The 55,318-nt window shown below is 72.7% G+C and carries 57 protein-coding genes and 2 pseudogenes (1 of these 59 only partly in view); 23 read left to right on the top strand and 36 right to left on the bottom strand.

All coding sequences use genetic code 11. From position 1 onward, the window contains the following. Positions 1-207 precede the first annotated feature (207 nt). A complete protein-coding gene (locus tag AMETH_RS40245; protein WP_026153119.1) occupies positions 208-405 on the top strand; it encodes a hypothetical protein in 198 nt (65 codons plus the stop codon). Here AMETH_RS40245 and AMETH_RS17400 read toward each other — a convergent pair. Genes AMETH_RS17400 through AMETH_RS17390 form a run of 3 tightly spaced genes read right to left on the bottom strand, consistent with a single transcriptional unit; the run spans position 402 to position 1,751 of the window. Continuing rightward, complete coding sequence (locus AMETH_RS17400) at positions 402-1,115, bottom strand: trimeric intracellular cation channel family protein (protein ID WP_017982398.1); 714 nt, start codon at positions 1,113-1,115, stop codon at positions 402-404. The two genes, AMETH_RS40245 and AMETH_RS17400, sit on opposite strands and share 4 nt — an antisense overlap. A gap of 31 nt (positions 1,116-1,146) precedes the next feature. Further along, a complete protein-coding gene (locus AMETH_RS17395; RefSeq protein ID WP_017982397.1) occupies positions 1,147-1,377 on the bottom strand; it encodes a hypothetical protein in 231 nt (76 codons plus the stop codon). Continuing rightward, positions 1,374-1,751 (bottom strand): winged helix-turn-helix transcriptional regulator, encoded by a 378-nt coding sequence (locus AMETH_RS17390; protein ID WP_017982396.1) that lies wholly within the window; start codon positions 1,749-1,751, stop codon positions 1,374-1,376. Before AMETH_RS17390 ends, AMETH_RS17395 begins: the two co-directional genes overlap by 4 nt. Positions 1,752-1,849: 98 nt before the next feature. Between AMETH_RS17390 and AMETH_RS17385 the strand changes: the two genes are divergently transcribed. Then, on the top strand, positions 1,850-2,740 hold the full coding sequence (locus tag AMETH_RS17385) for a zinc-binding dehydrogenase (protein ID WP_017982395.1): 891 nt from the start codon (positions 1,850-1,852) through the stop codon (positions 2,738-2,740). Positions 2,741-2,744: 4 nt separating this feature from the next. Here AMETH_RS17385 and AMETH_RS17380 read toward each other — a convergent pair whose 3' ends face one another. From AMETH_RS17380 to AMETH_RS17370, 3 genes are all read right to left on the bottom strand, one after another. Beyond that, positions 2,745-3,743: an ADP-ribosylglycohydrolase family protein gene (locus AMETH_RS17380; RefSeq protein ID WP_017982394.1), complete on the bottom strand. Its 999-nt coding sequence runs from the start codon at positions 3,741-3,743 to the stop codon at positions 2,745-2,747. After that, the gene (locus tag AMETH_RS17375; protein ID WP_017982393.1) at positions 3,740-4,450 is read right to left on the bottom strand and encodes an NUDIX hydrolase; all 711 of its coding nucleotides are present in this window, start codon (positions 4,448-4,450) and stop codon (positions 3,740-3,742) included. The genes AMETH_RS17380 and AMETH_RS17375 overlap by 4 nt, the downstream gene beginning before the upstream one ends. A gap of 153 nt (positions 4,451-4,603) precedes the next feature. Continuing rightward, positions 4,604-5,686 (bottom strand): coiled-coil domain-containing protein, encoded by a 1,083-nt coding sequence (locus AMETH_RS17370; RefSeq protein WP_017982392.1) that lies wholly within the window; start codon positions 5,684-5,686, stop codon positions 4,604-4,606. A 313-nt stretch (positions 5,687-5,999) separates the two neighbouring features. On the opposite strand from AMETH_RS17370, the gene AMETH_RS17365 reads away from it, so the two are divergent. After that, entirely contained in the window at positions 6,000-7,118 is a 1,119-nt protein-coding gene (locus AMETH_RS17365) for a tyrosine-type recombinase/integrase (RefSeq protein ID WP_017982391.1), read from the top strand. Between the two features lie 37 nt (positions 7,119-7,155). Further along, on the top strand, positions 7,156-8,040 hold the full coding sequence (locus tag AMETH_RS17360; protein WP_017982390.1) for an SMP-30/gluconolactonase/LRE family protein: 885 nt from the start codon (positions 7,156-7,158) through the stop codon (positions 8,038-8,040). 329 nt (positions 8,041-8,369) lie between these two features. On the opposite strand, the gene AMETH_RS17355 is transcribed toward AMETH_RS17360, so the two are convergent. Continuing rightward, positions 8,370-9,206, bottom strand: a complete 837-nt coding sequence (locus tag AMETH_RS17355; protein ID WP_017982389.1) for a patatin-like phospholipase family protein — start codon at positions 9,204-9,206, stop codon at positions 8,370-8,372. After that, entirely contained in the window at positions 9,203-9,382 is a 180-nt protein-coding gene (locus AMETH_RS36920; RefSeq protein ID WP_081617550.1) for a hypothetical protein, read from the bottom strand. Before AMETH_RS36920 ends, AMETH_RS17355 begins: the two co-directional genes overlap by 4 nt. A 25-nt stretch (positions 9,383-9,407) precedes the next feature. Here AMETH_RS36920 and AMETH_RS17350 point away from each other — a divergent pair, with 25 nt between their 5' ends. From AMETH_RS17350 to AMETH_RS17335, 5 genes are all read left to right on the top strand, one after another. Continuing rightward, a complete protein-coding gene (locus AMETH_RS17350; protein ID WP_017982388.1) occupies positions 9,408-9,920 on the top strand; it encodes a CGNR zinc finger domain-containing protein in 513 nt (170 codons plus the stop codon). Positions 9,921-10,007: 87 nt separating this feature from the next. Continuing rightward, the gene (locus AMETH_RS41555; RefSeq protein WP_267283436.1) at positions 10,008-10,631 is read left to right on the top strand and encodes an FAD-dependent oxidoreductase; all 624 of its coding nucleotides are present in this window, start codon (positions 10,008-10,010) and stop codon (positions 10,629-10,631) included. Continuing rightward, positions 10,628-11,119 (top strand): FAD-dependent oxidoreductase, encoded by a 492-nt coding sequence (locus AMETH_RS41550; protein WP_267283435.1) that lies wholly within the window; start codon positions 10,628-10,630, stop codon positions 11,117-11,119. Before AMETH_RS41555 ends, AMETH_RS41550 begins: the two co-directional genes overlap by 4 nt. Positions 11,120-11,175: 56 nt before the next feature. After that, positions 11,176-12,063 carry an RNA polymerase sigma factor SigJ gene (sigJ, locus tag AMETH_RS17340; RefSeq protein WP_017982387.1) on the top strand — a complete coding sequence of 296 codons (888 nt, stop codon included), beginning with the start codon at positions 11,176-11,178 and terminating at the stop codon, positions 12,061-12,063. Between the two features lie 10 nt (positions 12,064-12,073). Next, entirely contained in the window at positions 12,074-12,832 is a 759-nt protein-coding gene (locus AMETH_RS17335; RefSeq protein WP_026153118.1) for an SGNH/GDSL hydrolase family protein, read from the top strand. Here the strand turns inward: AMETH_RS17335 and AMETH_RS17330 are convergent, their stop codons facing one another. Further along, the gene (locus AMETH_RS17330) at positions 12,833-13,399 is read right to left on the bottom strand and encodes a TetR/AcrR family transcriptional regulator (protein ID WP_017982385.1); all 567 of its coding nucleotides are present in this window, start codon (positions 13,397-13,399) and stop codon (positions 12,833-12,835) included. It lies immediately after the preceding gene. A gap of 137 nt (positions 13,400-13,536) precedes the next feature. On the opposite strand from AMETH_RS17330, the gene AMETH_RS17325 reads away from it, so the two are divergent. Further along, the gene (locus tag AMETH_RS17325; protein ID WP_017982384.1) at positions 13,537-14,880 is read left to right on the top strand and encodes an MFS transporter; all 1,344 of its coding nucleotides are present in this window, start codon (positions 13,537-13,539) and stop codon (positions 14,878-14,880) included. Here the strand turns inward: AMETH_RS17325 and AMETH_RS17320 are convergent. From AMETH_RS17320 to AMETH_RS17300, 5 genes are all read right to left on the bottom strand, one after another. Beyond that, positions 14,852-15,064 (bottom strand): hypothetical protein, encoded by a 213-nt coding sequence (locus AMETH_RS17320; RefSeq protein WP_017982383.1) that lies wholly within the window; start codon positions 15,062-15,064, stop codon positions 14,852-14,854. The genes AMETH_RS17325 and AMETH_RS17320 overlap by 29 nt on opposite strands. Positions 15,065-15,245: 181 nt before the next feature. Further along, positions 15,246-16,616 (bottom strand): SPFH domain-containing protein, encoded by a 1,371-nt coding sequence (locus tag AMETH_RS17315; protein WP_017982382.1) that lies wholly within the window; start codon positions 16,614-16,616, stop codon positions 15,246-15,248. 28 nt (positions 16,617-16,644) lie between these two features. Beyond that, on the bottom strand, positions 16,645-17,076 hold the full coding sequence (locus AMETH_RS17310) for an NfeD family protein (protein WP_017982381.1): 432 nt from the start codon (positions 17,074-17,076) through the stop codon (positions 16,645-16,647). 75 nt (positions 17,077-17,151) lie between these two features. After that, complete coding sequence (locus AMETH_RS17305) at positions 17,152-17,961, bottom strand: DUF3097 domain-containing protein (protein ID WP_017982380.1); 810 nt, start codon at positions 17,959-17,961, stop codon at positions 17,152-17,154. After that, a complete protein-coding gene (locus AMETH_RS17300; RefSeq protein WP_017982379.1) occupies positions 17,942-19,312 on the bottom strand; it encodes an MFS transporter in 1,371 nt (456 codons plus the stop codon). Before AMETH_RS17300 ends, AMETH_RS17305 begins: the two co-directional genes overlap by 20 nt. A 289-nt stretch (positions 19,313-19,601) precedes the next feature. Between AMETH_RS17300 and AMETH_RS17295 the strand changes: the two genes are divergently transcribed. Then, the gene (locus AMETH_RS17295; protein ID WP_017982378.1) at positions 19,602-19,982 is read left to right on the top strand and encodes a winged helix-turn-helix transcriptional regulator; all 381 of its coding nucleotides are present in this window, start codon (positions 19,602-19,604) and stop codon (positions 19,980-19,982) included. A 71-nt stretch (positions 19,983-20,053) separates the two neighbouring features. On the opposite strand, the gene AMETH_RS17290 is transcribed toward AMETH_RS17295, so the two are convergent. The 11 genes from AMETH_RS17290 to AMETH_RS17240 all read right to left on the bottom strand — a co-directional run bounded on the left by AMETH_RS17290 (position 20,054) and on the right by AMETH_RS17240 (position 25,492). After that, a complete protein-coding gene (locus AMETH_RS17290) occupies positions 20,054-20,626 on the bottom strand; it encodes an alkaline shock response membrane anchor protein AmaP (RefSeq protein WP_017982377.1) in 573 nt (190 codons plus the stop codon). Next, positions 20,623-21,153, bottom strand: coding sequence for a DUF6286 domain-containing protein (locus AMETH_RS17285; protein WP_017982376.1), 531 nt, complete (start codon positions 21,151-21,153; stop codon positions 20,623-20,625). The genes AMETH_RS17290 and AMETH_RS17285 overlap by 4 nt, the downstream gene beginning before the upstream one ends. Next, positions 21,150-21,521 (bottom strand): Asp23/Gls24 family envelope stress response protein, encoded by a 372-nt coding sequence (locus AMETH_RS17280; protein WP_017982375.1) that lies wholly within the window; start codon positions 21,519-21,521, stop codon positions 21,150-21,152. Before AMETH_RS17280 ends, AMETH_RS17285 begins: the two co-directional genes overlap by 4 nt. 4 nt (positions 21,522-21,525) lie before the next feature. Continuing rightward, positions 21,526-21,702 (bottom strand): hypothetical protein, encoded by a 177-nt coding sequence (locus tag AMETH_RS38735; RefSeq protein ID WP_017982374.1) that lies wholly within the window; start codon positions 21,700-21,702, stop codon positions 21,526-21,528. Between the two features lies 1 nt (position 21,703). Further along, a complete protein-coding gene (locus AMETH_RS17270) occupies positions 21,704-22,159 on the bottom strand; it encodes an Asp23/Gls24 family envelope stress response protein (RefSeq protein WP_017982373.1) in 456 nt (151 codons plus the stop codon). Positions 22,160-22,214: 55 nt separating this feature from the next. Then, complete coding sequence (locus AMETH_RS17265) at positions 22,215-22,511, bottom strand: hypothetical protein (RefSeq protein WP_017982372.1); 297 nt, start codon at positions 22,509-22,511, stop codon at positions 22,215-22,217. Beyond that, on the bottom strand, positions 22,508-22,861 hold the full coding sequence (locus AMETH_RS17260; protein WP_020486702.1) for an Asp23/Gls24 family envelope stress response protein: 354 nt from the start codon (positions 22,859-22,861) through the stop codon (positions 22,508-22,510). Before AMETH_RS17260 ends, AMETH_RS17265 begins: the two co-directional genes overlap by 4 nt. A 10-nt stretch (positions 22,862-22,871) precedes the next feature. Further along, complete coding sequence (locus tag AMETH_RS17255) at positions 22,872-23,423, bottom strand: anti-sigma factor (RefSeq protein WP_017982370.1); 552 nt, start codon at positions 23,421-23,423, stop codon at positions 22,872-22,874. After that, a complete protein-coding gene (locus AMETH_RS17250) occupies positions 23,414-23,977 on the bottom strand; it encodes an RNA polymerase sigma factor (RefSeq protein WP_017982369.1) in 564 nt (187 codons plus the stop codon). The genes AMETH_RS17255 and AMETH_RS17250 overlap by 10 nt, the downstream gene beginning before the upstream one ends. Positions 23,978-24,107: 130 nt before the next feature. Continuing rightward, complete coding sequence (locus AMETH_RS17245; protein WP_026153117.1) at positions 24,108-24,911, bottom strand: SCO1664 family protein; 804 nt, start codon at positions 24,909-24,911, stop codon at positions 24,108-24,110. Between the two features lie 2 nt (positions 24,912-24,913). Continuing rightward, complete coding sequence (locus AMETH_RS17240; RefSeq protein WP_017982367.1) at positions 24,914-25,492, bottom strand: DUF3090 domain-containing protein; 579 nt, start codon at positions 25,490-25,492, stop codon at positions 24,914-24,916. A gap of 76 nt (positions 25,493-25,568) precedes the next feature. On the opposite strand from AMETH_RS17240, the gene AMETH_RS17235 reads away from it, so the two are divergent. From AMETH_RS17235 to AMETH_RS17225, 3 genes are read left to right on the top strand one after another with little or no spacing between them, the layout of a single operon-like run. Then, positions 25,569-27,491 carry a S9 family peptidase gene (locus AMETH_RS17235; protein WP_017982366.1) on the top strand — a complete coding sequence of 641 codons (1,923 nt, stop codon included), beginning with the start codon at positions 25,569-25,571 and terminating at the stop codon, positions 27,489-27,491. Further along, positions 27,488-28,345: a S66 peptidase family protein gene (locus AMETH_RS17230; protein ID WP_017982365.1), complete on the top strand. Its 858-nt coding sequence runs from the start codon at positions 27,488-27,490 to the stop codon at positions 28,343-28,345. The genes AMETH_RS17235 and AMETH_RS17230 overlap by 4 nt, the downstream gene beginning before the upstream one ends. Continuing rightward, positions 28,335-28,751 carry a TIGR03668 family PPOX class F420-dependent oxidoreductase gene (locus tag AMETH_RS17225; RefSeq protein WP_017982364.1) on the top strand — a complete coding sequence of 139 codons (417 nt, stop codon included), beginning with the start codon at positions 28,335-28,337 and terminating at the stop codon, positions 28,749-28,751. The genes AMETH_RS17230 and AMETH_RS17225 overlap by 11 nt, the downstream gene beginning before the upstream one ends. A gap of 103 nt (positions 28,752-28,854) precedes the next feature. Here AMETH_RS17225 and mptB read toward each other — a convergent pair whose 3' ends face one another. The 5 genes from mptB to AMETH_RS17200 form a co-directional block, all read right to left on the bottom strand. Further along, positions 28,855-30,408, bottom strand: coding sequence for a polyprenol phosphomannose-dependent alpha 1,6 mannosyltransferase MptB (gene mptB, locus AMETH_RS17220; RefSeq protein WP_017982362.1), 1,554 nt, complete (start codon positions 30,406-30,408; stop codon positions 28,855-28,857). 74 nt (positions 30,409-30,482) lie between these two features. Then, complete coding sequence (gene nikE / locus AMETH_RS17215; RefSeq protein WP_017982361.1) at positions 30,483-32,099, bottom strand: nickel ABC transporter ATP-binding protein NikE; 1,617 nt, start codon at positions 32,097-32,099, stop codon at positions 30,483-30,485. Then, complete coding sequence (locus tag AMETH_RS17210) at positions 32,096-32,992, bottom strand: ABC transporter permease (RefSeq protein WP_017982360.1); 897 nt, start codon at positions 32,990-32,992, stop codon at positions 32,096-32,098. Before AMETH_RS17210 ends, nikE begins: the two co-directional genes overlap by 4 nt. Further along, the gene (locus tag AMETH_RS17205; protein ID WP_017982359.1) at positions 32,989-34,005 is read right to left on the bottom strand and encodes an ABC transporter permease; all 1,017 of its coding nucleotides are present in this window, start codon (positions 34,003-34,005) and stop codon (positions 32,989-32,991) included. Before AMETH_RS17205 ends, AMETH_RS17210 begins: the two co-directional genes overlap by 4 nt. A 2-nt stretch (positions 34,006-34,007) precedes the next feature. After that, entirely contained in the window at positions 34,008-35,789 is a 1,782-nt protein-coding gene (locus tag AMETH_RS17200; protein WP_017982358.1) for an ABC transporter substrate-binding protein, read from the bottom strand. A 139-nt stretch (positions 35,790-35,928) separates the two neighbouring features. On the opposite strand from AMETH_RS17200, the gene AMETH_RS17195 reads away from it, so the two are divergent. Further along, positions 35,929-36,756: a M55 family metallopeptidase gene (locus AMETH_RS17195; RefSeq protein WP_017982357.1), complete on the top strand. Its 828-nt coding sequence runs from the start codon at positions 35,929-35,931 to the stop codon at positions 36,754-36,756. After that, a complete protein-coding gene (locus tag AMETH_RS17190; protein ID WP_017982356.1) occupies positions 36,749-38,038 on the top strand; it encodes a M20/M25/M40 family metallo-hydrolase in 1,290 nt (429 codons plus the stop codon). Before AMETH_RS17195 ends, AMETH_RS17190 begins: the two co-directional genes overlap by 8 nt. A 7-nt stretch (positions 38,039-38,045) precedes the next feature. Here the strand turns inward: AMETH_RS17190 and AMETH_RS17185 are convergent, their stop codons facing one another. From AMETH_RS17185 to AMETH_RS17175, 3 genes are read right to left on the bottom strand one after another with little or no spacing between them, the layout of a single operon-like run. Next, a complete protein-coding gene (locus AMETH_RS17185; RefSeq protein WP_017982355.1) occupies positions 38,046-39,032 on the bottom strand; it encodes a HEAT repeat domain-containing protein in 987 nt (328 codons plus the stop codon). After that, a complete protein-coding gene (locus tag AMETH_RS17180; protein WP_017982354.1) occupies positions 39,026-39,697 on the bottom strand; it encodes a HEAT repeat domain-containing protein in 672 nt (223 codons plus the stop codon). The genes AMETH_RS17185 and AMETH_RS17180 overlap by 7 nt, the downstream gene beginning before the upstream one ends. A 38-nt stretch (positions 39,698-39,735) precedes the next feature. After that, positions 39,736-40,296: a TetR/AcrR family transcriptional regulator gene (locus AMETH_RS17175; RefSeq protein ID WP_017982353.1), complete on the bottom strand. Its 561-nt coding sequence runs from the start codon at positions 40,294-40,296 to the stop codon at positions 39,736-39,738. Positions 40,297-40,484: 188 nt separating this feature from the next. Between AMETH_RS17175 and AMETH_RS42620 the strand changes: the two are divergent. The 7 genes and pseudogenes from AMETH_RS42620 to AMETH_RS36915 form a co-directional block, all read left to right on the top strand. Next, positions 40,485-40,916, top strand: a pseudogene (locus AMETH_RS42620) (GH92 family glycosyl hydrolase); the annotation flags it as partial. Between the two features lie 218 nt (positions 40,917-41,134). After that, positions 41,135-44,305, top strand: coding sequence for a GH92 family glycosyl hydrolase (locus AMETH_RS17170; protein ID WP_017982350.1), 3,171 nt, complete (start codon positions 41,135-41,137; stop codon positions 44,303-44,305). Positions 44,306-44,420: 115 nt separating this feature from the next. Next, positions 44,421-47,516 carry a GH92 family glycosyl hydrolase gene (locus AMETH_RS17165; protein WP_017982349.1) on the top strand — a complete coding sequence of 1,032 codons (3,096 nt, stop codon included), beginning with the start codon at positions 44,421-44,423 and terminating at the stop codon, positions 47,514-47,516. Next, on the top strand, positions 47,513-49,675 hold the full coding sequence (locus AMETH_RS17160; RefSeq protein ID WP_017982348.1) for an FUSC family protein: 2,163 nt from the start codon (positions 47,513-47,515) through the stop codon (positions 49,673-49,675). The genes AMETH_RS17165 and AMETH_RS17160 overlap by 4 nt, the downstream gene beginning before the upstream one ends. Next, positions 49,672-50,661: a malate dehydrogenase gene (locus tag AMETH_RS17155; RefSeq protein WP_017982347.1), complete on the top strand. Its 990-nt coding sequence runs from the start codon at positions 49,672-49,674 to the stop codon at positions 50,659-50,661. The genes AMETH_RS17160 and AMETH_RS17155 overlap by 4 nt, the downstream gene beginning before the upstream one ends. A 168-nt stretch (positions 50,662-50,829) precedes the next feature. Then, complete coding sequence (locus AMETH_RS17150; protein ID WP_017982346.1) at positions 50,830-51,156, top strand: YciI family protein; 327 nt, start codon at positions 50,830-50,832, stop codon at positions 51,154-51,156. A 102-nt stretch (positions 51,157-51,258) separates the two neighbouring features. Continuing rightward, positions 51,259-51,804 (top strand): annotated as a pseudogene (locus AMETH_RS36915) (amidase family protein); the annotation flags it as partial. Positions 51,805-51,895: 91 nt separating this feature from the next. Here AMETH_RS36915 and AMETH_RS17140 read toward each other — a convergent pair. The 3 genes in view from AMETH_RS17140 to AMETH_RS17130 are tightly spaced (at most 9 nt apart) and all read right to left on the bottom strand, a layout consistent with a single transcriptional unit that may run on beyond the window. After that, the gene (locus AMETH_RS17140) at positions 51,896-53,941 is read right to left on the bottom strand and encodes a M3 family metallopeptidase (protein WP_017982343.1); all 2,046 of its coding nucleotides are present in this window, start codon (positions 53,939-53,941) and stop codon (positions 51,896-51,898) included. Next, positions 53,938-54,654: a histidine phosphatase family protein gene (locus AMETH_RS17135; protein ID WP_017982342.1), complete on the bottom strand. Its 717-nt coding sequence runs from the start codon at positions 54,652-54,654 to the stop codon at positions 53,938-53,940. Before AMETH_RS17135 ends, AMETH_RS17140 begins: the two co-directional genes overlap by 4 nt. A gap of 9 nt (positions 54,655-54,663) precedes the next feature. Then, positions 54,664-55,318, bottom strand: the 3' portion of a protein-coding gene (locus AMETH_RS17130) for an undecaprenyl-diphosphate phosphatase (RefSeq protein WP_017982341.1). It continues 182 nt past the right edge of the window; 655 of the gene's 837 nt are visible here — the last part of the coding sequence; the start codon falls outside the window, past its right edge; the stop codon is at positions 54,664-54,666.

Raw genomic sequence — 55,318 nt, 5'->3', positions numbered from 1 at the left:
CGCACTGCCGAATGTGGGCTCGATCAAGATCCCCGGCGTGCCCGCCGACGCCAACGGCCAGGGTGGACGCGCTGCGTGCGCTCGTGCCGGACACCGTCACGATCGGCATCGGCGGCGACGCGGTGGCCGCCACCGGCCCGGCCGCCGGCTGCGACGTCTGGTACTCGGTCCTGGGCGTGCCTGTTCCCGGACACCGCGCGGGCCGTCATGCGCGACGCGGCCGAGTCGGAGCGCCTGCGGCCGCTGTGGGACCTGTTCGCCCGCCACGGCAGCATCCGGGTCGTCGCCGCCGCGGCCACCCACCTCGGGTTGACCGGCGAACGCGTCCTGCCCCGCCCGCTGCGCGAACTCGACGGAGCGGCCCGCGACGAGGTCGTCACCACGCTGAACGCGCTCGGCCTCTAGACCGCGGACTGGTCCTCCGGCGGGTTGCGCCGCACCCGCCGGCTGCGCCACGCGCTCGCCAGCCGGGAGTGCGGCTGCCACTCCAGCCCGTTGGGCAGGTTCCACCGGAACTTCACCGCCGCCAGGCGGAACAGCAGCGCGCCCACGACCCCAGCCACGACGCCTACCAGCGGGGCGCCCAGGTAGTGGCAGATGACCATCGTGGCCGCGACGGCCGCCGCCACCGTGCCGTACAGCGCGTTCCCGCCGAACACCGCGGGCACCCGCCGCAGCAGGATGTCCCGCAGTGCGCCCCCGCCGACCGCCGTCGTCGTGCCCAGCAGGATCGCCGGCAACCAGCCCAGCCCGGCGGCCAGCGTCTTCTGCGCCCCGGTGACCGCCCAGAATCCGATCACCGCTGCGTCCAGCGCCGTGAACAGCTTGTCCCACGCGTTCTCGCTGATCGAGATCGCGAACGACAGCAGCGCGCCGGCCAGCGCGGTCGGCAGGTAGGCGTAGTCGGTCAGCGCGACCGGTGTGCCGTGCTGCAGCAGCGTGTCCCGGATGACCCCGCCGCCCAGCCCCGACACGCTGCCCACCACGAGGAACCCGAACAGGTCCAGCCGCTCGCTCCGGGCGATCGCGCCGCCGAGGATCGCGCACGCGAACACGCCCGCCAGATCCAGGTAGCGCGTCACCTGGTTGATCGCTTCGATGGTCGTTCCGTCCACCCCGGCACCCTAGTCCGCAGTGGACGGAGGATCAGGACACCGCGAGGCACTCCGCGCAACGCGGCACGTCCGCACCGCCGGGGACGTGCTCGATCGCGGTCCAGATGCGGCGCCGCTCACCACACCGCGCGATCCGGTACCCCAGGAACGGCTGCTCGTCGGCGAACAGGTGGGCGCGCCGCTCGTCCGCGAACGGGGCAGGCACGTCCGGGACGAACCACGGCAGCGCCTCGAACAGGCTGAGCTGGTCCTTCGCCGTCACCGCCGGTCGTACTCCGCGCGCGCCCGGTCCACCTCGGGCATGTGCTCCTCGGCCCACTCCTTGAGGTGGCGCATGATGCCGAGCAGCGACCGGCCCAGCGGCGTGAGCTCGTAGTCGACCCGCACCGGCACCGACGGGGTCACCGTGCGGCTCACCAGTCCGTCCCGCTCGAGGTGGCGCAGCGTCTGGGTCAGCATCTTCTGGCTCACCCCGGCGATCCGCGCGGACAGCTCGGAGTACCGCATCCGGCCGGTCAGCCCCAGCGCGACGATCACCAGGCTCGCCCACTTGTCGCCGATCGTGTCCAGCAGCCGACGGCTGGGGCAGTTCGCGGCGAACGCGTCGAACCGCGCGGGCCGCTCGGTGACCTCCATGGCGCACCTCCGGGTGCCTACCCGACTTCGCAGTGCCTACTTCCCAACGGAGAGTAGGTCCCCGATGGTCGTGCTGTCCACGCAAGGGAAGGAACACCATGACTCTCGCACTCGTGTCCCGGCCCGACGGCACCGCGCTGGTCGCCGAAGAGGTCACGCTGCCCGCGCTCGCGCCCGGCGAGCTGCGGGTCCGGGTCACCGCCGCCTCGATCGACCCTGTCGACGTCCTCCTCGCCGCCGGGCCTGCCCGCGCGATCTTCGGGTTGACCGGCACCGTCGGGCTCGGCATGTCGCTGACCGGCGTGGTCACCGAGACCGCGGACACCGCCTTCGCGGCAGGCGACCCGGTCGCCGCGCTGCATCCCGACTTCGCCGCGCCGGTCCGCGCGCACGCCACCGAGACCGTCCTGCCCGCGTCGGCCGCCGCGCGGCTGCCCAACGGCCTCGATCCGGTCGCCGCCGCCTCCCTGCCGGTCAACGCCCTGACAGCCACGGAGCTGGTGGACGGCCTGGGGCCCGCCGACGGGCGGAGCGTGCTGGTGACCGGCGCCGCCGGGGGTGTCCGCGGGTATGCCGTCGCGCTGGCCGCCCATGCCGGCTGGACCGTGACCGGCCTCGCCCGCGAAACCGACCGGGCCTTCGTGCTGCGCGCCGGGGCGCGCGGGCTGGTCACGCAGGTGCCGGGCCCGTCGTTCGACGCCGTGGTCGACGCCGCCGTGCTGCACCTGGCGGGATTGCCCGCGCTTCGCGACGGCGGGGCGGTCGCCGGCGTGCCCTCGGCGTCTCCGGCGAGCCCGGAACGGGACATCTCGATATCGATCTCGAGCGTCCGGCCCGACGGCGCCCGTCTCGCCGGTTTGCTCGACCTGGCCGCGTCCGGGGTGCTGGAGTTGCGGATCGCCGGCCGCGTGCCGCTGGCCGACGCCGCCGTCGCCTATGACAAGGTGGCCGGTGGCGGCCAGCGCGGCCGGTGGCTGCTCGTGCCGTGACCGGTCAGGCGCGGTCCCACTTCGCGCCGAGCGCGAGCAGCTCGTCGCGGTGCTCCAGCCGCGCGACCCACGCCTGCGGCCAGGCTCCGGCGCCGTGGTGGGCGCCCGCGAACGCGCCGGCCAGCGCGGCGATCGAGTCCGAGTCGCCGGACGTGCAGGCGGCGCGCCGCAGGGCGAGCACCGGGTCGGCGGGGAACAGCAGGAAGCACAGCAGCCCCGTGGCCAGCGCCTCCTCGGCGACCCAGCCCTCGCCGGTGGCCAGGCACGGGTCGGTGTCCCGGTCGGCGTCGCGCACCGCCGCGTCCAGGCGGTCCAGGGCGGCCAGGCACTCGTCCCAGCCGCGGGCGATGAACTGCTCCGGCGAGGAGTCACCAGCGCGCGTCCACAGGTCGCCCAGCCACCGCTCGTGGTAGGTCTCGCGGTGCCGGACAGCGTAGTCGCGCAACGCCCCGGGCAGCCCGGCCGGTTCGGCGCCCTCGGCCAGCAGGTGGACGGCATACGCGGTGAGATCGGCGGCGGCGAGCCCGGTGGGGTGCCCGTGCGTGAGGCCCGCCTGCAACTGGGCGGCGCCAGGGCGCTCTTCGCCGTCGATCCCGGGCAGCAGGCCCAGCGGCGTGACGCGCATGTTCGCCCCGCAGCCCTTCGAGGTGATCTGGCTGGCCTCCGGCCACGGGTGACCGGCCTCCAGCAGGCGGCAGGCCCGCAGGCAGGTGGCGCCGGGGGCGCGGTTGTTCTCGGGCGAGCGCAGCCAGGAGACGAACTCCGCCCGCAACGGCGGCTCGAACCGCTCCGGGTCCAGCTCGCCCCGCACGGCCGCGCGGGCGACCGCCAGCGCCATCTGCGTGTCGTCGGTGATCAACGCGACCGGGCCGGGCAGGTCCATCTCGGGCCACGGCCCGTGCGCGGCGAGGATCGCCGGCACACCCTGGAACTCGGTCGGCGCGCCGAGCGCGTCGCCCAGAGCGAGGCCCAGCAGCGAGCCGGTGGCCGGTTGCGTGGTCATGAACGTCGTCCTTCCGTCGGTCGGAGTAGCGGCGGGTGCAGCGTGGCGGCGCCACCGGCCCGGTACAGCGCGGCGGGTTTGCCGCGCCCGCCGGTCAGCCGGGACGCGCCTGCCACGGGCGTGACGAACCCCGGGGTGGCGAGCACCTTCCGCCGGAAGTTGGCCGGGTCGAGACCGGTCCCCCACACCGCCTCGTAGACCAGGCGCAGCTCGCCGAGCGTGAACTCGGGCTCGCAGAACTCCGTGGCCAGGCCGGTGCGTTCGAGTTCCCCGCCGATGCGGTGGTGGGCGTCGGCCAGGATGCGGTCGTGGTCGAAGGCGAGCGCCCCCTGCTCGCCGAACGGCACCCAGGCGGCGCGGGCCGCGTCCCCGCCGCCGGCAGGCTCCGGCGCGCCCGGCACGAGCGCGGCGAAGGCCACCGACACCACACGCATCCGCGGATCCCGGTCCGGCTCGCTGTAGGTGCGCAGCTGTTCCAGGTGGAGCCCCGCGACCTCGGCGAATCCGGTCTCCTCGGCGAGCTCCCGCCGGGCCGCGGCCTCCGCCGACTCGTCCGGCCTCAGGAACCCGCCCGGCAACGCCCACCACCCCGCGAACGGTTCCGAGCCGCGCTCCACGAGCAGGATCCACAGCCGCCCGGCGCGCACCGTGAACACCGCGAGGTCGACAGTCACCGCGAAGGGCTCGTACGCGTGCTTGTCGTACATCCGCCCCCCTTATTGGTCCCATTGACTATAAACCATCCGCCGCCGGGGCGTGACGCCGAGCGCGGTGACGGCGTCCTGCTGGCTAAGGCAGCTCCTGGAGCTGCTCTTAGTCAGCGCGCTGACCCCTGAGGCCGGCACTTCTGGGCCCCTCGGTCAAACCGCGGCCGGGCCGCTGTCGGCCAGCAGGGCGCGCAACCGGGCAGGTAGGTCCGCCCCGGGGTCGGCCAGTGCGGTCAGCACGCCCTCCCTCAGGGCGGACAGCCGGGCCGTCGTGGCGTCGGCCGTGCGGGTGGCCGTCGTGGCGGTGGCGCGGGCTTCGGTGGCCGCTGTTTCGGCCCGGGCGGCCGCTGTGGCCAGCTCGGCGGCGCGTTCGCGGGCGGCGTTCAGCGCTGTCTCGTGTTGTTCGCGTAGCGCCGCGATTCGCTGGTCGTGCTCGGCCTGCCATCGCTCGCGGTCCTGGCGGTGCTTCGCGCGTTCCTCGGTCAGCGTCCGGTCGTGGCGGGCGCGGAGCTGTTCGAGGTCCTCGTGGTGCTGCGTCGCCAGGTCGCGCAGGTCAGTCTCGAGTTGCCGGACGCGGGCGTGGGCGGCTTCGGCTTCACTGGCGCGGGCGGCCGCCGCGGCGGTGAGTTCCTCGATGCGGGCGGCCGCGGTCTCCGCAGCTTGGCGGTGCTGGGTTTCGAGCTGGTCCAGCCGTTCCCGCAGCTGGCGGATCTCGCCCTCGGCGGTCAGCCGGTCGGCGATCGCGCGCTGGGCCTGGCTCCGGTCGGCCGCGGCGCGCTCCTCGGCTTCCGCCGCCCGCTTGTCGGCGGCCTCCGCCCGGTCGGCTGCTTCGGCGGCCGCCGCGTCGGCGTCGGCGGCACGCTGCTCCGCGGCGTCCGCCCTGGCCTCGGCGTCCGCGCGGGCGGTTTCGGCTTCCGTGACCCGCTCACGGGCCTCGGCGATCTCGGCGTCGAGCCGCCCGTCCAGCGCGGCGAGGGTCTGCTGCAACGGCGCGATCTCCGCCAGGGCGCGGCTCACGTCCCGGCCGACCGCGGCCACGTCCAGCCCCGGCATGGCCGGTCCGTAGGCGGCGTACGCGATCTGGTCGGCCTCGTCCAGCCGCGCGCACGTCACCTCACGGCCGCGTTCGTCCACCGCCCACACCGTCGTGCAGTACTCCCCCGGCCGCCCGCCACGCGGCCCCGGCTGCTTGCGCGGATGCCGTCGGCAGTACCGGCACAGCGCCGGATCGGACACGGCCTCACGGCTTCCAGTGGCGTCTCTGCGAGGCGGTGGTGGGGGCGTCTCCTGCATAACCGCAGGTTACCAGTTCGCGTTAGATAACCAATACCTGAGGTTGGATTAACTCAACTAGAACTAGAATGTGGCCGCGATAATCACGGTTATCGCGGATGCGAGATGGACAGACGGAGGTCGTGGAAAAGCCGGGATCGTCACTGTGACGAAACGGCCCCGGCTCAGGAGTAGTCCGACTACCGCCGCCGAGATTGCCTCCGGAGGGCCGTGACCGCCTCCGTGCATCAGGAGAACCTGAGGCAGAATCCCGGACGTGACCGGCGACGACACCATCGAGCTGGCGCCGTTCGCGCCGCGTCCGCTGCCTGCCCGCGAGCCGGCCCCCGACGCGCTGCGGGCCTGGCTCGACGAGGCGGTCGCCGAACTGCCCGCGCTACCCGGGAAGCTGACGGACCGGCACGGGCCGCGGGCGATCACTCACGCCTGGCTGCTGGCGATGAAGAGCCACCAGACCCGCCGTTCCTACTGGCGCGGTATCGGGTTGTGGCTGTCCTACTGCGACTGGCACCGCGTCGACCCGCTCGCCGCCCGCCTCGCCGACGTGCGGGACTGGATCGCCCTGCTCGACCCCGGCAGCCCGGTCACCCACAACGCCCGCCTGGCCGCCGTCAGCTCGTGGTACACCGAGCTGATCGACAACCGCGTCCACGACGACAACCCGGCGCGGCTGGTCCCCCGCCACAAGCGCGACCAGGAGTCCCAGACCCGCGCCCTCACCTACGAGGAACTCCTCGCCCTCCTCGGCCACGCCCGGGACCGCGCCGCGCAGCTTGGCACCGAAGCCGCGCTGCGCAACCTCGCCATCCTGGAGATCATGGCCACCACAGCGGTGCGGTCCGGCGCGATCCTGCACGCCCGCTGCGGCCCGGACGGCGACCTCGGCGTCGACCACGGCCACCGGATCCTGCGCTACGTCAACAAGGGCGGGCACCGCAAGACCGCCGACATCCTCGGCCGCGCCGACGCCGCCCTCGGCGACTATCTGGCCGCCCGCGCCGCCCGCGAAGGCAAAGCGGTCGCCGAGCTGTCCGGCTGGCTGTTCGCCACCCGCACTGGCACACCACTGACCTCCCGCGACCTCGGCAACCTTCTGCGCGAGACCGCGCGCGGCGCAGGTCTGGACCAGCCCGACGACGTCGTCCCGCACTCGCTGCGGCACACCGTCCTGACCCTCGGCTACGAGCAGGGCGTCTCGGTCGAGGACCTGGCCGACCTCGCTGGGCACGAAAGCGTTGCCACCACACTGATCTACGTGCGCCGCAGCCGGCGACGGCAGACCACGCAGATGCTTGCCGACCTCACCGGCGGAACCACGGCCGAGCCGGCGGAACCCGCCGAACAGCGCCACCTGCGGCTGGTGCGCGACGCGTGACTTGACACCGTGCCCGCGGCGTGACTGACTACCCCCCGTGCACAACTCAGTTCTGACCGGGTTCTCCTACCTCGAATGCCCGCGCTGGCACGAGGACCGCATCTGGTTCGCCGACTTCTACACCCACCTCGTGCAGTCCAGCCTCGAGGACGGCAGCGATCTGCGGGTCGAGGCCGAGGTGCCCGGTCAGCCCTCCGGGCTCGGCTGGCTGCCCGATGGGCGCCTGCTGGTCGTCTCGATGCGTGACGCCCGCCTGCTCCGCCGCGAGCCCGACGGCACCCTGGTCACCCATGCCGACCTGTCGGCCCACGTGACCGGGCACCCCAACGACATGGTCGTCGACGCCCAGGGACGGGCTTACGTCGGCAACTTCGGGTTCGACCTGATGAACGGCGCCCCGGTCGCGCCGGCGAACCTGCTGCGCGTCGACCCCGACGGCAGCGTCACCGTCGTCGCCGAGGACCTGTGGTTCCCCAACGGCAGCGTTATCACCGACGACGGGGTGCTGCTGGTCGACGAGACCTTCGGCAACCGGGTGACCGCCTTCGACATCGCTGCCGACGGGTCACTGACCAACCGCCGGGTGTGGGCGAAGTTCGGCGAACCGCTCACCGAGCGCGAGTTCGAGAAAGCGCTTCCACAGATCGCCGTCGCGCCGGACGGCTGCTGCCTGGACGCGGACGGCGCCCTGTGGGTGGCCGATGGCGTCGGCGGCAGGCTGCTGCGCGTCCGCGAGGGCGGCGAGATCGCCGACGAGATCCGGCCCGGCACCGGGGTGTTCGCCTGCATGCTGGGCGGCGCCGACGGCCGCACCCTGTTCGCGTGCGCGGCGCCGGACTTCAACGAGCACGCCCGCAAGGACGCGCGGGAAGCGAGCCTGCTCGCCTTCCGCGTGGAGGTGCCGCGCGCCGGGCGCCCCTGAGGGCGTCGTGGTCCGGCGTCCGCACGGGGATCGCGGGCGCCGGACCGACCAGGGCGACCAGGGCGACCAGGGCGAGTCTGACAAAGATCGCGGTTGGTGGTTGGGATGCTGCTGGCCATGGCGCGGTGTCAGATGCTCTCGGATGAGCAGTGGCATTGATCAGGGACTTGTTGCCAGTGGCGGGCGAGCACGGACCGGGTTCGCGGCGAGGAGGCCTGCTCCTCTCGCGCCATCCGCACACACCTCTACGACAAACCCGCCGCCCCCTACCGCGCCGCCATCCTCATCCACGAGGTCATCACCTGGACAAAGACCTCGCCAGACACGCCCTAGCCCCAGACGGCCGTGACTTCGGCGACCGCCCGCGCGGCCTGGTCGAACCCGGCGCGCGCGGCTGCTTCGCGGACCGTCGGGTCCAGCAGGTTCGGCCCGATCGCCTCGGCCGCCGCCGCGTCCGGTGCGACCACCAGCACCGCCGCGCCGTCTCGCCGCAGCGCCGCCGCCTGGTCGTCCAGGTCGGTGCTGCCGGGCACCTCGGTCACCCGCAGCACGAGCACCCGGTCGCAGCCGGCGGCGAGGTCGGCGTTCTCCATCGAGCGCACCCCGCCGTCGATGTAGCGACGGCCGTCGATCGTGACCGGTGGCCAGGTGCCCGGCACCGCGCAGCTGGCCGCGACCGCGTCCACCAGGGACACCCCGGACTCCGCGGTGAACACCCGGTCGCCGCCGGTCGCCGCGTCCACCGCGACGATGTGCAGCGCCGCCGCGGGCCACTCGTGGACCGGCAGGCGCGCCTCGATCACCTTCAGCCGGTCGGCCTCCGGCACGGTTCGCGCCGCCAGGGCCAGCTCGCCGATCCGCCGCCGCGCGTCCTCCGCGTTGGTCGCGCCGCTCACCGCCGCGCCGAACATCTCCGCGATCGTCTCGGCGTCGACGTCGGCCGGGATCTCCGGTGACTGCAGCGCCGGATCCACCTGTCGCTGGAACAACTCCGCCAGCGCGGTGCCGTTGGTGATCTGCGCCGCCACCGTCGATCCCGCGGAGGTGCCGATGAACCGGTCCGCGCCGAGAACGTCCACTCCGGACTCCGACAAACCGTGCAACAGACCGGTTTGCCACGCGATTCCGGCCACCCCGCCGCCACCGAGCACAAGCGCACGCGTCATGCGCCGATCCTAGGCTCCCGCGTGGCGCCCGCGAGAGTGCCGTTGACGAGGAGCAGCCAGGTCCCGCACACGCATCGGCGATAGTCCAGGCGGCCTGCCGACACCGGATGGCTCGATCCGGCGCGGACGAGTTCGGACAGCGGCCACTGGCAGCGGGGGCAACGTTCGTCGGTCATGACCCCAGCGTGCTGTAATGGGTCAGTGCACTTCAACCCTTACGGAGGGCCGGCCGCGCAGGTCGCGGCGGGGCTGGTCAACATGCCCGGCGCCACCGCGGCCGAGCTGCTGCGGATGATGCGCGAGGTGGGCATGTCGCTGACCCGGCTCACCGAAGCCGAAGCGGCTCAGGCGCGGGCGTGGGGAGGCCGGATCCGCGCGGTGTTCGCCGAACCCGATGCGGACCGGCGGATCGACCTGGTCAACGAGCTGCTCGCGGAAACCGCGTGCCGTCCGTTCATCTCCCGCCATGACGGCCTGCCCGCGCACCTGCACTACGCCGGCGAAGACGACACCCTGACCCGCCGGATCCGGGCCTTCACCGCGGGCGGCCTGGCCCACCTGCTGTGCGAGGACGCCGGGCGGATCGGCGCCTGCGCCCGCGAGGGCTGCGAATTCGTCTTCGTCGACACCTCCCGCAACGGCCGCCGCCGGTTCTGCTCCACCCGCTGCGCGACCCGCGTCCACGTCGCCGAACACCGGGCCCGCGCCACGTAGGTGCCGCGCGTCACACCGCGCCATGTCACGAACGGACCGGCACCTTCCATCTCGTGGTCGTCAACAGCCGATGAGGAGGCGACAACGATGACCACCCACAAGGTTCTGGTGCTGGGCGCGGGGTACGCGGGCACGGCCGCGGCGATCCAGCTCGCGGCACGCACCAAGGGACGCGACGACGTCGAGGTGACCCTGGTGAACGCGCACGAGACGTTCACCGAGCGGCTGCGGCTGCACCTGACCGCAACCGGGCAGCAGGTCGCCGAGCTGAGCATCCCGGAACTCCTGGACGGCACGGGCGCGCGGTTCGTGCGGGGCTGGGTCACCGCGCTCGACCCGGACACCAGGACCGTGCGCGTCGACGACGACCGGGTGCTGCACTACGACACGCTGGTGTACGCCCTCGGCGGCGTGGCCGACACCGTCACCGTGCCGGGCGTCGAGGAGCATGCGCAGACCCTGAACAGCCCGGAGGATGCCGAAGTGCTGGCCGGCCGGCTGGCGCGCCTGGAGCAGGGCACGGTCGTGGTCGCGGGCAACGGGCTCACCGGTGTCGAGTCGGCCGCGGAGATCGCCGAGCAGCACCCGCGGCTGCGGGGCGTCCTGCTGGGCCAGGGCGAGCCGGGCGCGGCGATGAACCGCAAGGCCCGGCCCACCTCCAGGCCGCGCTCGAGCGGCTGGGTGTCGAGGTGCGCGCCGGGGTGGAGGTGACCAAGGTGCTCCCGGACGCCGTCGAACTGGCCGGCGGCGAGACGATCCCCGCCGACGTCGTCCTGTGGACCAGCGGGACCCGCGCCGCGCCGCTCGCGGCCGCCGCCGGGCTGGCCGTCGACGACCGCGGCCGCGTGATCGCTGACGCGACCCTGCGGTCGGTCTCGCACCCGAACGTCCACGCGGTCGGTGACGCGGCCGCCATCAGCCAGGGCTACGGGGTCCTGCACGGCACCTGCCAGAGCGGGATGCCGACCGGCGTGCACGCCGCGGTGTCGATCGTCCGCGCCCTGGCGGGCAAGGAGCCCAAGCCGTTCCGCTTCGGCTACTACCACACCCCGGTCAGCCTGGGCCGCCACGACGCGGTCGTGCAGTTCACCCACCCCGACGACAGCCCGCGGCGGATCTGCCTGACCGGCAGGCTGGCCGCCCGGTACAAAGAAGCGGTGACCGCCTCGCCCTGGCCGACGTACCTGCGCATGAAGTAGATGCCCGCCTCGGGCGCGTTCTGGCCCCGCGGCGGCCGCTTCACCCGGGTCAGGCGATGACCGAGGCGTTCCACCAGCACCGCAACCTGCTGTTCGCCGTGGCCTACCGGGTCCTCGGCAGCGCCGCCGACGCCGAGGACGTCGTGCAGGACGCGTGGATCAAGTGGTCCGCCGCGGACCGCTCCCAGGTCGCCGACCCGAAGGCCTACGTGGCGCTGGAACGCCTGCGCTCGGCCCGGCACCAGCGGGAGACCTACGTCGGGCCTTGGCTGCCGGAGCCGATCCTCACCACCGGTGACAGCGCGGACGCGGTCGCCGGCGCGGACTCGGTGTCCACGGCGATGCTGGTGGTGCTGGAGACGTTGAGCCCGCTCGAACGCGCGGTGTTCGTGCTCAAGGACGTGTTCGGGTTCAGCCACGCCGAGATCGCCGAGGCGGTCGACCGTTCGGAAGCGGCGGTGCGGCAGGCCGCGCGCCGGGCGCGCGAGCACGTGCGCGCCCGCCGCCCGCGGTTCCCGGCCGACCGCGCGAAGCAGCGCGCGGTCACCGAGCGGTTCCTCGCCGCCGCGACCGGCGGCGACGTCAACACCCTGTTGGAACTGCTGTCCCCGGACGTCACGCTGTGGACCGACGGCGGCGGTAAGGTCCGCCAGGCCCTGCGCCCGGTCGTCGGGGCGGAGACGGTGGCAGGCTGGTTCGCCGCCATCGGCACCGTCACCTACCAGGGCGTCGCGCCCGCGGACGTGGTCACGGAACTGACCGAGATCAACGGCGGCCCCGGGCTCGTCTTCCGCGGCCCGGACCGCGTGCTGGCCACGGTCACCTTCGACTTCGACGCCGAGGGGCGCATCGCCACGCTGCACAACGTGGCCAACCCGGACAAACTCGGCGCGGTCGCGGGCGGCACGGTGCACGGTCTCGGGCCGGCCGGGACAGTCGCCTAAAGTGCTGAGCATGTACAAGCGTTTCGTGGCCCTCGGCGACTCCTTCACCGAGGGTGTCGGCGACGAAGACCCCGCGCGCCCGAACGGCGTGCGGGGCTGGGCCGACCGGGTGGCCGAGCAGCTGGCGGCCGCCGACCCCGGGTTCCGCTACGCCAACCTCGCGATCCGCGGACGGCTGCTCGACCAGGTGGTCGCCGAGCAGCTCGAACCGGCACTGGCGCTGCAGCCCGACCTCGTGTCGATCTACGCGGGCGGCAACGACCTGCTGCGCCCCAAGGCCGACATCGACGCGCTCGCCGCGCGTTTCGAGAACGCCGTCGAGCGGCTCGCCAAGACCGGCGCCACCGTGCTGCTGTTCACCGGGGTGGACGGCGCCGAGGACCCGGTGTTCCGGAAGCTGCGCGGCCGCACCGCGATCTACAACGAGCACACCCGCGTGATCGCCGCCCGGCACGGCGCGCTCGTGGTGGACATGTGGGCCATGCGGCAGCTACGCGACCGGCGCCTGTGGTCGGCCGACCGGCTGCACCTCAACGCGCTGGGCCACACCGAGGTCGCGATCGCCGTGCTCGACGTGCTCGGCCGCCCGCACGGCCTCTCCCCCGCGGCGCTCGGGCCGCGTGAGCTGGTCGACCGGCGGCGGCAGCGCGCGGAGAACCTGCAGTGGGGACGGGAGCACGTGCTGCCCTGGATCGGCCGCCGCCTGCGTGGCGAGTCCTCCGGCGACACCCTGTCCGCGAAACGACCGGTGCTGCTGCCGCTGGACTGATCAGCGGGGACGCAGCCCGTCGAAGACGATTCCCAGCGTGCGGGTGCGCAGCCCGGCGTCGTCGCCGACGTACTCAGCCGCGCGCGAAGCGCCGACCATCAACGCGATCAGCTCGGCGACCCCGACGTCCTCGCGCACCGCCCCCGCCTGCTGCGCCCGCGACAGCAACGCGCCCAGCGCGTCCCGCACCTTCGCACCGACATCCGCGGCGAGCCGGGGCACCTCGGCGCCGGCGGCGGCCAGCGCGTCGGTGTAGGCGTTCTTGGCGGCGGACACGTCCGCCCAGCGCGCGAGGAACACGAAGAAAGCGCTCTCCGGATCGGCCGCGGCCGCGAAGGACTGCGCCTCCTCGGCGAACCGGCGCATCCGGTCCGCCAGCACCGCCTCCAGCAGCGCCTCCTTGGTCGGGAAGTGCCGGAACACGGTCCCGATGCCCACGCCCGCCTCCCGCGCGACCTCCTCGGTCGGCGCGCCGGTGCCCTTGGCGGCGAACACCGTCTCGGCGGCGGCCAGCACCCGCGCCCGGTTGCGGCGGGCGTCGGCGCGCATCGGCCTCGGTTCCGTCATGCGGCGCATCGTAGAACCTCGTGGAGGGCGGCCGGAACGCGGCGGAAGGCGGTGATTCCCGGTCCGGCTCTGGACATTGTCATCCTTGTGAGGGATCGTTTTCGGGAAGTGAAGCCGATCACAGGAGGCTCGGCGGCATGGTTCTCGGACGCGACGAAGCGGACACCGTTCTCCAGGCACAGACCAGCCAGAAGAAGACCCAGGTGCGGCGCGCGGCCTTCGCCAGCGCCATCGGCACGACCATCGAGTGGTACGACTTCTTCCTCTACAACACGGCCGCGGCGCTGATCTTCCCGCAGCTGTTCTTCCCCGCCTCCTCCAGCTACGCGGGGGCGATGCAGTCCTTCGCCACCTACGCCGTCGGTTTCGCCGCGCGGCCCGTGGGCGCGGCGATCTTCGGCTACTGGGGCGACCGGATCGGCCGCAAGACCACGCTCGTCGTCACGCTGCTGATGATGGGCATCGCCTCCGGCGTGGTCGGGGTGCTGCCCGGCGCGGCGACCATCGGGATCGCCGCGCCGCTGATCCTGGTGACGCTGCGGCTGATCCAGGGCATCGCGATCGGCGGCGAGTGGAGCGGCTCCGTGCTGCTCGCCATGGAGTGGGGCGACCAGCGCAAGCGCGGGCTGCTGGGCAGTTTCGCGCAGATCGGCGTGCCGGTCGGGCTCGTGCTCGGCACCGGCGGCATGACCCTGCTGTCCGCGTTGCTGCCGGAGGAGGCGTTCGACTCGTGGGGCTGGCGGCTGCCGTTCCTGGCCAGCCTGCTACTCGTCGCCGTCGGTCTGGTGATCCGGCTGCGCATCCTGGAAACCCCGATGTTCGCCCGGGTCGTCGCGCAGCAGCGGACGTCGCGCAGCCCGGTGGCCGACGCGGTGAAGCACCACTGGCGGGAGATCCTGCTCTCGGCCGGGTTGCGGTTCAGCGAGCAGATGCCGTTCTACCTCTACACCAGCTACGTGCTGGTGTACGTGGTCGCCGAGCACGGCTACTCGAAGACGTTCGTGCTCAACGCCGTCCTGCTCGGCGCGGCGGTGGAGCTGGCGCTGATCCTGTGGTTCTCGCAACTGTCGGATCGGATCGGGCGGAAACGGGTGTACCTGACCGGGGCGGTGCTGACCGGGCTGCTGGCGTTCCCGTACTTCGCGGTGCTGAAGAACGGCGGCGAGGTGCTCATCTTCGTCGCCATCGTGGTGTCGATGATCCCGCACGCCATGCAGTACGGGCCGCAGGCCGCGCTGATCGGCGAGAGCTTCCCGACGCACCTGCGCTACGGCGGCGCCGGGCTCGGCTACCAGCTGGCGTCGGTGTTCGCGGGCGGTCCGGCGCCGCTGCTGGCGACCTGGCTCCTGCACACTACCGGGACGCCGTACTCGATTTCGGCCTACGTGGTGCTTTCGGCGGTGGTCACGATCGTCTGCGTGGCGCTGCTGAAGGACCGCTCACGAGCCGACATCACCGACGACGCGGTCTACCGGCGCTGACCCATTGGTACCAGCCGACCGCGGCGAGCACGGCGAGGGCGATCCCGTAGGGCAGCCAGTTCGACCGGGCTCCCAGCGCGCCGGCCAGTCCGGGCACGAGGATCGCCAGCGCCACCACGGTGGCCAGCACCGACCCCCACAACAGACGCCGCCGCTGCGCGACCGGCGCGGGCTCTTCGCTCACGACTCCAGGATGACACTCGCCCCGCCGGCTCGGGACCACGCCCTGCCGCCCTGGGCCATGCCGCCGAGCGCAGAACTCGCGCCGGGGAGCGTGGGACTCGCGCTCGCGGGCTTGAGGGCTGCGGTCCGGGGCAAAAAAAAATGGGGCCGCACCGGGTGTAGGTGCGGCCCCCGGGTAGGGGCTACTGCTGTGGCGGGGCGGGTGGGGGCTGCTGCGGCGGGTACTGGGGCCGCGGCGGGTTGCCGTAGTGCTGGCCCGGGCTGCGGGTCGGCAGCTGGCCCTGTTGCCCGCCCGCCGTGGGGAACTGCGGTTGCGGCGTGGTCGGCGGCGAGACCGGCTCGGGGGCCGGGGGCTCCACGGCAGGCGCCTCCTGCGCCTCCTCGGCCACCGGGTTGCCGCGTAGCGCGCTGGTCGCCGGCGGGGCCGGCGGCTGCGGCTGGTGCGACAGCGGCCCGGGCACCTCCTGCCGCGCCACTGCCTCGGCCTCGCGCACCGCCTCGGCGATCCGCGGGTCGGTGGAGGTGTCGAACCAGCTGGCGACCTCTTCGTCGTCCAGCGTCGGCGGCTCGGCGCCATCCGTCTCGGCGGGCTCGTACCGGAACACGCCGTCGGCGTCCTGCTTGGCGAACGCCCGGGCGAACTGCTGCAGCGCGTTGCCGTAGTCGCTGGGCACCAGCCACACCTTGTTCGCGTCGCCCTGCGCCATCTGCGGCAGCGTCTGCAGGTACTGGTAGGCCAGCACCTCCGGCGTCGGCTTGCCGGCCTTCACCGCGGCGAACACCTTCTCGATCGCCTTGGCCTGGCCCTGCGCCTGCAGGTAGCGGGCCGCGCGCTCGCCCTGCGCCCGCAGGATCCGCGACTGCCGCTCCGCCTCGGCCGCCATGATGGTGGCCTGCTTGGCGCCCTCCGCGGCGAGGATCTGCGACTGCTTCTGCCCCTCCGCCGTCTTGATCTGCGCTTCCCGCTGACCTTCGGCGTTCAGGATCATCGCGCGCTTCTCCCGGTCGGCGCGCATCTGCTTCTCCATCGAGTCCTGGATGGAGGGCGGCGGGTCGATCGCCTTGAGCTCGACCCGCGCCACGCGGATGCCCCACCGGCCGGTGGCGTCGTCGAGCACGCCGCGCAGCTGGTTGTTGATCTGGTCGCGGGAGGTCAGCGCCTGCTCCAGCGTCATGCCGCCGACCACGTTGCGCAGCGTCGTGGTGGTCAGCTGCTCGACACCGACGATGTAGTTGGAGATCTCGTACACCGCCGCGCGCGCGTCGGTCACCTGGAAGTAGACGACCGTGTCGATGGACACCGTCAGGTTGTCCTCGGTGATCACCGGCTGCGGCGGAAACGACACGACCTGCTCGCGCAGGTCGATGCGGGCCCGCACCTTGTCCAGGAACGGCACCAGGAAGTTCAGGCCGGGCGAGGCGACCGACTTGAATCTGCCCAGCCGCTCGATCACCGCGGCCTGGGCCTGCGGGACCACCATGATCGCCTTCGCGATCGTCACGATCACGAACAGGGCGATGACCGCGACAACAATGATCGCTGCGGTTCCCAAGATCGCTCTCCCGATATGTGGGTTGTGGTTACGGCTCGGGCGCCACCACGGCCGTGGCGCCCGCTATCTCTACCACGGTCACGGTCGTGCCGGGTTCAATTCGCTGACCGTCGGCGATGGACCGTGCGGACCACACGTCGCCGGCCAGCTTGACACGCCCGGAGTGGCCGTCCACAACGGACACGACCACGGCCCTGGCGCCGATCAGGGCCTCGGTGTTGGTGCGGTGACCCGTCCCGGTGAGGAACCGGCGCTTGAGCGCGGGCCGGGCCAGGAAGATCAACGCGCCGGACGCGATCGCGAACACCACCGCGTCGACGACGATGTTGCCGGTGATCAGGGCCGCGCCGGCCCCGAACAACGCGCCGAGGCCGAGCATCAGCAGGAAGAAGTCGCCGGACAGCACTTCGGCGGCCATCAGGACGATGGCGACGATCAGCCAGACGAGCGCCGGTGTCATACGCCCATCGTGGCAGAAGGTGACCGCTCGCGACCAGCGGACAACCCGAAGTGATCTCTGTATGACCTGCCGGATTCAGCCTTCCGGGTCGGTCACGAAGTCGATCAGCCGCTCGACGGCGCCGATCAGCGGCGTCTCCAGGTCGCGGAAGCTGCTCACCGCGGCCAGCACCCGCTGCCAGCCCTCGTAGGTCTCGCCCCAGCCCAGCGCCGCGCACACGCCCTCCTTCCACGGCGTGCCGCGCGGCACCGCCGGCCACGCCCGGATGCCGACCGCGGACGGTTTCACCGCCTGCCACACGTCGACGTAGGGGTGGCCGGTGACCAGCACGTTCTCGTCGCGGATCGCGTCCACCAGGCGGGATTCCTTGCTGCCCGGCACCAGGTGGTCGACCAGGACGCCCAGCCGCCTGCCGGGGCCGGTGCCGAACTCCTCGATCGCCTCGGCCAGCACGTCCACGCCGTCGAGCGGTTCCACGACGACGCCCTCGACGCGCAGGTCGTGCCCCCACACGCGTTCCACCAGTTCGGCGTCGTGCTTGCCCTCGACCCAGATGCGCGAGTCACGCGCGGTGCGGGCCCGCAGCCCCTGCACCTTCACCGACCCGGACGCCGAACGCGCCGAAGCCGGGGACGGCGGCGCGGCCTTCGGCCGTACCAGCGTCACCGGCTTGCCCTCGAGCAGGAACCCGGCGGGCTCCAGCGGGAACACGCGGTGGCGGCCGTGGCGGTCCTCCAGCACCACGTTGCCCTGCTCGAACCGGACCACCGCGCCGCAGAAACCGCTTCCCGGTTCCTCGACCACCAGCCCGCGCTCCGCCACGACCTCGGGGATCTTGCGTCTGCGCGGGCCGGCGAGGATGTCGTCATAGCTGTGGGAGCGCACGATCCGGGACGGTAGCGCCGGGTTCGCCCGTTCGTCGCGCCGCCACGCCGGGGCGCAGCATCAGCGCGGCCACAGCCAGGGCGGCGGCCACGAGACCGGTGCCCACCCAGAAGGCGAGGTGGTAGCCGGCAGTGAGCGCCTCCTCGGTCCGCACCCCGGTCAGCGACCCGGTGCGGGTCGCGGCGAGCACCGCCAGCACCGACAGCCCCAACGCGCCCGCCACCTGCTGCGTGGTGTTGAACAGCCCGGAGGCGAGTCCAGTGTCCTCGGCGGCGGCATCGCGCATGCCCACTCCCATCAGCGCGGGCATGGCCAGGCCGAACCCGATGCCCATCGCCACGGTCGGCCCGAGCACGTCGGTCGCGTAGCCGCCGTCCGCGCGCACCGGGGCCAGCCAGGCGAGCCCGCCGCCGATCACCACCAGCCCGGCGAGCAGCACCCGGTAGTCGCCGAAGCGGGTGGACAGCCGCGGCGAGATGACCAGCGACACCAGCGCGATCGCCGCGGCGATCGGCACCATCGCCAGCCCGGTCGCCTGTGCGCCCAGCCCCAGCACCTGCCGCAGGTGGAGCACGACGAGGAACTGGAACCCGAACATCGCCGACACCAGCAGCGCCATCGTCAGGTTCGCCCCGGCCAGTCCGCGCGAGGCGAAGATCCGCAGCGGCAGCAGCGGGTCGCGGGCCCGGGACTGGCGCACGCCGAACGCGGCCGGCAGCACCAGGGACAGCGCGCCGAAGCCGATCGTGTGCGCCGAGGCCCAGCCGTGGGACTCGACCTCGACGATGGTGTAGACGCCGAACATCAGCGCGGCGGTCACCAGCGCCGCGCCGAGCCAGTCGGCGCCGGCCCGCGGCCCGAGCCCGCGGTCGTTCTCCAGCACCCGCAGTGCGCCCGCGCCGGCGACCAGGCTGATCGGCAGGTTGATGAGGAAGATCCAGTGCCAGCTCAGCGCCTGGGTCAGCAGGCCACCGGCGATGCTGCCGATCGAGCTGCCCGCGGCCTGCCTGAAGCTGAACGTGCCCAGCGCCTTCGCGCGTTCAGCCGGCTCCGGGAACAGCCGGACGACCATGCCGAGCGCGACCGCGGTCGAGGCGGCGCCGCCCGCGCCCTGCAGGAACCGCGCGGCCATCAGGATTTCCGGGTTCCAGGCGAGCCCGGCGAGCAGCGAGGCCAACGTGAACACGGCCATCCCGGCGAGAAATACGCGGCGGCGGCCGGCCAGGTCGCCGAGACGGCCGGCGAGCAGCAGCAGCCCGCCGAACGGGATCAGGTAGGCGTTGACGACCCAGGACAGGTTGGACGGCGTAAAGCCGAGGTCGTCGCGGATCGCGGGCAGGGCGACGTTCACGATCGTGGTCGAGCACGATCATGAACGTCCGCGCGGACAGCACGGCGAGCGCGAGCCACCGCGAGCGGGCGGCCGGCTGATCGAGGGACATGGCCTTGACCTCCAAGAGGGCACGATTTGTAACTGGGGCAATGATGTGAGCCCGTAACGGCGCCCGGAAGAAGGTAGTTCCCTGTGCCAGAGACACAGGGATGTACCACTCCTGGTCCCGCCGTGACCCTGTGAGGCAGCTCACGCACGCCATGGGATACGGGTGGTAACTGAGGGGCCGGCATGGAACCATCGAGGTATGGCTGCTGACACCGCTTCGCCGGTCACCGAGGCTTGCCCCATCGTCGAGGTGCTCGACCACGTCGCTGGCAAGTGGGCGGTCGGCATCCTGGTCACCGCCGCGCACGGCCCGGTCCGCTTCACCGAGCTGGAGCGGGAGGTGGAGGGCATCAGCCGCCGCATGCTGACGCTGACGCTGCGCAAACTGGAGCGCGACGGCCTGCTGGTGCGGACCGTGTACCCGACGGTGCCGCCGCGCGTGGAGTACACGCTCACCGACATGGCGCGCGAGCTGCACCAGACGCTGGTCGGGCTGACGTCCTGGGCGGAGAAGCACCGGGGCGAGATCGCCGCGGCCCGCCGCGCCTACGACGAGCAGCAGACCGCGGCGACGGTCTAGGACTGGCCGGGGAGCGGCCCCCGGCGGTGCAGGTCGACGGCACACCGCGGGCGGCTCTGGTGCAACCGAACCTAGATGACGCGGACGGCCGCCTCCGCGGCGATGCGGAACTCGATCACCGACGGCAGCTCCGCCAGGTCCAGCGCCTGCTTCAGCCGGGCCACGCCGTCGTCGACGATGTGCTCCCGCAGCGCGGTCAGGTCGGTGCCCGGTTCGGCGGTCACCGTCACCAGCAGCGTCGGCCGGTCCTGCGGGCCGGACAGCGTCGCGTCCGCCGAGCGCACCTGCGGGTAGGCCGCGATCTCCGACTCGAACGGCGCGACCGCCGCGACCGCGGACAGCTTCGTGACGCCGTGGGACGGATCGTCCTCCAGCCGCCAGGTCCGCGTCTTCGGCCGCCGCATCGCCTGCGCGGCCAGCCACCGCAGGAACAGCAGCCCCAGCGCGACGGCCACCACCACGGTCACGTACAACACCCACGTCGGCGGCCGGTCGTCCCCGGGCGCCAACGGCGCGGTCCGGTCCAGGAGGGCCAGCCAGCCGAGCGAGGTGGCCAGCGCGAACCCGCCCGCGGCGACCAGGGCGAGCCCGATCAACGCGAGCAGCGTCCGGTTGAGCCGGGCAGGACGGTTCAGGTTGGTCATGGCGTCCTCCGCACGTGCACCTTCACCCGTGGCCGCCGCGCCGGGCCGATGCGGTCCAGCTGGTCCTCGACCGCCTGCCGCACCTGGCTCGCCACGTCGTCGGCGGCCAGCCGGCTGCCCCGCACCTTCGCGGTCACGCTGCGCCGCCGCAGCCGCACCTTCGCCGACTCCACCCCGTCGGCGGACTCGGCCGCCGACCGCAGGCTGCCGGTGATGCTGCGGCGGCTCGCCCCGGCCTTGACCGGCGCACTGCTTCCCCCCGACAGGGGCAGTACGAGCGCACGGCCGGGCAGCACCGCCGCCAGCAGCACCAGCAGGCCCAGCGCGGCGAGCACGCCGCCGCCGATCGCCACGGGAAGCGCTTCCCAGCGCGTGGCGTGCAGCCGGGCCGCGACAGCGTCGTAGTCCAGCGCCGGCCGCTCGCCCAGCAGCAGCTGCACCGCGCTGGTCGCCACCAGCGCGCACGCGACCACCCCGGCCAGTGCCACCAGCGAGGCCGGCAGGCTGCGCCGGGACCGGCGGATCATGCCAGGCTCCTTTCCCGTGACCGGTCGCTGTGCAGCGCGGTCACCGTGATGTCCACCCGCTCCACGACCAGCCCGGTCAGCTCGCCGACCTCACGCGCCAGTCGTTCCCGCGCCGCCCGCGTCGTGTGGGCGACCGGCGCCGGGTAGCCGACCGACAGCTCGACGGCCAGGCTGACCCGGCCGTCCCGTACCCGGGCGGTCACGTTGGCCGGCTGCTCCGGATCACCGCTGCCCACGGCGACGCCGAGCACCCGGCGGGCCGCGCCGCCGACCCCGTCCAGCCCGGTGATCACCTGTTCCGCGATGCGCTGCACCGCCCGGTCGGCCACGACCGTGGTGCCGCGCCGCTGCGGCGCTTCGACGGTCACTAGCTCACCTCCGCTCGCGATCGGTGAACTGGGACAGGTCGAGCTTGCCATCGAGCACCCTGCCGACCAGCAGGCCCAGCCCGCCCAGCACGGCGACGACCAGGAACGCGCCGAACCCGCCGAACGCGGCGGCCAGGCCGAGGACGAGCCCGGTCAGCAGACCGGCGATCGTGGCGCTCACGTCACTGCACCCGCGCGGGCGCGCCGCCCTGCGGCTCGTCGTCGTCGGGCAGGTGCACGTCGTTGACGGTGATGTTGACCTCGACGACCTCCAGCCCGGTCATCTGCTCGATCGCGCCGATCGCGTTGGCCCGCACCGCCTGCGCCAGGTCGGCGATGGACACCCCGTACTCGACCACGATCTGCAGGTCCACCGCGGCCTGCTTCTCCCCGACCTCCACCGACACGCCCTGGCCGACGCTGCCGCTGGCGCCCGGGATGCGCTCGCGCAGCGCGTTGAACGCCCGCGCCGCGCCGCCGCCCAGGTCGTACACCCCCGGGATCTCCCGGGCCGCCAGCCCGGCGATCTTCTGCACCACCGTGCTCGCGATCGTGGTGGTGCCCTGGCTGGTCACCAGCGAGCTCGTCGCCGGCTTGCTCACCGCGGTGGCCTTCTCCTCGGTTCCGGTGCTCATCATCTCTCCCCTTTCCGGTTGGTGTTCCCACTTCTTCGACACCGACGGCGCGCGAACCTCACGCGCCGAACGCGGATCCGTCCACATCGGTCACCACGAGCCGGATGACCGCGTCCGCATAAGCGCTTCCGACGAGCGCCTTCGCGACCGCGTCCCCGGCCAGCCGCAGCCGCGGTGGCAGCGGCAGCGCCGTGGCGACCAGGCGCACGCGCACCAGCTCGGGTGTCAGGTCGACCGCCAGTGCGGCCGGGTTCCACGACGCCACCGGCCGCAACGCGGGCGCGGCCGGCCGGATCCCGTCCACTTCGGACAAAGCGGTCAGGATCGCCTCGACGTGCTCGGCGCGGGCGGTCATCGGACCACGTCCAGCACGGTCACCGACACGCGGCCGGGTTCAACGCCGGTGTCCAGGGCCAGCCGGGCGCGCACCTCGCGCTGCACGGCCCTGGCGACGGCGGCGGCCTGCGCGCCGGCGCGGGTGGCGATGCCGACCCACACCTCCACGTCGTGCCCGGCGCGCCGCACGCCGACACCGTCCGCGGGCGCCGGGGCGAGCCCCTTGACCTGCTGCCACCGGGACCGGCCCCAGCCGCGCACCAGCCCGGCCATCCCCGGTTCGAGCCGGGCCACACCCGGCACCGCCCTGGCGGCGGCCGCGGCCACCGACGCCACCACGGCGTCCTCCACATGCCACTCGACGTGCACCTGTACCCCCTCAGCGGTCGTAGAGGTCGTCGACCCTCAGATCCAGCCGCACCAGCTGGACCCCGATCGCGGACGTGCAGGCGGCGGTGAGGCGGTCCCGCAGGCGCGCCAGCACCTCGGCGAGGTCGTCGCGGTAGGCGGCGGCCACCGACAGTTCCGCCTCGATCAGGGTCTGCCCGTCGGTGATGCCGCTGGTGAGCACCCGGCAGCGGCGGGCGCGGATGCCGTCCGTCTCGTCGGCGGTGAACCGCAGCACGGCCGCGACCGCCTGCTCGCTCACTTCGAGCGTGCCGGGCTCGGGCGCGGACAGCGGCACCATTCCCCGGTGGCGGCGCACGTCGGCGCGCACCGCGGCCATGATCCTGCCGGTCAGGTCCAGTGGCGGCTGGGTCTCGTCGGCCGCCAGCTCGCGGGTCGCGTCCCGCAGCGCGAGGAGGCTGCCGCGCGCGGTCGAGCAGTGCGGACAGGTCAGGTCGTGCTCCGTGACCGCGTCGAGGCGGTCCCACACGTCCTCCAGCGCCCGGCCGCAGGGCAGGTCGTGGGTGGTCTGGTCTAGCGCCATGGCCGCATCACCTCCGCCAGTTGCGCGCGGGCCCGCGCGATGCGCCCGCGGACCGCGGTGGGCGAGGCCGACACGGCCTCCGCGATCTCCTCGTAGGACCGGCCGTGCACCTCGCGCAGCAGCCAGCAGGCCCGCTGCTCCGGGGTCAGCCCGGCCAGCGCCGTGGTCAGGGCCGCCATCTGGGCGCTCACCTCGGCGGCACGCTCGGGCCGGGTGTCGCCACGCGGGGTTTCCGTGTCGTCCGGGTCGACGTCGGTGACCGGGCGGCGGGCGCGGATCACGTTGAGGCAGCGGTTCGTGGTCGACCGGTACAGCCAGCCGACGAAGGCGCCGTCGTCCTGGAGCTGCTCCAGGCGGCGCCACACGGTCAGGAACACCTCCTGCACCACGTCTTCGGCGTCACCGGCGGCGGCGAGCATGCGCAGCGCGAGCCGGTACATCGGGCCCTGGTAGCGGCGCACCAGCTGCTCGTAGGCGCGCACGTCGCCGTCTCGCGCCCGCGCGACCAGCGTCGCGTCGTCCAGGACCTCGCCGAGGTCGGTCCCGGCCGTCACCGCATCCCGCCCATGCGCAGCCTCCCCGTGTTCGCACCCGATTCACTAGGCCAGACACGGGGCACGGCGAAAGCTCACGCCCCGGTCCATCACGAGTTCGGGTGAGGGCGGCCACCGGATCGGTGGAACGTCAGAACAACGGCCAGGGGATGGCGCGCCAGTCGTCGCCGGGTTCGGGGAACACGCCGGTGGCCACCAGCATCTCCGCGCGCTCGGCGATGGCGCTGATCTCCAGCTTCGTCAGGTGCGGTGCGAGCTGCTCGCCCAGGTCGCCGCGGATCTTCTCCGGCAGCGCGCGCAGCTTCTCCAGCGTCTCGGCGGGCAGCGGGTCGCCCACCCAGCCCCACAGCACCGTGCGCAGCTTCGGCTCGGCGTGCAGGCAGATGCCGTGGTCGACGCCGTACACCGTGCCGTCGGTTCCGACCAGCACGTGCCCGCCCTTGCGGTCGGTGTTGTTGGCGATGATGTCCAGGACCGCGAGGTCCCGCATGCCCGGGTGGTCGGCGTGCGCGAGCACCGCGGGCTCACCGGCCCGGTCGTGGGCGTGCAGCACGATTTTCCAGTCGTCCGGCACGTCCTTCGGCGACCGGACGGCGATCAGCTCCTCGTCGCCGGTCTCCACCCACAGCTGCACCATGCCTTCGCCGAACGGGCCGTCCCGCAGCACCGTCGGCGGTACCCGGCCCAGCCCGGCGGCCTCGGACAGCAGCGCGGTGGCGACCTCGCGCCCGGCGAGCGTGCCGTCCGGGAAGTCCCACAGCGGCCGCTCGCCCGACACCGGTTTGTACACCGCCTGCGCCGACAGCCCGTCCAGCTCGACCGAGCAGAACAGCGTGACGTTCGAGGCGTCGACCAGGCGGCCTTCGACCGTCAGGCGGCCGCGCGTGAGCAACTCCCTGGCGTGCGGATCGGCTGGACCGACCGGTGGGGCCACGTCTAGCTCTCGTCGGCCAGGTCGGTGTTGCGCCGGTAGCCGTTCTGCCGCGGGCAGATGTGGCCCTCCGGGTCCAGCGGCTCGCCGCACAGCGGGCACGGCTTGCGCCCGGCGCGCACGACCCGGTCGGCGCGCTCGGCGAACGCCCGCGCCGCGGCAGGGCTGAGGAACACGCGCACCGCGTCCGGGCCCTCCTCGGTGTCGTCGAGCACGACGGTCTCGTCGACCTCGCCCTCGGTCATCGCGAGCAGCTCGATCACGACCGCGCTGGTCTCGGCGTCCCAGCCCAGGCCCATCGTGCCGACCCGGAACTCCTCCTCGACCGGGACCTCGAGCGGGTCGACATCGACGAGGTCGTCGGGCACGGTTTCGGGCACCTCGGCGCCGAACCGCGCGACGATCTCCTCCAGCAGCGAGGCCAGGCGCTCGGCGAGCACCTGCACCTGCTGCTTCTCGATCGTCACGCTCACCGTTCGGACGTCCTCGGTGGCCTGCAGGTAGAAAGTGCGGTCGCCCGGTTCCCCGACGGTCCCTGCGACGAACCGGTCAGGCTGGCGGAAGACGTGGATTACACGAGCCATGGCACCCCCGACCCTATGCCACCGTTTCATGATCGGCATCCGCCGCCCCCGCTTGCATCTTAGTTAGAGTGCGGCGGTGGCTGAAACCGCGCCGTACGGCACCTGGACCTCCCCCATCTCCGCCGCCGACGTCGCCGCCGCGGGCGGTGGCGCGCAGTGGCTCGACGTCGTGGGCGACGCCGTCTGGTGGGCCGAGGCCCGGCCCGCCGAAGGCGGCAGGCTGACGCTGGTCCGTGCTGGTCAGGACGGTGCGGAGGAGATGCTGCCGCCGCCGTGGAACGCCCGGAACCGGGTGCATGAGTACGGCGGCCGGCCGTGGCTGGTGATCGGCCGGACCCTCTACTTCACCCACTGGGACGACCAGCGGGTGTACGGGCGCGACCTGGACAGCGGCGAGGTGGTTCCGGTCACACCGGAGCCGCACGTGACGCAGGGCGTCCGGTACGGCGACCTCCGGCCCGGACCGGACGGCGCGGTGTGGGCGGTGCGGGAGACGAGCACCGGGCCGCGACGCACCGACGTCCGGCGCGACCTGGTGTCGATCACCGGTCGCGAGGTGGTGCCGCTGGCGGCGACCCACCACTTCCTGACCGCGCCGCAACTGTCGCCGGACGGCCGGCTCGCGGCGTGGCTGGGCTGGGAGCACCCGCACATGCCGTGGGATGCCACCGAACTGTGCGTGGCCGAGGTGCGGCCCGGCGGGTTCGGCCCGCACCGGGTCCTCGCCGGCGGCCCCGGCGTGTCGGTCTGCCAGGTGGAGTGGGCCGGGGACGGCACTCTGCTGGCGCTGATGGACCCGGACGGCTGGTGGAACCTGCACCGGATCGGGCTCGACGGGACGGCCGCCGCGCTCGTCCCCGGCGAGCGGGAACTGGGCGGGCCGCTGTGGAAGATCGGGTCGAACTGGTTCGTGCCGCTGGGCGACGGCAGGCACGCCGTGCTCGACTCCGGCCGCCTGGCCGTGCTGGACGAGAACAGCGGAACGGTCACGCCCGTCGCGGAGCACCTGACGAGCTGGGCGGCGACCCTGGCGCGGCACGGGACCGGGGTCGCGGGCATCGCCGCCGGACCGCGACACGAGAGCGCCGTCGTGCACGTCGACCTCGGCAGCGGCGCGGTGACCGAGCTGACCCCGCCCGCGCGCCCGCTGCCGCCCGCGGAGTACCTGCCGGTGCCGCAGGAACGGATGTTCCCCGGCCCGGACGGCGTCGAGATCCCGGCCTACGTCTACCCGCCGGCCAACCCCGGGTTCACCGGGCCCGAGGGCGAGCGCCCGCCCTACCTGGTGCACGTCCACGGGGGTCCCACCGGGCGCGTGTCCGGCGACCTCGCCCTGGACTTCGCCTACTTCACCAGCCGCGGCATCGGGATCGTCGCGGTCAACTACGGCGGCTCGGTCGGCTACGGGCGCGCCTACCGGGAACGGCTGCGGGAACAGTGGGGCGTGGTCGACGTGCGGGACTGCGCCGCGGTGGCCGAAGCGCTCGCGGCCGAAGGCGCCGCCGACCCGGCGCGGCTCGCGATCCGCGGCGGCAGCGCGGGCGGCTACACGTCGGCGGCGTCCATGACGAGCGTGACCACCTACCGCGCGGCGACGATCAAGTACCCGATCCTCGACCTGGCCGAGTGGACCGGCGACGGCGGCGAGACCCACGACTTCGAGTCCCAGTACGTGCTCGGGCTCGTCGGGCCGCTGCCGGAGACGCGGGAGCGCTACGTGGAGCGGTCGCCGCTGCGGCACGCCGCCCGGCTGGCCGGGCCGGTGCTGCTCCTGCAGGGGCTCGACGACCAGATCTGCCCGCCCGAGCAGGCCGACCGGTTCGTCGCGGCGCTGACCGGCAGCGGCATCCCGCACGCCTACCTGACGTTCGAGGGCGAGCAGCACGGGTTCCGGCGTGCGGAGACCATGATCGCGGCGCTGGAGGCCGAGCTGTCGTTCTACGGGCAGGTGTTCGGGTTCGCCACGCCCGGGGTGCCGAAGCTGGAGCTGCGCTCGTGAAGACCGTCGCCCTGGTCGCGCCCGCCGGGCCGGTCGCCCCGGAGCGGCTGGAGCGGGCGCTGGCCGTGCTCGGCTCGTGGGGGCTGCGGGTGCGCAACCTCGTCAAGCCGGGTTCGCGGCACGCCTCCTACCTGGCCGACACCGACGCGGCGCGGGCGGAACTGTTCACCGCGGCGTGGCTGGACACGGAGGTGGACGCCGTGCTCGCGGCGCGCGGTGGCTACGGCACGCATCGGATGCTGGACCTGCTGGACTGGCCCGCGCTGCGCGGCGCCGGCGCGAAGGTGTTCGCCGGGTCGAGCGATGTGACGGCGCTGCACGCGGCGATCCACCAGCACCTGGGCCTGCCGACGTTGTTCTCGCCGATGCCCGCGGGCGACTACTGGGACGACGCCGGCGGTTCGGGGTTGCGCCGCGCGTTGTTCGAGCCGGGACCGGTGACGCTGCCCGGCACCGAGGCGCTGGTCGCGGGCACGGCGCGAGGCCGGTTGACCGGCGGGAACCTGAGCCTGCTCGCCTCCAGTGTCGGCGCACCGGAACAGGGCGGCGCGCGGGACGCGATCGTCGTGCTGGAGGACGTGACGGAGCCGGTCTACCGGCTGGACCGGATGCTCACGCAACTGCTGCGCTCCGGCTGGTTCGACGGCGTGGCCGGGATCGTGCTGGGCACGTGGACCCAGTGTGGGGACCCGGCGCAGGTGCGGGCGCTGATGCTGGACCGGCTGGCGCCGCTGGGGGTGCCGGTGCTCGCCGGGGTGCCGTTCGGGCACGTCGAGGGGTCGCTGACGGTGCCGCTCGGGGTCGAGGCCGTGCTGGAGACCGATGCGCTGCGGGTGGTGACCGGTGCGGCTTGATCCGGCGGAGGCGCGGGCCCGGTTCGTGGCATCGCGGGTGGCGCGGCTGGCGACCGTGTCGGCGGACGGGCAGCCGCATCTGGTGCCGGTGACGTTCGCGGTGTCCGGGGACGAGATCGTGTTCGCGGTCGACCACAAACCGAAGTCGACGCACGCATTGCGACGGCTGGCGAACATCGCGGCGAACCCCGCGGTGACCTTCCTGGCCGACGCCTACGACGAGGACTGGACCAGGTTGTGGTGGGCGCGGGCCGACGGCATCGCGACGGTCGAGGCGCCGGGGCCGGTGCCGCTGCTGGTGGCGAAGTACCCGCAGTACGCGGAGCGGCCGCCGGAGGGCCCGGTGGTGCGCACCCGCGTGACCCGGTGGAGCGGCTGGGCAGGAACCGGCCCGGCCGGCCCCTGAGCGGTGACGCGATCTGTACAGGCGGCGCCTCGATCGAGGCCGACGGGCAGTCGGCGACGAGCAGCGCCGGCTCCGACGGCGGCGGGACGATGTCGCTCGCCGGCTAGTCCTTCGCGACGAAGTCCGGCACCTCGGGCTGGCGCCGCCACGCGCCGACCAGGCCGAGGGGGTCCGGGCGCAGCAGCGAGGCCGCCGCGTAGACCGACAGCGCCAGGACCACCACGACGAACCACCAGTCGTAGAGGGCCTGCTCGCCCGTCGGGTAGTAGGCGAGCACCAGGAACGATGCCACGGCGACCACGATGGCCAGGTGCCTGCGCCGCCACGGGAACGCCGACGCGATCACGAAGCCCCAGGTCAGGTACCACGGCAGGGTCGGTGGGGCGAGGATCGCGGTGGCCAGCAGCGTCATGGCCATCCGGAAGATCGCCTCGTTGCCGCCGTTGCGGGCCTTCCACCACTGCCGCACGCCGAACGCGGCCAGCGTCAGCATCGCCAGCGCACGGGCCACCGTCACGAACGGCGACTCCGGCACGGTGATCACCAGGTTCACCAGCGTGTGCGCCAGCTGCCCGATCCCGGTCGGGAAGTTCAGCCAGTTCGTCACCAGCGTCGGCGCCTGCAGGCCGGTCACCCAGCCCAGGTTGAACGAGCCGAGCGAGACCCAGGTGCCGACCACGAACACGATCCCGAACAGGCCGACCGAGATCACGCCCGCCTGGAGGAAGTTGCGGATCCGGCTGGGGTGCGGCAGGTGGTTGGCCCACACCCACACCAGGAACGGCAGCGCGACCGCCGCGGTCGGCTTGATCAGCATGCCGATCGTGACCAGCACGATCGCGACCGCGTGCTTGCGTTCCAGTGCGGCGAGCACGCCGATGGTCAGGAAGCCCAGCATCAGCAGGTCGTTGTGCGGGCCGCCGACGAGGTGGATGACGGTCATCGGGCTGGCGACCGCGAGCCACACGGTGATCGGCAGCTTGCCGCCGAGGTGGCGCACCAGCCGCGGCAGCGCCCACAGCATCATCGCCAGGCCGATGAGCAGCACCAGGCGCGTCGCGATGACGCCGGCGATCACGTTGTCGCCGGTCAGGGCGACGACACCCTTGGCGATCAGCAGGAACAGCGGGCCGTAGGGCGCCGGGGTGGTCTGCCAGACCGGGTGCACGTTCTGCACCACGTCGCGCAGCACCTCGAGCTCGGCCGGGCCGTGCTCGTACGGGTCGAGCCCGTGCAGCAGCTGCGCGCCCTGGCCGAGGTAGGAGAACACGTCGCGGGTGAACAGCGGCGGCGAAATCAGCAGCGGCGCCATCCAGCACGCCGCGGCGACGAGGATCGGCCTGCTGCCGATGCGCCCGGCGAGCATGTAGCGGCCCAGCCGGACCCATGCCCACACCACGAGCGCGAACCCGCCGTAGAGCACCGCGTTGGCGAGCATCTGCCCGTGCCCGTAGCGGACCCAGGACAGCGGGCCGTGTCCGAGGACCGGGTCGCGGATCAGGATGCCACCAGCCCCGAGCGCGCCGATGAGAAGCAGGAGACTGCCGAGGGTGCCCATCGCGATCGTGCGGTACGGGAACCGCGAGGGCACGCGCACGCGCGCGGCCGGGTGCGCCTGCGCGGGCGCCCCGGGAGCGGGGTCAGTGGTGGTCGCCATTTCGTCCACGGAGATTACACACCGTTCCCGTGCCGGTTCGCGCCGGGAACGTCATTTCCTTGACTTGCGGGCATTCAGGACGGTAGTGATGCTCGCGTCGTTCCTCCCGGAAGCGCGGCGAGCAGGGACCGCGTGTAGTCGTGCGCCGGGTGGAGCAGGACCTCCTCGACGGTGCCGACCTCGACGAGTTCGCCCCGGTACATCACGGCCACGCGGTCGGCGATGTTCCACGCCAGCCCGAGGTCGTGGGTGATCACCAGGCCGGCCAGCCCGAGTTCGCGGCGCAGCCGCAGCAGCAGCCCGAGGATCTCGCCGCGCACCGAGGCGTCCAGCGACGCGACGGGCTCGTCGGCGACGAGCACCCCCGGCCGCAGGGCGAGCGCGCCGGCGATGACCACGCGCTGCCGTTGCCCGCCGGAGAGCTCGTGCGGCAGCCGGTGCAGGAACTGCTCGGCCGGGCGCAGTTCCGCGGCCTCCAGCGCCTCGGTCACGATCTGCCGCTCGTCGCCGGGCATCCGGTGGATGCGCGGCCCCTCGGCGACCGCCTCGTAGACGGTGTGCCGCGGGTTGAGCGCGCTGGCCGGGTCCTGCAGCACCAGCTGGACGTGCCGCCGGTAGGCCTTGAGCGCCACGCCCGAGGCGGGCACCGGCTGCCCGTCGTAGCGGACCACGCCGGAGGTCGGTTTCTGCAGACCGAGCAGGGTGCGGGCCAGGGTGGTCTTGCCCGAGCCGGACTGGCCGACGAGCGCGACGATCTCGTTGCGCCGCACCTGCAGGTCCACGCCCGCGACGGCGTCGATGCGGGCGCCGCGCCGGTCGCGGAAGCTCACCCGCAGGTTCTCCGCGGCCAGCAGCACGTCCGGCGCGGGCCGGGTGTCCGGCTCCGGCGGCAGCGGCGCGGTGGTGGCGGGCGCGAACCGGGCGGCCGGGTCGCCGACCGTCGGGAACGCGGCGGCGAGCGCGCGGGTGTGCTCGTGCCGCGGCGAGCGCATCACCTCGGCGGACGGGCCCTCCTCGACGATCTCACCGCGGTACATCACGGCGATGCGCGCGCAGGTCGCGGCGAGCACGGACAGGTCGTGGCTGATCATGATCAGCGCGAGTCCGTGCTCGGCGACCAGCCGGGTCAGCAGGTCGAGCACCTGGGCCTGCACGATGACGTCGAGCGCGGTGGTCGGCTCGTCGGCGATGATCAGCCGCGGCCGGCAGGCCAGCGCCATCGCGATCATGACGCGCTGCTTCTGCCCGCCGGACAGCTCGTGCGGATAGGCCCCGGCGCGCGAGGCGGGCAGGTCCACCGATTCGAGCAGTTCCGCGACCCGGCCGTCGACGTCGGTGGCCGAGGGGTCGTGCAGCCGGATGGGCTCGGCGATCTGGTCGCCGATGGTGCGGACCGGGTTGAGCGCGTGCATGGCGCCCTGGAACACCACGGACGCCTCGGCCCACCGCACCGCGCGCAGGTGGCCCCAGCGCATGGTGGTGACGTCCTCGCCGTCGAGCCGGATCTCCCCGGTGACCTTCGCGGATTTGGGCAGCAGCCGCAGCACGCTCATCGCGACCGTGGACTTGCCCGAGCCGGACTCCCCGGCCACGCCGAGGGTCTCCCCCGGCGCGAGTGTGAGGTCCACACCACGCACGGCCTCGACGTCCCGGTAGGTGACGCGCAGGTCCTTGATCTCCAGCAGGTTCACGCGTGCTCCCCCTTCAGCCGCGGGTTGAGCACCGTCTCCAGCGCGCGGCCGGCGAGGGTGAACGACAGCACGATCACCACGATCGCCAGGCCGGGCGGGATCAGGTACCACCACGCTCCGCCGGTGACCGCGCCGGAAGACAGGGCGCGCTGCAGCATCTGGCCCCAGGACGGCGCGGTCGGGTCGCCGAGACCGAGGAAGGACAGCGTGGACTCGGCGATGATCGAGTTGCCCACCACGAGGGTGGTGTTGGCCAGCACCAGCGGCAGCACGCCGGGCAGCACGTGCTTGCCGATGACGTGCAGGTGCCCGCCGCCCAGCGCGCGGGCCCGTTCGATGTAGGGCCGCGACTCGATGGTCAGGGTCTGCGCGCGCACCAGCCGCGCCGTGGTGGGCCACGAGGTGACGCCGACCGCGACGATGATCGTCGGAACGCCGTGCGGCAGCACGGTGGACAGCGCGATCGCCAGCACCAGCGAGGGCAGCACCAGGAAGAAGTCGGTGAACCGCATCAGCAGGCCGGAGACCCAGCCGCCGAAGTGCGCGGCGGTGATGCCGACGAGCGTGCCGATCAGCACGGACAGGATGGTCGCGGCGAACCCGACGAGCAGCGACACCCGCGCGCCCCACAGGGTGAGCAGCAGGACCGAACGGCCGTCGATGTCGGTGCCGAGCGGGAACTCGCCGCTGGGCGGCTGCAAGGGCTTTCCGGGCGCGTTGACCACGTCCAGCCCGGCCGGGGCGGTGATCACCGGCGCGAGCACCGCCAGCAGCACCACCAGCACGAGGACGCCGAGTCCGGCCAGACCGCCGCGGTCGGCGGCGAACTCGCGCCACACGGCGGCGGCCGCGGCGCGGCGGCGCTGCCAGGCGATCGCGGCAGGCGCGGTCACTGCGCACGCACCCGCGGGTCCAGCACGCGGTAGAGCACCTCGGCGATCAGGTTCATCACGATGACCGAGCCGGCCATGACCACGAAGACTCCTTGCAGCAGCGGCAGGTCCGGCACCCGCAGCGCTTCGTAGGTGAGCAGTCCCAGCCCGGGCCAGGAGAACACGGTCTCGACCGTGACGGTGCCGGACACCACCAGGCCGAACTGCAGGAACACCAGCGTCACGGTGGGCAGCAGGGCGTTGGGCACCGCGTGGCGGCGGCGCACCAGGTCCTCGCGCAGCCCCTTGGCGCGGGCGGTGGTGAGGTACTCGGCGTTCATCTCGCCGAGCAGCGACGACCGCATGACCAGCATGTACTGGGCGTAGATCACCGCGAGCAGCGTGACGCACGGCAGCACCAGGTGGTGGGCTATGTCGAGCAGCTGCGGGAAGAATTCCGGCGGGGTGTCCGGGGAGCGCATGCCGCCGCTGGGGAACACGCCCTGGGTGGCGATGAGCAGCAGTAGGCCCAGCCAGAACTGGGGCATCGACCACAGCGTCAGCGCGATTCCGGTGTGGGTGCGGTCGAACAGGCTGCCCCGCCGCCACGCCGCGCGCACGCCGAGCCACAGCCCGAGCGCCACGGCCAGCACTGTGGCGGTGCCGACGAGCAGCAGCGTCGGGCCGAGCCGCTCGCCGATCAGGGCGCTCACCGGCCGGTTGTAGCCGTAGGAGGTGCCCAGGTCGCCGCGCAGCAGCCCGCCGAGGTAGTCCAGGAACTGCTGGAGCAGCGGCTGGTCCACGCCGAGCCGGGCACGCAGCTGCGCCAGCTGCTCCGGGCTGGTGGGCCGGTCGCGGGTCAAGGTGGTGACCGGGTCGCCGGGGATCATCCGGAACAGCAGGAAGCCCAGCGCGACCACGAGCAGCAGGCTGCCGATCGCGCCGCCGAGCTTGCCGAGCAGGAACCGGGCGGTGCCGGTGCCGCGGCGGGGCTCGTCGAGCTCCGCCGCGGCGGTGGAGAGCGCGTTCGTCACGCCTACTCCTGGTCGTCGGCGGACTTGCGCCGCCGCCCGGCCGCCGTGCCCGCGATGGCCAGCACGACCACGATCCCAGCGCCGATGGCGATCCAGGCGCCGCCGGACGGGCCGCCGCTCGCGGACGAGCCGCCCTCGGCCGGGGTCGCGCCGTAGAAGCCCCAGTAGCCGCTCTGCTCCATGATCTGGCCGGTGCCCGCGGGCTGCTTGGTGAAACTCGCGAAGTTGTCCGAGCGGTAGGCCTCCAGCACGTTGTCGTAGTCCAGCACGATGCTGGGCACCTGGCTGTAGTAGCGGGCCTGGGCCTGCTTGACGAAGCCGGCGCGCGTGGCCGGGTCGAACTCGGTGCTCTCCGCGGCGTAGAGGCGGTCGAACTCGGGGTCGCAGAAGAAGGCGGTGCTACTGCTGCTGCCCGCCACGGCGGGCAGCGCGGCGCAGGTCTGCTTGGACAGGATGTAGTCCGGGTCGGGGCTTGTGCCCCAGCCGGAGAACGCCAGGTCGTAGGTGCCGTTGTTGGTGCGCTCGTCGACCTCGTTATCGGAGACCAGCTGCTTGGTCACCTTGATGCCGACCGCGCCGAGCCAGCTGACCACGTAGTCGGAGGCGCGCTGGGCGAAGTCCTCGCTGGCGCGGCCGAGCAGCCGCAGCTCGATGGGCTTGCCGTCCGGGCCGATGCGGGTGCCGTCGGCCCCGCGGGGGTAGCCGGCCTGGTCGAGCTGGGCGTTGGCGGCCGCGGGGTCGAAGGTGTAGCGCTCGTTCGCGGCGGGTTCCCAGTGGTAGGCCGGGAAGGAGGCGGGCACGATGCCGCCGCCGGTCTGGCCGTAGCCGCCGAGCACCTTGTCCACCAGGGTCTGCGGGTCCAGGGCGCGGGCGATGGCCTGCCGCACGCGCACGTCCTTGAGCACCGGGTTGCCGTCGCCGATCGGCTGGCGGGACTGGGTCTGGGCGCCGTGATTGACGATGATCTCGCGGTAGCGGCGGCCGATCGCCTGGTTGGTGGTGATGCCCTCGGCGTTCTTCAGCGTGTCGAACTGCGTCGAGGTGAGCCGGTTGACGAAGTCGACCTCGTTGTTCCTCAGCGCGTTGACCGCGGCCTCGGAGTTCTTGTAGCTGATGAACTGCAGCTCGTCGATCTTGGCGCGGCCGCGCCAGTAGTCCGGGTTGGCCTTGAGCCGGACCAGCTCGTTCGGCCGGTACTCGGTGATCAGGAACGGGCCGTCGCCGACGCCGACGACGGGCACCGAGTCGGTGGCCGGGTCGGTCATGTTCGGCTGGTTCGCCCAGATGTGCTCGGGCACGATCGGCACGTCCAGCGCGGTCATGCTGGCCTGCGGGGTCTTGGTCCTGATGACGAGGGTGCGGTCGTCGGTGGCGGTGACGGACTCGAAGTTCTCGACGTAGGTGCCGTTGGCTTCCTGGGCGTTCTCGTCGGTCATGATCCGCGTGAACGTGTAGGCGGCGTCCTTCGCGGTGACCGGCTGCCCGTCGGACCACTGCACGCCGTCCCGGATCTTGTAGGTCCAGGTGAGCTTGTCCGGCGAGGTGGACCAGGACTCGGCCAGGCCCGGCGCGGGGGTGTTGTCCTCGGCCGAGGGCAGGGTGAGGAACTCCCAGGCCATGCGCCCGACCATGGTGCTGGAGGCGAACGAGGCGAGGAACGGGTTCAGGTGGTCGATCTCCTGCACCAGCGCCACGCGCAGCACCGTGCCGCTCTGCTGCTGCGCCTGCGCCGCGGGCACGAACGGGCCCGCCACCAGCGCCGCGGCGGCCACCGCCGCGCCCACGCGCGTTCGTCTCGGGAAACGCATCCCCACAGGTCCCACCTCTCTGGCTGATTCCGAAACCGGAAAGTAACCACTTCCAAGCACGCGGAGTCAACGACTCACGGCTGGCGTTGCCGAGCCGTGACGTAAGGTCTGGACCATGCGGATCTTGATCTCGGCGGACATGGAGGGCGCCACCGGTGTCACCTGGACCGACGACGTCGTCCCCGGCACCGAGCAGTGGCAGCGCTTCCGGCGGCTGTTCACCGGGGACGTCAACGCGGTGGTCCGCGGCCTGCACGCGGGCGGTGCGAGCGACGTGCTGGTCAACGAGGCGCATTCGTCGCAGCGCAATCTGCTGCTGGAGGACCTGGACGACCGGGCCCGCCTGCTCACCGGGCGGCACAAGCCGCTGTCGATGATGCAGGGCATCGACTCCGGCGTGGACGGGGTGGTGTTCCTGGGCTACCACGCCGGGGCGGGCGCGGACGGGGTGCTGTCGCACACCTACCTGGAGAACCAGATCACCGGGGTGTGGCTGGACGAGGTGCCGGCGAGCGAAGGCCGTCTGAACGCCGCGCTCGCCGCCGAGCACGGGGTGCCGGTGCTGCTGGTGTCCGGCGACGACCGGACGTGCGAGGACGCCGCGGACTACGCGCCGGGCGCGCAGCTGGTCGCCGTCAAGGAGTGCGTGAGCCGCTACGCCGCGATCTGCCTTCCCCCGTCGAGGACCGCCGAGATGCTGAGCGCGGCCGCACGGGCGAGCATGGACCGTGCGGTGCGGGCGCCGGGTGCGGCCGCCGCGCACCGCATCGAGGTCGAGTTCGACGCGAGCCACCTGGCGCAGGCCGCCGCGGTGGTGCCGACCGTCGAGCAGACCGGTGTGCGCCGGGTCGGGTTCGACGCGGCATCGATGACCGAAGCGATGAAGGCGTTCAAGGTGGTCACGGCGATCGCCGCGGGCGCGGTGCAGGGGAAGTATGGCTAACGTCGAGAGTCTGTGCGCGCAGCTGCTGCGGTTCGACACCACCAACCGCGGCCACGGCGACGCCGAGGGCGAGCGGGACGCGGCGGAGTTCGTCGCGGGCGTGCTCGCCGGCGCCGGCCTCGAACCGGTGGTGCTGGAGTCCGCGCCGCGGCGCACCAACGTGGTCGCCCGGCTCCCCGGCGCCGACCCCGCGCTGCCGGCGCTGCTCGTGCAGGGGCACCTGGACGTGGTGCCCGCCGACGCCGCGGACTGGACGGTGCCGCCGTTCGCCGGGGAGGTCCGGGACGGCTACCTGTGGGGCCGGGGCGCGGTGGACATGAAGGACTTCATCGCGATGGTGCTGACCGCGGTCGCGGACGGGCTGCGGCCGCGGCGCGACCTGGTGCTGGCGTTCGTGGCCGACGAGGAGGACCGCGGCGAGTACGGGGCGCACTGGCTGGCCGACGAACACCGCGAGCTGTTCGACGGGTGCGTGGCCGCGATCAGCGAGTCCGGCGGCTACACCTACCACGTGCCCGCGGCCGACGGCTCGGTCAAGCGGCTCTACCCGGTGGGCACGGCCGAGCGCGGCACCGCGCACATGCGGCTGACCGCGCGGGGCCGGGCCGGGCACGCCTCGCGGCCCAACCACGAGAACGCAGTGGTGCGGCTGATCGAGGCGCTGAACCGGATCGCCGCGCACGAGTGGCCGGTCACGCTGACCCCGACGGTGGAGGCGTTCCTGGTCCGCACCGGCGCGGCGCTCGGCGTCGAAGTGGATCTGTCCGATGTGGAGGGCACGGTGGCGCGGCTGGGCCCGGCGGCGAAGCTCGTCGAGCCGACCATCCGCAACAGCACCACCCCGACGATGCTCGACGCCGGGTACAAGGTGAACGTGATCCCGAGCCTGGCGCAGGCCCAGATCGACACCCGGACCCTGCCGGGCACCGAGAAGCAGCTGCTGGACGAGCTCGACGAGCTACTCGGGCCGGACGTCACGCGCGAGTTCGTGGCGCACCAGCCGGCCGTGCAGGCGCCGGTGGACTCCCCGTGGTTCGCCGCGATGGCCGAGGCGCTGCGGTCGCAGGACCCGGAGGCGGTCGTGGTGCCGTACTGCATGGGCGGCGGCACGGACGCCAAGGCGTTCAGCCCGCTGGGCATCGCCTGCTACGGCTTCGCGCCGCTGTGGCTGCCCGAGGGCTTCGAGTACCGGGCGATGGCCCACGGCGTCGACGAGCGCGTGCCGCTGGAGGGGCTGCACTTCGGGAAGCGCGTCCTGGAGCACTTCCTCACCCACTGCTGACCGGGCATCACTCCCCCAGCAGGGCCGTGGCGAGGAGGGCCACCGCGCGGTCGTCGTCGTGAACCAGTTGCCGCAGGACGTCGTGTGCGAGGGATGGCGGCAACTCGGCGAGCCCCTGGGTCAGGCGGAGCCGCACCGCGGGGTCCGTGGCGTGCGCGGCGAGTTCGGCGGTGAGCGCGCTCATCACCTGCTCCGCGCGCCCGGGGTCCAGTGCCAGCGCGCCCAGCGCCTCGGCCGCCTCGACGTCGCTGTCACCGTCCACCACCATGCCCACCAGCGCCGGCACCGCCGCGGCGACGCCGGACCGGCCCAGGGCCAGCGCCGCGTGCCTGCGCACCGTCGGGTCCGGGTCCGCGAGCGCTCCGGTCAGCGCCTCGGTCGCCTCGTCCCCTTGCATCTCCGCGATCGCCAGCACCGCGCGCCGCCGGACTTCGACGTCGTCGCCGCGCAGCCCGGCCGCCAGGCTGGCCACCCCGTCGCCGCCGGCGCGCGCGAGCGCCCACCGCAGCGCGCCGGCCACGTTCGCGTCGGGTTCGGCCAGTACCGCCTCCGCCAGCACTTCGGCGGGCACCGGCACGGCCTCGGTCAGGGCGGCCTGCTGCCGTCGCGCCGCGTAGGGCGAGTTCAGCCCGTGCAGCAGCGCCACGATGCGCAGCACGTCCGGCCAGCCCGACGGCGCGGACGCGTCGACCGCCCGCAGCCGCTCCAGCAGCTCCTGCTCCCGCCGGATCCGGTCCTCGGTCCGCTGGATGAGGTCGGCGACCAGAGTGGACGGTGCGAAACCGGGATCGGCCAGCGCACGCCCGATCTGGCGCAGCGACAACCCGAGCGACCGCAGGCTCTCCACGTGGAAGATCCGGCGGATGCCCTCGTCCGAGTACTCCCGGTAGCCCCCGATGGTGCGGCCGGTCGGGCGCACCAGCCCGAGGGTGTCGTAATGCCGGAGCATCCGCGTGCTCACCCCCGAGCGGCGCGCCACTTCGCCGATCAGCACGACGCGCCCGCCGCGCGTTCCGGGCCGAGCGCGGCCACCCGCTTCGCCTCCTCGACGTCCGGCGCGAACCCGGCGTCCGGGTCGCGCAGGAGCCGCTGCGTGGCGCGGGCGTGCGCGCGCACCACCGGGTCCTCGCTCGCCAGGCCGGTCCGCAGGGCGGGCTCGGCCACGTCGCCGAGCGCGACGAGCGCCCGGCTGAGGCTCAGCTGCACGCCCCGGTCGCCGCGGCCGAGCTGCGCGGCCAGGTCCTCGGCCAGCGCGGCGCGCCCCTCGTCGGGCACGAGGACGACCGCGGCCCGCCACGCGCTGCGCGCGACCTCGTCGTCGGCGTCGTGCAGCAACGCGCGGGTGATCGCGGGCCACGCGCGCCGGTCGCCGATCTTGGACAGGGTGTGCAGCGCCTGGCTGCACGCCTGAGCCCGCCCGTTCGCGAGCTCGTCGAGGAGCCGGGGCACCGTGATCTCCGCGGGCAGCCGGGTCAGCGCCCAGGTGACCATGTCGCGCACGAAGAAGTCCGGCTCGACCGCGCTGCGGGCCACGAGCTCACCGAGAAAACCGGGGTCGGGATGCGTGCCTGCCGCCAGCGCGGCCTTGAGCCGCGTGGACGGGTTCCCGGCGCTCAGGGCGCCGAGCAGGTCGCGGTGTGTCGGGTTGATCGGAACCACCTCCGCGTCCCAGTGAAGACCTTGTCACGGTGTCAACGTCAAGCACGCCGGGCGCTGACGCCGGTCAGGACCGAATCCACCAGCCGGGCCAGGTAGCGCCGGTCGGCACTGCCGCCGCAGAGCAGCAGGTGGAACCACAGCGCGCCGGCGAGCAGGTCCACGACCAGGTCCGCGTCGCTGTCCGCCGCCAGCTCGCCCCGTTCGACGGCCCGGGTGAAGACCGGGTGGTCGCGGGTGAGCCTGCCGGTGAAGAACGCGTTCGTGGCCTCGGCCAGGAGCGGGCGCCCGGGCACGGCGGCCAGCACCGCGGCGGTCGCCGGGCGGGTCAGCAGCCGGGACAGGCGGGTGGCGACGGCGAGCAGGTCGCCGCGCAGGCTGCCGGTGTCGGCGACTGGGAACTCCAGCAGCGCCGAGCCGGTCACCGCGGCGGCGAGCAGTTCGTCCTTCGACGACCACCAGCGGTAGAGGGTCGTCTTGTGCACGCCCGCGCGCTGCGCGATCGCCTCGATGGTGAGCCCGTCGTAGCCGTGCTCGGTGAGCAGGTCGAGGGCCGCGGTGAAGATCTCCTGGACCCGGCGGGGGCCGGCACCGGTCGGCATGCTCTCAGCCTAACCGCAACGCAACGGTGCGTTGCATTGCAACGGTCCGTTGCGCTCTGCGATGGCGCTGAGCAGGCTAAACCTCGGACGGCCGGATGCGGTGTAGAGTTCACCCGTCCTTGTCCGGTTTGGGCAAGTTTTGGCGTGGCCCTTGACGGTGCCCCGGCCTGCGCGTTTCGCTGCCTGCCATGGTCCGAACCATTCGCGCGCTGGCCGTCGCCCTGCTGATGACCGGTCTGGTCGCCGCGCCGCCCGCGGGAGCGGAGGCGCCGGTGCGGTTCGCGTCGTCGTTCGAACCCGGCCAGCCCGAGCCAGACTGGGTGGACACGGTGGAGACCGGGCCGGACGGCCGCCCGCTCACCGCCGGCGTGAACGGCGCGAACGGCTCGGCCATCCCCGGTGACGTGCGCGGCCGCGCCACCGGCGCCACCGCGAGCGCGGAGAACGCCGGCGCCGGCGAGGTCGCGGTGAACGTGCTCGACGGCAGGCCGGAGTCCAAGTGGCTCGCCTTCGCCCGCACCGGCTGGGTGCGGATCGAGTTCGCCGAGCCGGTCGCCATCACCCGCTACGACCTGACCTCGGCCAACGACGCCCCGGAGCGCGACCCCCGGGACTGGACCCTGCGGGGCTCCGACGACGGCGCCACCTGGACCACAGTGGACAGCCAGAGCGGGCAGACGTTCGGCGACCGGTTCGAGACCAGGAGTTCCGTCTCGCCGGCACCGCCACGCACCGCTTCTACCGGCTGGACATCACCGCCAACGGTGGCGCGGACATCGTCCAGCTCGCCGAACTGCTGCTTGCCGACGACCAGCCGGCCCCGCCGCCGCTGCCCGCCATGCGGTCCTACCCGGACAGCGGCCCGCCCGTCGGCTACACCAGCAAACCGCGCACCGGCTTCACCGGGCTGCGGGCCTTCCACTACGGCGGCACTCCGACCGCGCCGCACGGCTACTCCTACAACAAGGTGTTCGACGTGCGGATCCCGGTGCGCGCCGACACCGAGCTGTCCTACACGGTGTTCCCCGAGCTGACCGGCAACGACCTGACGTACCCGAGCACGAACGTCTCGGTCGACCTGGCCTTCACCGACGGCACCTACCTGTCCACCCTTGGCGCGGTGGACCAGTACGGGTTCCCGCTGAGCCCCCGCGGGCAGGGCGCGGCGAAGTCGCTCTACGCGAACCAGTGGAACCTGGTGCGCTCGGCGATCGGCGCGGTCGCCCGCGGCAAGACCGTCGCGCGGATCCTGATCGCCTACGACAACCCGAATGGCGCCGGCTCCGGCTCGTTCAACGGCTGGTTCGACGACATCACGCTCGGGCCCGCCGCGCCGCAGGCCCGCGTCACCCGCCTGTCCGACCACGTGCTCACCACCCGCGGGACGAACGCCAACGGCACGTTCTCCCGCGGCAACAACTTCCCGGCCACCGCGGTCCCGCACGGCTTCAACTTCTGGACCCCGGTCACCGACGCCGGGTCGGTGAACTGGCTCTACGGCTACCAGGAGGGCAACAACGCGCAGAACCGGCCCGCACTGCAGGCGCTGTCGCTGTCCCACGAGCCGAGCCCGTGGATGGGCGACCGGCAGACGTTCCAGGTGATGCCCTCGGCCGCCGCCGGTGTGCCGGACGCGAACCGGGCCGCGCGTGCCCTGTCGTTCGACCACGCCAACGAGATCGCCAAACCGCACTACTACGGGGTGACGTTCGACAACGGCGTCAAGGCCGAGATCGCGCCCGCCGACCACGCGGCGGCGTTCCGGTTCACCTTCCCCGGCGGCGACGCGAACCTGATCTTCGACAACGTCAACGACACCGGCGGCCTCACCCTCGAACCCGCCACGGGCACGCTGTCCGGGTTCACCGACGTGCGCAGCGGCAACTCGGCCGGCGCGGGCCGGATGTTCGTGTACGCGGCCTTCGACCGGCCGGTCACCGGCGGGGACATGCTGCCCGGCGAGGGACGGGACCACGTGCGCGGCTACCTGAAGTTCGACCCGGGCCGCGGCGGCACCGTGGGCATGCGGATCGCGACCTCGCTGATCAGCGTCGACCAGGCGAGGCGCAACCTGGAGCAGGAGATCCCGGCGGGCACGGCGTTCGAGACGGTCCGCTCGGCCGCGCAGGCCGCGTGGGACCGCAAGCTCGGCGTGATCGAGGTCGAAGGCGCGAGCCGGGACCAGCTGACCACCCTCTATTCGAACCTGTACCGGCTGTTCCTCTACCCCAACTCCGGGTTCGAGAGCGTCGGCACCACGCGCAGCCCGCGCCCCGCCTACGCGAGCCCGGTCTCGCCCAAGGCCGGACCGGACACGCCGACGCACACCGGGGCGAAGGTCGTCGACGGCGAGATCTACGTCAACAACGGGTTCTGGGACACCTACCGCACCACCTGGCCCGCCTACGCGCTGCTCACGCCGGACGTGGCGGGCCGGATGATCGACGGGTTCCTGCAGCAGTACCGCGACGGCGGCTGGGTCGCCCGCTGGTCCTCCCCCGGCTACGCGAACCTGATGACCGGCACCAGCTCCGACGTGGCCTTCGCCGACGCCTACCTCAAGGGCGTGCGCGGTTTCGACGTGCAGGCCGCCTACGACGCGGCGATCCGCAACGCCACGGTGGCCCCGCCCAACGAGGATGTCGGCCGCAAGGGCCTGGAGCAGTCGATCTTCCTCGGCTACACCCCGACGTCGACCGGCGAGGGCATGTCGTGGGCGATCGAGGGTTACCTCAACGACTTCGGCATCGCGATGATGGCGCGGAAACTCGCCGACGAGGCCGCGCCGGACGACCCGCGCCGCCGCGAGTACGCCGAGAACGCCGAGTACTTCCGCGGCCGCGCGCAGAACTACGTGCACCTGTTCGACCCGGCGGTCGGGTTCTTCCAGGGCCGCGGCGCCGACGGCGCGTTCCGCGTCGCGCCCGGCCAGTACGACCCGCGCGAATGGGGCCACGACTACACCGAGACCAACGGCTGGAACATGGCCTTCACCGTGCCGCAGGACGGGCAGGGGCTGGCCAACCTCTACGGCGGCCGCGACGGGCTGACGCGCAAGCTGGACCAGTTCTTCGCCACGCCGGAGACGGCCGGGTTCCCCGGCGCCTACGACGGGCAGATCCACGAGATGCGGGAGGCCAGGGACGTGCGGATGGGCCAGTACGGCCACTCCAACCAGCCCTCCCACCACATCGCCTACATGTACGACTTCGCCGGGCAGCCGTGGCAGACGCAGGCCAGAGTGCGGGAAGCGCTGTCCCGGCTGTACCTGGGCAGCGAGATCGGGCAGGGCTACCCCGGCGACGAGGACAACGGCGAGATGTCGGCGTGGTATGTGTTCAGCGCGCTCGGGTTCTACCCGCTGCGGATGGGCAGCCCGGAGTACGCGGTCGGCTCGCCGCTGTTCACCAAGGCGACGGTGCACCTGGCGGGCGGCCGGAACCTGGTGATCAACGCGTCGAAGAACAACGCCCGCAACGTCTACGTGCAGGGGCTGCGGGTCAACGGCCGGACGTGGAACTCGACGTCGCTGCCGCACGACGTGCTCGCGGGCGGCGGCACGCTCGACTTCGCGATGGGCCCGAGCCCGTCACTCTGGGGCGCGGCGGAGGTGCCGCCCTCGCTCACCGAGGGCGACGAGCCGCCCCAGCCGCCGGCGGACCTGACCACGCCCGGCGGGCCGTTGTTCGACAACACCTCGGCCACCCAGGCCCGCCCGCTGGACACGGTCGACCGCCCGGTGCCGGGGGCGGTGACCGCGACCTTCTACACGCTCACCTCGGCCAAGGACGCCGGGGACCCGAGCGCGTGGGTGCTGGAGGGCTCGGAGGACGGGCAGACGTGGACGCCGCTGGACACCCGCTCCGGGGAGACGTTCACGTGGCGGCAGCAGACGCGGGCGTTCAAGATCGCCACGCCGGGCGCCTACGCACACTACCGGCTGCGGATCACGGCCAGCGCGGGCGGCGCGGCGGGGTTGGCGGAGGTGGAACTGCTCGGCGGGAAGTGACTGCCGCATCCGCCCCACCGCCCGCGAGCATCACCACCGGTCGCCGGTACCCGGTTTGTCCAGCTTGGAACTGCTCGGCGGGAAGGGAGCGGGGCGGCCGGTTACGGTAGGCGACGTGACCCGGACCCACTTCTTCTCGTCGTTCGAGGACGGTGATCCGCGGCCCCGCTCCGGCCCGGTCGTGACCGTCGGCTCCGGGCCGGAGCGGGCGCCCGCGGCCAAGGCCGGCGCCGGGTTCACGGGGGTGCGCGCCGCCCGCTACACGGCCCGCGAACCGGCCCGTCAGGTGCTGTTCGAAGTGGACTTCGTGATCGGTGCGGACACCCGACTGTCCTATGTGGTGTTCCCGGAGTCCGACGCCGGGCCGAGCTGGCGCAGCACCTTCGTGGCGCTGGCCGTCGAGCTGGACGACGGCACCCTCATCGGGGGGGCGGCGCTCGACGCGGGTGAGTCCAAGACCCTCTACCTCGACCAGTGGAACCTGGTGCGTCACCCGCTCGGCGAGGCCGCGGGCCGTCGCGCGCGGGCGGTCGTGCTACTCGCCGAGCCGTCGCCGGGTGAGCCGGTGTCGGGCTGGGTCGACGACGTCGCGATCGCCGACGCGCCGCCCGAAGGCCCGCGGGACCCGGTCGACTGGGTGCGCACCACGCGCGGCACCCATTCCAGCAACGAGTTCTCCCGCGGCAACACCTTCCCGGCCACCGCCGTGCCGCACGGCTTCAACTTCTGGACCCCGGTCACCAACGCCAGGTCCCTCGACTGGCTGTACGAGTACCACCGGCGCAACAACGCCCAGAACCGGCCCGAACTGCAGGCCTTCGCGGTCAGCCACCAGCCGAGCCCGTGGATGGGCGACCGGCACCCCTTCCAATTCCTGCCGGGAATCGGTCCGGTCACCGCGGACCGGAAGGCGCGGGCGCTGCCGTTCTCCCACGGCAACGAGACCGACCGGCCGCACCACTACGGGGTGCGCTTCGACAACGGCATCACCGTCGACCTCGCGCCCGCCGACCACGCCGCGTTCATCCGGTTCGGCTTCCCCGGCGAGGGCGGATGGGTGCTGTTCGACAACGTCAACCGGCGCGGGGGCCTGCGCGTCGACCCGGCGCGCGGGGTGGTCACCGGGCACACATGGGCGCGCAGCCGCCTGTCGGTCGGCGCGCGGCGGATGTTCGTATACGGCACGTTCGACCGGCCCGCCGCAGGTGGCCGCCGGCTGCGCTGGCCCAACACCGGCTACCTGTCCTTCGACGCCCCACTGGTCGAGCTGCGGATCGCGACCTCGCTGATCAGCCTGGAGCAGGCGCGCCGCAACCTCGAGCTGGAGATCCCGGCCGGCACCGCGTTCGAGCAGGTCCGCGAGCGGGCGCGGGCGGCGTGGCAGGAGGTGCTGGGCCGGGTCGAGATCGACGGCGCCACCCCGGACGAGCTGACCACCTTCTACTCCGGCCTGTACCGGCTGTTCCTGTACCCGAACTCGGCCCACGAACAGACCCCACGCGGAGTCCGGCACGCCAGCCCCGTGCGGCGGCAGTGGTGGCCGAGCACCCGCACCCGGACCGGGGCGAAGGTCGTGGACGGCCCGATGTCGGTCAACCACGGCTTCTGGGACACCTACCGCACGGTGTGGCCCGCGCTCGCGTTGCTGGCGCCGCGGCGCTGCGGGGAGCTGATCGAGGGGTTCGTGCAGCAGTTCCGGGAGGGCGGCTGGATCGCGCGCTGGTCCTCCCCCGGCTACGCGAACCTGATGACCGGCACCAGCTCCGACGTGGCCTTCGCCGACGCCTACCTCAGGGGAGCGCGGAATTTCGACGTGCACGCCGCCTACGACGCAGCGCTGCGCAATGCGACCGTCACCCCGCCCGGCCGCAGCGTCGGGCGGCAGGGCCTGCGGGAGTCGATCTTCCTCGGGTTCACGCCGCTGACCACGCACGAGGGCCTGTCCTGGGCGCTGGAGGGCTGCCTCAACGACTTCGGCCTCGCCGCGCTCGCCGCGGCGCTGGGGCACACCGACGACGCCCGCTACTTCCGGCAGCGCGCCGCGCAGTACGTCAACCACTTCGACCGGCGCACCCGGTTCTTCCAGAGCCGCCACCGCGACGGCCGGTGGCGCTGGGCGCCGGAGCACCACGACCCGGCCCGGTGGGGCTTCGACCAGCCCGAGACCAACGCCTGGAACACCGTGTTCTCCGTGCCGCACGACGGCGCCGGCCTGGCCGCGCTGCTCGGCGGCCGCGCGGCGCTGGAGTCCACACTGGACACCTTCTTCGCCACCCCGGAGACCGGGCGCGTGCCGGGGTCCTACGGCGGGATCATCCACGAGATGACCGAAGCCCGGGACGTACGGCTCGGCCAGTACGGGCATTCGAACCAGCCCAGCCACCACATCCCGTGGATGTACTGTCACGCTGGGGCCGCGGCCAAGACGCAGGTGATCGTGCGGGAGGTGCTGACCCGCTGCTACCTGGGCAGCGAGATCGGGCAGGGCTACCCCGGCGACGAGGACAACGGCGAAATGTCCGCCTGGTACGTGCTCGCCGCTCTGGGCCTGTACCCGCTGGCGCCGGGCAGCCCGGGTTACGTGCTGACCGCGCCGCTGTTCGAACGGGCCCGGCTGCGCCTGGAGAACGGGCGGACGGTGACGATCAGCGCCCCCGGTCGCGGGACGTACGTGCGGGGCCTGACGATCGACGGGAAGCCGCACCACTCGACCTGGCTGCCGCACGCCGACCTCATCACCGCCGACCACCTGGAGTTCGACGTCACGGACACCCCCACCGGCTGGGGCGATCCACCGCCGTCACTGGGCACGCCCCCGCTGGCCGACGTTACCGGCACCGGCACCTGCGACGACGGCACCGACGTGACCCAGCTGTTCGCCGACACCACCGCCACGCAAGTCACCTTCCGCTCGCGCACCCCGGTGATCGAGTGCGCGGTCCGGGAACCGGCGCGCGTGGAGATGTACACCCTGACCTCCGCCGCCCGCGGCGGGGACCCGCGCGACTGGGTGCTGGAAGGCAGTGCCGACGGGGAGTCGTGGGTGCGGCTGGACGAACGCCGCGGCGAGCGGTTCCGGTGGCGGCGGCAGACCCGCCCGTTCTCGATCGCCGAGCCGGGCACGTACCGTGCCTACCGGCTGCGGGTCACCGCGGCGACCGGGCGGCGGACCGCGCTGACCGAATGGGAACTGCTCGGGAGCCGTGCATGAGGGTGTGGAAGGTGGCCCAGGACCGGCTGGTCGCCGCCGATCCGGGCCTGGTGCGGTTGCGGCTGGCCGGGATCGCGGTTGGCGGGATCGTGCTGTCGATCCTGGTGCTGCTCCTGCTCGGCCGCCCGATCCCGACGATCATGGTGGCCTGCATCGCGGCGATGAACTCGGCGTTCAGCGTCAACGACAAGACGCCCAAGGACCAGGCGATCACGCTCGTGCTGGTCATGCTGTGCGGGTCGGCCTCGCTCACCGTCGCCGCGTTCGCCGCCACCGCTCCCCCGCTGGACAGCGTCCTGTTCGTGCTGCTGATCTTCCTCGCGGTCTACGCGCAGCGGTTCGCGCCGCGCGGCACCGCGATGGGCGCGCTGTCGTTCTTCATGTTCTTCTTCGCGATGTTCCTCGCGATCCACCCGCGGCAGCTGCCCGAGTACATCCTCGCCCTGGCGATCGGGCTCGCCGCGAACGCCGTGATGCGGTTCGCGGTGCTGCGGCGGCGACCCGAGGGTGAGTTGCTGCGGGCCCGCCGCGCGTTCCGCGCCCGGATCAGCGCCGTGGTGCGCGCCGCGGCCGCGTGCCTGGCCAGCGGCGGCAGCGAGTGGCGGATCAACCAGCTGCGCAAGGCCGACACCCGCCTGCACGAGGCCGTCCTGATGATCGAGGACACCATCGGCGACCTGTTCGACGAGACCGGCATGCAGCTGCTGCGCCGCCGTCTGCTGGCCGTGGAGCTGGCCTGCCAGTGGCTCTCGATCACCGTGCGCCGCGCCGCCGAGGCGGACGCACTGCCGGACGCGGTCCGCGACGACCTGATCGCGAGCCTGCTGCGGCTGGACTCCCTGATCGAGCGCGATCCCCGCGACCTGCCGGTGATCAGCGACACCGAGGAGTTCAGCAAGATGCTCGTCGCGGGCAGCCGGCTCAAGGAGCGCACCGAACCCGGCGACGAGGTGCGCCGCGCCATCGCCGAGCTGGCGCTGGCCGACGTCAACGCACAGCGGGTCGCCGAGAAGGACTACTCGGCCGAGACCGAACTGCCCGAGGAGGAGACCGAGGACGAACCCAAGAAGGTCCTCGCCTACGACAACCGCACCCGCAGCGCGATCCAGGCGATGGTCGGCGGCGGGCTGGCCGTGCTCGGCGGCGAGCTGATCTCCGACGCCCGCTGGTACTGGGCGGTGCTGACGGTGTTCGTGGTCTTCCTCAACACCAGCACCGCGGGCGCCACGTTCGTGAAGGGGTTCCGCCGCGTCACCGGCACCCTGGGCGGGATCTTCGGCGGGATGCTGCTGGCGCTGCTGGTCACCAGCAACACCACCGCCACGGTCGTGCTGATCCTGGTGTGCGTGTTCTGCCTGGTCTACGTGGCGCGGGTGTCGCAGCTGCTGATGGCCTTCTTCATCACCTGCATGCTGGGCCTGCTCTACAGCCTGCTCGGCACGTTCACCGTCGAGGTGCTGTGGGTGCGGGTCGCCGAGACCGCGATCGGCGCGGCGGCGGGCCTGATCGCGGCGGTCCTGGTGGTGCCGGTGCGCACCCGCACGGTGATGGTGTCCGACATCGACGCGGCGCTGGTGGACCTGTGCGAGTTCCTGGCCGGGGCCGAGGCGCTGCTGTCCGGGCGGGAGAACGTGAACGTGATCGAACTCTCCCGCGAGCTGGACCGCTCGGTGGAGAAGGTGCGCACCACGATCGAGCCGCTGACCCACCCGATCAGCCTAGCCAGCCGCCGCGACTACGGCTGGTACGTGATGAGCACGCTGGAGCGGCTGGCGTTCCGGGCGCGGCAGATCGCGGCCCGCTCCGAGCCGGGCCTGCTGCCCGCCGACGACCGGCTGACCGGGGTGATCGAGCGGATCAGCCGCAACGTCGACGTGCTGCGCGACGCCCTCGACGGCGACGAGCGGGGCAGGCTGGTGCGCAACACCGCCGCCCCGGAGACGCGTGAGACGGACAACGCCCAGGCACGCTCCGTGCTCACCAGCCTGGGCCGCCTGGATGCCGGGATCGTCGCGCTGGGCAGGGCGTTCGAGGTGCCGGTGGCCGATTCGACTCGATCGGTTCAGCAGAACGTGAGGCGACGCACCACGTCAGCGCAGGCAGAGGGCGATAGGGTCACCAGCACAAGCCAAGATTCCGTCCGCAGGAGTACGCAATGACCCAAGCCCCCGTCAACGTCACCGTAACCGGCGCCGCCGGCCAGATCGGCTACGCGCTGCTGTTCCGCATCGCGTCCGGTCAGCTGCTCGGCCCGGACACGCCGGTGAAGCTGCGGCTGCTGGAGATCCCGCAGGCGGTCAAGGCGGCCGAGGGCACGGCGCTCGAGCTGGAGGACGGCGCGTTCCCGCTGCTCGCGGGCATCGACATCTTCGACGACGCGAAGCAGGCTTTCGCCGGCGCCAACGTGGCGCTGCTGGTGGGCGCGCGCCCGCGCACCAAGGGCATGGAGCGCGCCGACCTGCTGGAGGCCAACGGCGGCATCTTCAAGCCGCAGGGTGAGGCGATCAACGCCGGCGCCGCCGACGACATCCGCGTGCTGGTGGTCGGCAACCCGGCCAACACCAACGCCCTCATCGCGCAGTCGCACGCGCCTGACGTTCCGGCCGAGCGGTTCACCGCCATGACCCGCCTGGACCACAACCGCGCCGTCGCCCAGCTGGCGAAGAAGCTGAACGCGCCGGTCGGCGAGATCAAGAAGCTGACGATCTGGGGCAACCACTCCGCCAGCCAGTACCCGGACATCTTCCACGCCGAGGTCGCGGGCAAGAACGCCGCCGAGGCCGTCAACGACGAGAAGTGGCTGGCCGAGGAGTTCATCCCGCGCGTGGCCAAGCGCGGCGCGGAGATCATCGAGGCCCGTGGCGCGTCGTCGGCCGCGTCGGCCGCCAACGCCGCCATCGACCACATCTACAACTGGGTCAACGGCACCCCCGAGGGCGACTGGACCTCGATGGCCGTGCCGTCCGACGGCTCCTACGGTGTGCCGGAGGGCCTGATCTCCTCGTTCCCGGTCGTCTGCAAGGACGGCAAGTACGAGATCGTGCAGGGCCTGGAGATCAACGAGTTCTCCCGCGGCCGGATCGACGCGTCGGTCAACGAGCTGGCCGAGGAGCGCGAGGCCGTGAAGAAGCTCGGTCTCATCTGATTTTTCCTGGTGGTGTTTCGGAGGGCCGGTTCCCGGGCGGGGGCCGGCCCTCCGGCATCAGCGTGGTGATCATCGCGGACCGGGTTCGAGCCGCGTGCCGACTGCCGGGACGCACCCTCATGCGCGACGGGCACTGGCTCGGCTGACGGGCGGCGCTACCTTGCTCCGATGGGGAAGTTCATCACGATCGGCTACGGGGACAGCGAAGGCTACGAGCGGACCGCCGAGGAGGTGCGGGCGGCCGCCCACGAGCACGACTCCCGGTTACGCGCCGGCGGGGCCGAGATGGGGATCGCGGGCGAGCCGGTGCAGGTGCGCAACCACGACGCGGCCGGGACCCAGGTGACACCGGGCCCGTTCCTGCGGTCGGACCTGCCGGTCGCCGGGTTCGCGATCATCGAGGCCGACACGCTGGAGGAGGCGACGCGGATGGTGGCCGGCACGCCGTGCGCGGTGGCCCACGGGGTGGTCGAGGTGTGGCCGCTGCAGCGCTGAACTCCGGCCGGGCCTCGGTCAGTCGATGTTCCTCAACCCGCTCATCCGTTGTGCGAAAAGGGATATTATGCCCTCTCCGGCGTGCCCATAGCCGTCGTCTTCATGGAGTGGAGTGTGAAGCCGGCCGAGGAACTGGCGGCCGCGTTGCGTGCCGGGTCAGTGTCCTTGGTGGAACTGACCGACGAGGCCATCGACCGCATCGAGCGCGAAGACAAGGCCGTCAACGCGTCTGCGTGCCGGACTTTCGACCGCGCGCGGGCTGCCGACCAGGCACGTGATCGCGGCGAGGGCCGGCCGCTGCTCGGGATTCCGGTGACGGTCAAGGAGTCCTACGACGTCGCCGGGTTGCCGACGACCTGGGGGATGCCGCAACACCGGGATTTCCTGCCCGCGGAGGACGCGGTGCAGGTGTCGCGGCTCAAGGCCGCGGGCGCGGTGGTGCTGGGCAAGACGAACGTGCCGCGCGGGTTGCAGGACATCCACACCTTCAACGACATCTACGGCACCACCAGCAACCCGTGGGACCACGAGCGCACGGCGGGCGGGTCCTCCGGCGGATCGGCGGCGGCCCTGGCGTGCGGGTTCGGCGCGCTGACCATCGGCTCCGACCTCGCCGGTTCGCTGCGCACCCCCGCCCACTTCTGCGGTCGGTCCAGGTGGGCGTTGCAGAAGCCGTCCCGTGCGTGGTCGAGGAACTCCTCGGCGAAGACGTCGTACTGCGCCTCCCGCCCGACCTCCATCACGCGCCGGTCAGGCCGCGCCGCGCCAGGAGCGGCGCGATTTCCGGGTCGCGGCCGCGGAAGGCGCGGAAGAAGCCCATCGGGTCACCGGAGCCGCCGCGGGAGAGCAGCGTGGCCCGGAAGTGGTCGCCGTTCTCGCGCCTGAGGCCGCCGTTCTCCTTGAACCACTCCACGGTGTCGGCGTCGAGCACCTCGCTCCAGATGTAGGAGTAGTACCCGGCCGAGTAGCCGCCGCTGAACACGTGCGCGAAGTAGGTGCTGCGGTAGCGCGGCGGGATCGCCGGCACCGCCACCCCGGCCTTCTCCAGCGCCGCGGCCTCGAACGAGGCGAGGTCGCCGACCGCGTCCTCGGTGCCCAGCCCGTGCCAGGCCTGGTCCAGCAGCGACGCGGCCAGGTACTCGGTGGTGGCGAAGGGCTGGCCGTACTGGGCCGACTCTTCCAGCCGCTCCACCAGGCGCTGCGGCAGCGGCTCCCCGGTCTCGTGGTGCTTGGCGTAGTTCGCCAGCACCTCCGGCCACAGCATCCACATCTCGTTGACCTGCGACGGGTACTCCACGAAGTCCCGCGGCACGTTGGTGCCGGAGAACTTCGGGTAGCGCACGTCCGACACCAGCGCGTGCAACGCGTGCCCGAACTCGTGGAACAGCGTCGTGACCTCGTCGAAGGTGAGCAGCGTCGGCTCACCGGCAGGCGGCTTGGCGATGTTGAGGTTGTTGACCACCACCGGCCGTTCGCCCAGTAGGTGCGATTGGTCGACGAAGGTGTTCATCCAGGCGCCGCCGCGCTTGGAGTCGCGCGTGTAGTAGTCGCCGAGGAACAGGCCCAGCGGGCTGCCGTCGGCGTCGAAGACCTCGAACACCCGCACATCCGGGTGGTAGACGGGCAGGTCGTGGCGTTCGGTGAAGCGCAGCCCGTACAGTTTGCTCGCCGCGAACAGGACGCCGTCGCGCACCACCCGGTCCAACTCGAAGTACGGCCGCAGCGTCGCGTCGTCGAGGTCGAACTTCGCCTTGCGGACGCGCTCGGCGTAGAAGGCCCAGTCCCACGGCTCGAGCGTGGCGCCGGGGTGGTCCTGGCCGAGGTAGGTCTGCAGCTCGGCGGCATCGCGGCGGGCGTTGGCCACGGCGACGGGCGCGAGCCGTTCCAGCAGCCCGACGGCGGCCTCGGCGGTGCGGGCGGTCTCGTCGGAGATCACGTACGCCGCGTGGTTGGGGTGGCCGAGCAGGGCGGCCTTCTCGGCGCGCAGCTGCACGATCCGCGCCAGCACGGCCGAGTTGTCGTTCTCGTTGCCGCGGTTGCCGCGCGAGATCGACGCGGTGAACAGCCGTTCCCGCAGCGCCCGGTTCTCCAGGGCGGACAGCAGCGGCTGCGAGGTGGGCAGGTTCAGGGTGAGCAGGTACCCCTCGACACCGCGGGACGCGGCGGCCTCACGCGCGGCGGCGATCGTGCCGTCGGACAGGCCGGCCAGCTCCGCGGGGTCCTCGACCAGCACGGCGAGGTCGTTGGTGTCGCGCAGCAGGTTCTCCTGGAACCGGGTGGACAACGTGGACAGTTCCTCGTTGAGCACCCGCAACTTGGCCTGCTGGCTCTCGTCGAGCCCGGCGCCGGCGCGCTGGAAGTCGGTGTAGGTGCGCTCCAGCAGCCACGCCGACTCCTCGTCCAGCCCCAGCTGGTCGCGCCGGTCGTACAGCTCCTTGACGCGGGCGAACAGCGCCGGGTTCAGGTGGATGGCGTCGGAATGGGCGGCCAGCTTCGGCGCGATCTCGGCCTGCAGCTCTTGCCGCGCCGAATTGGTGTCGGAGGAGGTGAGGTTGAAGAACACCGACGAGACGCGCTGCAGCAGGCGCCCCGAGGTGTCCAGGGCCACGATCGTGTTCTCGAAGGTCGCCGGCTCCGGGTTGCCTGCGATGGCCTCGATCTCCGCGGCGTGCTCGGCCAAGCCGGCCTCGAACGCCGGGCCGAAGTGCTCGTCGGCGATCCGGTCGAACGGGGGCAGACCGTAGGGCAGGTCGCTCGCCTGCGAGAACGGGTTGTCCGGTGTCATCCAGCGCGGCCCTTCTGTCCTGTCGACCCTCCGATCTCCGCGTCGGAGGACGTCTTCTTCTTCCTACCGCGCTTCGGCACCGGCGGCACCACCCCGGCCAGATCCGCGCTGTGGTCGTTGACGCGCACCACGAACGGGCGCACCTCGGTGTAGCGGACCACGGAGATCGACGCCGGGTCCACCACGATCCGCTGGAACGCGTCCAGGTGCTGCCCCAGCGCGTCGGCCAGGATGGACTTGAGCACGTCGCCGTGGCTGCACAGCAGCCAGACGGCGTGGTCGCCGTGCTCGGCGGTGATCCGCGCGTCGTGCTCGCGCACCGCGGCGACCGCGCGGGCCTGCATGCCGGCCAGGCCCTCACCGCCGGGGAACACCGCGGCCGAGGGGTGGGCCTGCACGACCCGCCACAGCGGTTCCTTGACCAGGTCCTTCAGCTCGCGGCCGGTCCACTCGCCGTAGTCCACTTCGGACAGCCGCGGTTCGACGGTGCGGGTCAGGCCCCGCTCGGCGACGAGCGGGGCCACCGTGTTCTTGCAGCGCAGCATCGGCGAGCACACGACCTCGGCCAGCGGCACGCCGGCCAGCCGCTCGACGAGCGCCCGCGCCTGCGCGCGGCCGGTGTCGTCGAGCCCGACCTTGGGGGTCCGCCCGGCCAGCACGCCCGAACCGTTCGCGGTCGAGCGGCCGTGCCGGAGCAGGATCACGGTAGCCACGCCGCCAACCTACATGGCGGGACCGGCGTTCGGATCAAGGGCGCCGGTGGCGACCAGCACGATGAGCAGGACACCGAGCGCGATCCGGTAGATCACGAACGGCACGTAGCTCTTGGTCTTGATGTAGTTCATCAGCCACGCGATCACCAGGTAGCCGACGCCGAAGGCAACCAGGGTGGCGAGGATGGTGGGACCCCACTCGGGGCTGTTCTCGCCGCCGATGTCGGTCAGCTTGTACAGGCCGGAGCCGAACACGGCGGGCAGGGCCAGCAGGAACGCGTACTCGGCGGCCTCGGCGCGGGTGTAGCCGAGGAACAGGCCGGCCGTGACGGTGCCACCGGAGCGCGACACGCCGGGGATCAGGGCCATCGCCTGGGCGAAGCCGTAGCCGATGCCGTGCGGGACCGTCAGCTGGTCCAGCGTCCGGTACTGGCGGCCGACGCGGTCGGCGATGAGCAGCAGGATGCCGAACACGATCAGCGTCGTCGCGGTGAGCCGCAGGTCGCGGAAGGCGCTGTCGATGGCGTCCTGGAACAGCAGTCCCAGCACCACGATCGGCAGCGACCCGACGATGATCAGCCAGCCGAGGCGGGCGTCCGGGTGGTGGCGCCACTCCGGCCGGTAGATCGAGCGCCACCAGACGGCGAGGATGCGGCCGATCTTC

This window comes from Amycolatopsis methanolica 239 (assembly GCF_000739085.1).
In the GTDB taxonomy this organism is placed as follows: Bacteria; Actinomycetota; Actinomycetes; order Mycobacteriales; family Pseudonocardiaceae; genus Amycolatopsis_E; species Amycolatopsis_E methanolica.
This window is presented reverse-complemented; position numbering and strand designations above follow the sequence as displayed.

Coding starts and splice junctions, on each gene's coding strand:
- AMETH_RS17175 (WP_017982353.1), bottom strand. CDS start 40,296: ATGCCGACCGGTGCCGGCCCCCGCCGGGTCCAGGAGATCTTCACCGCG.
- sigJ (WP_017982387.1), top strand. CDS start 11,176: ATGACCGAGGCGTTCCACCAGCACCGCAACCTGCTGTTCGCCGTGGCC.
- AMETH_RS40245 (WP_026153119.1), top strand. CDS start 208: ATGCGCGACGCGGCCGAGTCGGAGCGCCTGCGGCCGCTGTGGGACCTG.
- AMETH_RS17255 (WP_017982370.1), bottom strand. CDS start 23,423: ATGGCGCTAGACCAGACCACCCACGACCTGCCCTGCGGCCGGGCGCTG.
- AMETH_RS17335 (WP_026153118.1), top strand. CDS start 12,074: ATGTACAAGCGTTTCGTGGCCCTCGGCGACTCCTTCACCGAGGGTGTC.
- AMETH_RS17355 (WP_017982389.1), bottom strand. CDS start 9,206: ATGACGCGTGCGCTTGTGCTCGGTGGCGGCGGGGTGGCCGGAATCGCG.
- mptB (WP_017982362.1), bottom strand. CDS start 30,408: ATGGCGACCACCACTGACCCCGCTCCCGGGGCGCCCGCGCAGGCGCAC.
- AMETH_RS17295 (WP_017982378.1), top strand. CDS start 19,602: ATGGCTGCTGACACCGCTTCGCCGGTCACCGAGGCTTGCCCCATCGTC.
- AMETH_RS17325 (WP_017982384.1), top strand. CDS start 13,537: ATGGTTCTCGGACGCGACGAAGCGGACACCGTTCTCCAGGCACAGACC.
- AMETH_RS36920 (WP_081617550.1), bottom strand. CDS start 9,382: ATGACCGACGAACGTTGCCCCCGCTGCCAGTGGCCGCTGTCCGAACTC.
- AMETH_RS17140 (WP_017982343.1), bottom strand. CDS start 53,941: ATGACACCGGACAACCCGTTCTCGCAGGCGAGCGACCTGCCCTACGGT.
- AMETH_RS17270 (WP_017982373.1), bottom strand. CDS start 22,159: ATGATGAGCACCGGAACCGAGGAGAAGGCCACCGCGGTGAGCAAGCCG.
- AMETH_RS17285 (WP_017982376.1), bottom strand. CDS start 21,153: ATGATCCGCCGGTCCCGGCGCAGCCTGCCGGCCTCGCTGGTGGCACTG.
- AMETH_RS17170 (WP_017982350.1), top strand. CDS start 41,135: ATGCGGTCCTACCCGGACAGCGGCCCGCCCGTCGGCTACACCAGCAAA.
- AMETH_RS17390 (WP_017982396.1), bottom strand. CDS start 1,751: ATGGAGGTCACCGAGCGGCCCGCGCGGTTCGACGCGTTCGCCGCGAAC.
- AMETH_RS17375 (WP_017982393.1), bottom strand. CDS start 4,450: ATGTACGACAAGCACGCGTACGAGCCCTTCGCGGTGACTGTCGACCTC.
- AMETH_RS17290 (WP_017982377.1), bottom strand. CDS start 20,626: ATGACCAACCTGAACCGTCCTGCCCGGCTCAACCGGACGCTGCTCGCG.
- AMETH_RS17265 (WP_017982372.1), bottom strand. CDS start 22,511: ATGACCGCCCGCGCCGAGCACGTCGAGGCGATCCTGACCGCTTTGTCC.
- AMETH_RS17155 (WP_017982347.1), top strand. CDS start 49,672: ATGACCCAAGCCCCCGTCAACGTCACCGTAACCGGCGCCGCCGGCCAG.
- AMETH_RS41555 (WP_267283436.1), top strand. CDS start 10,008: ATGACCACCCACAAGGTTCTGGTGCTGGGCGCGGGGTACGCGGGCACG.
- AMETH_RS17195 (WP_017982357.1), top strand. CDS start 35,929: ATGCGGATCTTGATCTCGGCGGACATGGAGGGCGCCACCGGTGTCACC.
- AMETH_RS17380 (WP_017982394.1), bottom strand. CDS start 3,743: ATGACCACGCAACCGGCCACCGGCTCGCTGCTGGGCCTCGCTCTGGGC.
- AMETH_RS17160 (WP_017982348.1), top strand. CDS start 47,513: ATGAGGGTGTGGAAGGTGGCCCAGGACCGGCTGGTCGCCGCCGATCCG.
- AMETH_RS17150 (WP_017982346.1), top strand. CDS start 50,830: ATGGGGAAGTTCATCACGATCGGCTACGGGGACAGCGAAGGCTACGAG.
- AMETH_RS17310 (WP_017982381.1), bottom strand. CDS start 17,076: ATGACACCGGCGCTCGTCTGGCTGATCGTCGCCATCGTCCTGATGGCC.
- AMETH_RS17385 (WP_017982395.1), top strand. CDS start 1,850: ATGACTCTCGCACTCGTGTCCCGGCCCGACGGCACCGCGCTGGTCGCC.
- AMETH_RS17330 (WP_017982385.1), bottom strand. CDS start 13,399: ATGACGGAACCGAGGCCGATGCGCGCCGACGCCCGCCGCAACCGGGCG.
- AMETH_RS17190 (WP_017982356.1), top strand. CDS start 36,749: ATGGCTAACGTCGAGAGTCTGTGCGCGCAGCTGCTGCGGTTCGACACC.
- AMETH_RS17240 (WP_017982367.1), bottom strand. CDS start 25,492: ATGGCTCGTGTAATCCACGTCTTCCGCCAGCCTGACCGGTTCGTCGCA.